General features: G+C 72.3%; 56 protein-coding genes (2 of these 56 cut by a window edge). 38 read left to right on the forward strand and 18 right to left on the reverse strand.

Annotation, left to right across the window (positions count from 1 at the left end):
* Positions 1–364: the 5' portion of a helix-turn-helix domain-containing protein gene (locus tag ACIREI_RS28055; protein ID WP_403338296.1), read on the reverse strand. Its footprint begins 458 nt before the window's first position; only the first 364 of its 822 coding nucleotides appear in the window; its start codon is at positions 362–364; its stop codon lies off the left edge, out of view.
* A gap of 139 nt (positions 365–503) precedes the next feature.
* Between ACIREI_RS28055 and ACIREI_RS28060 the strand changes: the two genes are divergently transcribed.
* Positions 504–959, forward strand: coding sequence for an ATP-binding protein (locus ACIREI_RS28060; protein ID WP_403338299.1), 456 nt, complete (start codon positions 504–506; stop codon positions 957–959).
* A gap of 20 nt (positions 960–979) precedes the next feature.
* Here ACIREI_RS28060 and ACIREI_RS28065 read toward each other — a convergent pair whose 3' ends face one another.
* The gene (locus ACIREI_RS28065) at positions 980–1,801 is read right to left on the reverse strand and encodes a class I SAM-dependent methyltransferase (RefSeq protein ID WP_403338300.1); all 822 of its coding nucleotides are present in this window, start codon (positions 1,799–1,801) and stop codon (positions 980–982) included.
* A gap of 432 nt (positions 1,802–2,233) precedes the next feature.
* On the opposite strand from ACIREI_RS28065, the gene thrS reads away from it, so the two are divergent.
* The 4 genes from thrS (at position 2,234) to ACIREI_RS28085 (ending at position 6,285) form a co-directional block, all read left to right on the forward strand.
* Complete coding sequence (gene thrS, locus ACIREI_RS28070) at positions 2,234–3,520, forward strand: threonine--tRNA ligase (RefSeq protein WP_403338303.1); 1,287 nt, start codon at positions 2,234–2,236, stop codon at positions 3,518–3,520.
* 123 nt (positions 3,521–3,643) lie between these two features.
* Complete coding sequence (locus ACIREI_RS28075; RefSeq protein ID WP_403338305.1) at positions 3,644–4,618, forward strand: nucleoside hydrolase; 975 nt, start codon at positions 3,644–3,646, stop codon at positions 4,616–4,618.
* 200 nt (positions 4,619–4,818) lie between these two features.
* Positions 4,819–5,820 carry an ArsR/SmtB family transcription factor gene (locus tag ACIREI_RS28080; protein ID WP_403338308.1) on the forward strand — a complete coding sequence of 334 codons (1,002 nt, stop codon included), beginning with the start codon at positions 4,819–4,821 and terminating at the stop codon, positions 5,818–5,820.
* A gap of 87 nt (positions 5,821–5,907) precedes the next feature.
* Positions 5,908–6,285, forward strand: coding sequence for a peptidase inhibitor family I36 protein (locus ACIREI_RS28085; RefSeq protein WP_403338311.1), 378 nt, complete (start codon positions 5,908–5,910; stop codon positions 6,283–6,285).
* Positions 6,286–6,354: 69 nt separating this feature from the next.
* Here ACIREI_RS28085 and ACIREI_RS28090 read toward each other — a convergent pair whose 3' ends face one another.
* Positions 6,355–7,290, reverse strand: coding sequence for an LAETG motif-containing sortase-dependent surface protein (locus tag ACIREI_RS28090; protein WP_403338314.1), 936 nt, complete (start codon positions 7,288–7,290; stop codon positions 6,355–6,357).
* Between the two features lie 263 nt (positions 7,291–7,553).
* Between ACIREI_RS28090 and ACIREI_RS28095 the strand changes: the two genes are divergently transcribed.
* The 4 genes from ACIREI_RS28095 to ACIREI_RS28110 all read left to right on the forward strand — a co-directional run bounded on the left by ACIREI_RS28095 (position 7,554) and on the right by ACIREI_RS28110 (position 11,388).
* On the forward strand, positions 7,554–9,227 hold the full coding sequence (locus ACIREI_RS28095) for a glycoside hydrolase family 13 protein (RefSeq protein WP_403338316.1): 1,674 nt from the start codon (positions 7,554–7,556) through the stop codon (positions 9,225–9,227).
* A 206-nt stretch (positions 9,228–9,433) separates the two neighbouring features.
* Positions 9,434–9,718: a hypothetical protein gene (locus ACIREI_RS28100; protein ID WP_403338319.1), complete on the forward strand. Its 285-nt coding sequence runs from the start codon at positions 9,434–9,436 to the stop codon at positions 9,716–9,718.
* Positions 9,719–9,923: 205 nt separating this feature from the next.
* Positions 9,924–10,811, forward strand: a complete 888-nt coding sequence (locus ACIREI_RS28105) for a carboxypeptidase regulatory-like domain-containing protein (protein ID WP_403338322.1) — start codon at positions 9,924–9,926, stop codon at positions 10,809–10,811.
* A 100-nt stretch (positions 10,812–10,911) separates the two neighbouring features.
* Entirely contained in the window at positions 10,912–11,388 is a 477-nt protein-coding gene (locus ACIREI_RS28110) for a cupin domain-containing protein (RefSeq protein WP_403338325.1), read from the forward strand.
* A gap of 38 nt (positions 11,389–11,426) precedes the next feature.
* Here the strand turns inward: ACIREI_RS28110 and ACIREI_RS28115 are convergent, their stop codons facing one another.
* Positions 11,427–11,891 (reverse strand): hypothetical protein, encoded by a 465-nt coding sequence (locus ACIREI_RS28115; protein WP_403338328.1) that lies wholly within the window; start codon positions 11,889–11,891, stop codon positions 11,427–11,429.
* Between the two features lie 199 nt (positions 11,892–12,090).
* Here ACIREI_RS28115 and ACIREI_RS28120 point away from each other — a divergent pair, with 199 nt between their 5' ends.
* Positions 12,091–12,672 (forward strand): hypothetical protein, encoded by a 582-nt coding sequence (locus tag ACIREI_RS28120; protein WP_403338330.1) that lies wholly within the window; start codon positions 12,091–12,093, stop codon positions 12,670–12,672.
* Here the strand turns inward: ACIREI_RS28120 and ACIREI_RS28125 are convergent.
* The 6 genes from ACIREI_RS28125 to ACIREI_RS28150 form a co-directional block, all read right to left on the reverse strand.
* A complete protein-coding gene (locus tag ACIREI_RS28125) occupies positions 12,632–12,820 on the reverse strand; it encodes a hypothetical protein (RefSeq protein ID WP_403338331.1) in 189 nt (62 codons plus the stop codon). The genes ACIREI_RS28120 and ACIREI_RS28125 overlap by 41 nt on opposite strands.
* 87 nt (positions 12,821–12,907) lie before the next feature.
* Positions 12,908–13,276, reverse strand: a complete 369-nt coding sequence (locus ACIREI_RS28130) for a DUF6479 family protein (RefSeq protein WP_403338333.1) — start codon at positions 13,274–13,276, stop codon at positions 12,908–12,910.
* 70 nt (positions 13,277–13,346) lie between these two features.
* Positions 13,347–13,844: a VOC family protein gene (locus tag ACIREI_RS28135; RefSeq protein ID WP_403338336.1), complete on the reverse strand. Its 498-nt coding sequence runs from the start codon at positions 13,842–13,844 to the stop codon at positions 13,347–13,349.
* 183 nt (positions 13,845–14,027) lie between these two features.
* Positions 14,028–14,699, reverse strand: a complete 672-nt coding sequence (locus tag ACIREI_RS28140) for a DUF305 domain-containing protein (protein ID WP_403338338.1) — start codon at positions 14,697–14,699, stop codon at positions 14,028–14,030.
* Positions 14,700–14,826: 127 nt separating this feature from the next.
* Positions 14,827–15,267 (reverse strand): DUF6153 family protein, encoded by a 441-nt coding sequence (locus ACIREI_RS28145; protein ID WP_403338341.1) that lies wholly within the window; start codon positions 15,265–15,267, stop codon positions 14,827–14,829.
* Between the two features lie 44 nt (positions 15,268–15,311).
* Entirely contained in the window at positions 15,312–16,910 is a 1,599-nt protein-coding gene (locus ACIREI_RS28150) for a carbohydrate-binding protein (protein WP_403338343.1), read from the reverse strand.
* A gap of 315 nt (positions 16,911–17,225) precedes the next feature.
* On the opposite strand from ACIREI_RS28150, the gene ACIREI_RS28155 reads away from it, so the two are divergent.
* The 3 genes from ACIREI_RS28155 (at position 17,226) to ACIREI_RS28165 (ending at position 18,878) form a co-directional block, all read left to right on the forward strand.
* Positions 17,226–17,621: a sortase-dependent protein gene (locus ACIREI_RS28155; protein ID WP_403338346.1), complete on the forward strand. Its 396-nt coding sequence runs from the start codon at positions 17,226–17,228 to the stop codon at positions 17,619–17,621.
* Entirely contained in the window at positions 17,618–18,265 is a 648-nt protein-coding gene (locus tag ACIREI_RS28160) for a class F sortase (protein ID WP_403338349.1), read from the forward strand. The genes ACIREI_RS28155 and ACIREI_RS28160 overlap by 4 nt, the downstream gene beginning before the upstream one ends.
* Positions 18,266–18,386: 121 nt before the next feature.
* Positions 18,387–18,878, forward strand: a complete 492-nt coding sequence (locus ACIREI_RS28165) for an RNA polymerase sigma factor (RefSeq protein WP_403338352.1) — start codon at positions 18,387–18,389, stop codon at positions 18,876–18,878.
* A gap of 93 nt (positions 18,879–18,971) precedes the next feature.
* Here ACIREI_RS28165 and ACIREI_RS28170 read toward each other — a convergent pair whose 3' ends face one another.
* A complete protein-coding gene (locus ACIREI_RS28170) occupies positions 18,972–19,397 on the reverse strand; it encodes a hypothetical protein (protein WP_403338355.1) in 426 nt (141 codons plus the stop codon).
* 290 nt (positions 19,398–19,687) lie between these two features.
* Between ACIREI_RS28170 and ACIREI_RS28175 the strand changes: the two genes are divergently transcribed.
* Positions 19,688–20,329 (forward strand): lytic polysaccharide monooxygenase, encoded by a 642-nt coding sequence (locus ACIREI_RS28175; RefSeq protein ID WP_403338358.1) that lies wholly within the window; start codon positions 19,688–19,690, stop codon positions 20,327–20,329.
* 85 nt (positions 20,330–20,414) lie between these two features.
* Here ACIREI_RS28175 and ACIREI_RS28180 read toward each other — a convergent pair whose 3' ends face one another.
* Complete coding sequence (locus ACIREI_RS28180; protein ID WP_403338361.1) at positions 20,415–20,639, reverse strand: cold-shock protein; 225 nt, start codon at positions 20,637–20,639, stop codon at positions 20,415–20,417.
* On the opposite strand from ACIREI_RS28180, the gene ACIREI_RS28185 reads away from it, so the two are divergent.
* Positions 20,638–20,766: a hypothetical protein gene (locus ACIREI_RS28185; RefSeq protein WP_403338364.1), complete on the forward strand. Its 129-nt coding sequence runs from the start codon at positions 20,638–20,640 to the stop codon at positions 20,764–20,766. The two genes, ACIREI_RS28180 and ACIREI_RS28185, sit on opposite strands and share 2 nt — an antisense overlap.
* A gap of 49 nt (positions 20,767–20,815) precedes the next feature.
* On the opposite strand, the gene ACIREI_RS28190 is transcribed toward ACIREI_RS28185, so the two are convergent.
* Positions 20,816–21,781: an expansin EXLX1 family cellulose-binding protein gene (locus ACIREI_RS28190; protein ID WP_403338366.1), complete on the reverse strand. Its 966-nt coding sequence runs from the start codon at positions 21,779–21,781 to the stop codon at positions 20,816–20,818.
* Between the two features lie 227 nt (positions 21,782–22,008).
* Between ACIREI_RS28190 and ACIREI_RS28195 the strand changes: the two genes are divergently transcribed.
* The 9 genes from ACIREI_RS28195 (at position 22,009) to ACIREI_RS28235 (ending at position 33,409) form a co-directional block, all read left to right on the forward strand.
* Positions 22,009–23,484 (forward strand): hypothetical protein, encoded by a 1,476-nt coding sequence (locus tag ACIREI_RS28195; RefSeq protein ID WP_403338369.1) that lies wholly within the window; start codon positions 22,009–22,011, stop codon positions 23,482–23,484.
* Positions 23,485–23,604: 120 nt separating this feature from the next.
* Positions 23,605–24,846, forward strand: coding sequence for an AAA family ATPase (locus ACIREI_RS28200; protein ID WP_403338372.1), 1,242 nt, complete (start codon positions 23,605–23,607; stop codon positions 24,844–24,846).
* Positions 24,847–24,875: 29 nt separating this feature from the next.
* The gene (locus ACIREI_RS28205) at positions 24,876–26,138 is read left to right on the forward strand and encodes a VWA-like domain-containing protein (RefSeq protein ID WP_403338374.1); all 1,263 of its coding nucleotides are present in this window, start codon (positions 24,876–24,878) and stop codon (positions 26,136–26,138) included.
* Positions 26,139–26,302: 164 nt separating this feature from the next.
* Positions 26,303–26,800 (forward strand): signal peptide protein, encoded by a 498-nt coding sequence (locus ACIREI_RS28210; protein ID WP_403338377.1) that lies wholly within the window; start codon positions 26,303–26,305, stop codon positions 26,798–26,800.
* A gap of 228 nt (positions 26,801–27,028) precedes the next feature.
* Positions 27,029–27,520, forward strand: a complete 492-nt coding sequence (locus tag ACIREI_RS28215; RefSeq protein ID WP_403338380.1) for a hypothetical protein — start codon at positions 27,029–27,031, stop codon at positions 27,518–27,520.
* Positions 27,517–27,837: a transcriptional regulator gene (locus tag ACIREI_RS28220; RefSeq protein ID WP_403338383.1), complete on the forward strand. Its 321-nt coding sequence runs from the start codon at positions 27,517–27,519 to the stop codon at positions 27,835–27,837. The genes ACIREI_RS28215 and ACIREI_RS28220 overlap by 4 nt, the downstream gene beginning before the upstream one ends.
* 345 nt (positions 27,838–28,182) lie before the next feature.
* The gene (locus ACIREI_RS28225; RefSeq protein WP_403338386.1) at positions 28,183–30,393 is read left to right on the forward strand and encodes an MMPL family transporter; all 2,211 of its coding nucleotides are present in this window, start codon (positions 28,183–28,185) and stop codon (positions 30,391–30,393) included.
* A gap of 139 nt (positions 30,394–30,532) precedes the next feature.
* Positions 30,533–31,798: a sensor histidine kinase gene (locus ACIREI_RS28230; RefSeq protein WP_403338750.1), complete on the forward strand. Its 1,266-nt coding sequence runs from the start codon at positions 30,533–30,535 to the stop codon at positions 31,796–31,798.
* A gap of 114 nt (positions 31,799–31,912) precedes the next feature.
* On the forward strand, positions 31,913–33,409 hold the full coding sequence (locus ACIREI_RS28235) for an FG-GAP and VCBS repeat-containing protein (RefSeq protein WP_403338389.1): 1,497 nt from the start codon (positions 31,913–31,915) through the stop codon (positions 33,407–33,409).
* Between the two features lie 91 nt (positions 33,410–33,500).
* Here ACIREI_RS28235 and ACIREI_RS28240 read toward each other — a convergent pair whose 3' ends face one another.
* Entirely contained in the window at positions 33,501–35,525 is a 2,025-nt protein-coding gene (locus tag ACIREI_RS28240) for a cell wall-binding repeat-containing protein (RefSeq protein ID WP_403338392.1), read from the reverse strand.
* Between the two features lie 414 nt (positions 35,526–35,939).
* On the opposite strand from ACIREI_RS28240, the gene ACIREI_RS28245 reads away from it, so the two are divergent.
* The gene (locus ACIREI_RS28245) at positions 35,940–37,205 is read left to right on the forward strand and encodes an MFS transporter (protein ID WP_403338394.1); all 1,266 of its coding nucleotides are present in this window, start codon (positions 35,940–35,942) and stop codon (positions 37,203–37,205) included.
* Between the two features lie 83 nt (positions 37,206–37,288).
* Here ACIREI_RS28245 and ACIREI_RS28250 read toward each other — a convergent pair whose 3' ends face one another.
* Positions 37,289–38,014, reverse strand: coding sequence for an alpha/beta fold hydrolase (locus ACIREI_RS28250; protein WP_403338396.1), 726 nt, complete (start codon positions 38,012–38,014; stop codon positions 37,289–37,291).
* A 154-nt stretch (positions 38,015–38,168) separates the two neighbouring features.
* Here ACIREI_RS28250 and ACIREI_RS28255 point away from each other — a divergent pair, with 154 nt between their 5' ends.
* The 7 genes from ACIREI_RS28255 (at position 38,169) to ACIREI_RS28285 (ending at position 47,371) form a co-directional block, all read left to right on the forward strand.
* Positions 38,169–38,978: a PaaX family transcriptional regulator C-terminal domain-containing protein gene (locus ACIREI_RS28255; RefSeq protein ID WP_403338399.1), complete on the forward strand. Its 810-nt coding sequence runs from the start codon at positions 38,169–38,171 to the stop codon at positions 38,976–38,978.
* Between the two features lie 140 nt (positions 38,979–39,118).
* On the forward strand, positions 39,119–40,186 hold the full coding sequence (locus tag ACIREI_RS28260; protein WP_403338402.1) for a cupin domain-containing protein: 1,068 nt from the start codon (positions 39,119–39,121) through the stop codon (positions 40,184–40,186).
* A complete protein-coding gene (locus tag ACIREI_RS28265; RefSeq protein WP_403338404.1) occupies positions 40,183–41,043 on the forward strand; it encodes a fumarylacetoacetate hydrolase family protein in 861 nt (286 codons plus the stop codon). The genes ACIREI_RS28260 and ACIREI_RS28265 overlap by 4 nt, the downstream gene beginning before the upstream one ends.
* Position 41,044: 1 nt before the next feature.
* Positions 41,045–42,646, forward strand: coding sequence for an FAD-dependent monooxygenase (locus tag ACIREI_RS28270; protein WP_403338406.1), 1,602 nt, complete (start codon positions 41,045–41,047; stop codon positions 42,644–42,646).
* Positions 42,643–44,937, forward strand: a complete 2,295-nt coding sequence (locus ACIREI_RS28275; protein WP_403338408.1) for an acetate--CoA ligase family protein — start codon at positions 42,643–42,645, stop codon at positions 44,935–44,937. The genes ACIREI_RS28270 and ACIREI_RS28275 overlap by 4 nt, the downstream gene beginning before the upstream one ends.
* Complete coding sequence (locus ACIREI_RS28280) at positions 44,937–46,607, forward strand: (2,3-dihydroxybenzoyl)adenylate synthase (RefSeq protein WP_403338410.1); 1,671 nt, start codon at positions 44,937–44,939, stop codon at positions 46,605–46,607. Before ACIREI_RS28275 ends, ACIREI_RS28280 begins: the two co-directional genes overlap by 1 nt.
* Positions 46,604–47,371: a maleylpyruvate isomerase family mycothiol-dependent enzyme gene (locus tag ACIREI_RS28285; RefSeq protein ID WP_403338413.1), complete on the forward strand. Its 768-nt coding sequence runs from the start codon at positions 46,604–46,606 to the stop codon at positions 47,369–47,371. The genes ACIREI_RS28280 and ACIREI_RS28285 overlap by 4 nt, the downstream gene beginning before the upstream one ends.
* Positions 47,372–47,547: 176 nt before the next feature.
* Here the strand turns inward: ACIREI_RS28285 and ACIREI_RS28290 are convergent, their stop codons facing one another.
* On the reverse strand, positions 47,548–49,167 hold the full coding sequence (locus ACIREI_RS28290; protein ID WP_403338415.1) for an MFS transporter: 1,620 nt from the start codon (positions 49,165–49,167) through the stop codon (positions 47,548–47,550).
* A gap of 150 nt (positions 49,168–49,317) precedes the next feature.
* Here ACIREI_RS28290 and ACIREI_RS28295 point away from each other — a divergent pair, with 150 nt between their 5' ends.
* Entirely contained in the window at positions 49,318–49,983 is a 666-nt protein-coding gene (locus ACIREI_RS28295) for a TetR/AcrR family transcriptional regulator (protein ID WP_403338418.1), read from the forward strand.
* Positions 49,984–50,011: 28 nt separating this feature from the next.
* Positions 50,012–50,872, forward strand: coding sequence for a DUF2993 domain-containing protein (locus ACIREI_RS28300; RefSeq protein ID WP_403338421.1), 861 nt, complete (start codon positions 50,012–50,014; stop codon positions 50,870–50,872).
* Positions 50,873–50,890: 18 nt separating this feature from the next.
* Here ACIREI_RS28300 and ACIREI_RS28305 read toward each other — a convergent pair whose 3' ends face one another.
* Positions 50,891–51,526 (reverse strand): TetR/AcrR family transcriptional regulator, encoded by a 636-nt coding sequence (locus ACIREI_RS28305; protein ID WP_403338424.1) that lies wholly within the window; start codon positions 51,524–51,526, stop codon positions 50,891–50,893.
* Between the two features lie 137 nt (positions 51,527–51,663).
* Between ACIREI_RS28305 and ACIREI_RS28310 the strand changes: the two genes are divergently transcribed.
* Genes ACIREI_RS28310 through ACIREI_RS28325 form a run of 4 tightly spaced genes read left to right on the forward strand, consistent with a single transcriptional unit; the run spans position 51,664 to position 56,001 of the window.
* The gene (locus ACIREI_RS28310; protein WP_403338426.1) at positions 51,664–52,809 is read left to right on the forward strand and encodes a VOC family protein; all 1,146 of its coding nucleotides are present in this window, start codon (positions 51,664–51,666) and stop codon (positions 52,807–52,809) included.
* On the forward strand, positions 52,806–53,744 hold the full coding sequence (locus tag ACIREI_RS28315; RefSeq protein WP_403338428.1) for a fumarylacetoacetate hydrolase family protein: 939 nt from the start codon (positions 52,806–52,808) through the stop codon (positions 53,742–53,744). The genes ACIREI_RS28310 and ACIREI_RS28315 overlap by 4 nt, the downstream gene beginning before the upstream one ends.
* A gap of 21 nt (positions 53,745–53,765) precedes the next feature.
* Positions 53,766–55,358, forward strand: a complete 1,593-nt coding sequence (locus ACIREI_RS28320) for a bifunctional 3-(3-hydroxy-phenyl)propionate/3-hydroxycinnamic acid hydroxylase (RefSeq protein ID WP_403338431.1) — start codon at positions 53,766–53,768, stop codon at positions 55,356–55,358.
* Positions 55,315–56,001, forward strand: coding sequence for an MFS transporter (locus ACIREI_RS28325; RefSeq protein WP_403338434.1), 687 nt, complete (start codon positions 55,315–55,317; stop codon positions 55,999–56,001). Before ACIREI_RS28320 ends, ACIREI_RS28325 begins: the two co-directional genes overlap by 44 nt.
* A 49-nt stretch (positions 56,002–56,050) precedes the next feature.
* Here ACIREI_RS28325 and ACIREI_RS28330 read toward each other — a convergent pair whose 3' ends face one another.
* A protein-coding gene (locus ACIREI_RS28330) for a tellurite resistance TerB family protein (RefSeq protein ID WP_403338437.1) crosses the window boundary here: on the reverse strand, positions 56,051–56,239 show its 3' end. The gene runs 369 nt beyond the window's last position; only the last 189 of its 558 coding nucleotides appear in the window; its start codon lies off the right edge, out of view — the gene reads right to left on this strand; the stop codon is at positions 56,051–56,053.

Here is a 56,239-nt window from a genome sequence, read left to right on the forward strand (position 1 = left end):
TCGCGTACTCGCCCGTCTGCAACAGACCAGGGATCAGCCCGAGTGCGTAGTGATGTACGGCGATCGCTTCCGTCTCAATCGCCATGTACTCCTGGGACCTCGCGGGAAACGGCTCGGGCTTCAGAAACTCATGCCCGGCCAACAACTTCCCCCGCGCCCCGCACATCTGATCCGCCACCTGCAAGAGCCGCAGCGTCGGCCGACGCCTCCCGCACTCCATCGACTTGACGTACTCGTAGTCGTAACCGGCCTCATCCGCGAGCGCCTGTCGACTGACCGAGGCCTCTTCCCGCCACAGCTTGATCTGCCCGCCGCAGTACCGCCAGTTCTGTTGCGCCTGCTGAGATTCTCCGGAAGCCGCCACGCCCCACCTCCCGCCAACACACCGTGTACAAGCACGCTGTGTACCCACGCCGCTACTCGCGAGGTTACGCGCCGCCCACCAGCCTGAGCTGAGCAAACGACGAAGAATCACACGCACGAAAGCCAGGCCGTGTATGCCCATGCCCGGAGGCCCCACACCTCAACCGGCCCCCAACGCCGTCCCGCAGGACATCGAGTGGCGCCTGCCCCGTCACGCCCGAAGCGTCGGCCGGGCCCGAACCCTCTTCCGCGAACAGGCCACGTCGTGGAAGCTCCCTGACGACGTGACGGAGACGGCGGTACTGCTCCTCAGCGAGCTGATGACAAACGCGTACCGCCACGCGAAGGTCTCCCCGGGCCGCGAGATCTGGGCCCGCTGCATCCTGGAGGCGAACCGCCTCCGCATCTCGGTCATGGACGCGAACGACACTCTCCCCGAACCCCGTACCGCCGCTTGGGGCGAGGAGTCGGGCCGGGGCCTGACTCTGGTGGCTGCGCTGGCGGACGAGTGGGGAGCGGCACCCCGCGAGGGCGGCATCGGTAAGGCGGTTTGGTACGAGCTCGAATGCGAACCCTGCGGTGACCTTCGGACTTGACCGGGCCCAAGTCCTACCGGCTACCGGCTGGGCTGGCGGCAGACGAGTATGCCTCCCAGACAGGTGACGCGGAACGCGCCCTCGGTGTGAATGGCCTCGTCGACCCGTTCCCGGGCGCGCTCGATCGTCTCCTCGAACGGTACGCCCATCTGGTCCGCCCAGGCTTCGTACGAGGCCAGGTGGGCGATGACGGGTTCGGCGTCGGTCACCTCGATGACGCCGGGCAGGGGGATCGTACGGATGTCGCCGAAGACCTCGCCGAGGACCGCCGGGGCGTCCTCCAAGGTGAAGCGGGCGGACAACTGCACACGGGCCGGACCTTCCTTGATGCCCAGCACGTCACCCGCGGCGCTGCGCCAGAGATCTTCCAGTTCCCGCTTGTCGTTCCGGCTGTTGGTCGAGACGACCGCGATGCCGTCGGGCGCCAGCACCCGGCCCAGTTCCCGCACGGCCTGGGCCTGGTCTCCGACGTGGTAGAGCATGTGCAGCGCGAGAACCGCGCCGAGGGTTCCGCCCGCGATGGGCAGTTGCTGGACGTCCGCGACGACAGCTCCGGGGATGGGGCCGAGGATGCCGGCGGAGATGTCCAGGGGGAGGACGGTCAGGTCGGAACGCTCCTCCCGCACTCGGGCGACGAACTGCCCGTTCCCGCAGCCCACGTCCGCGACCGCACCGCGTATGCCGACCAGCTCGTTCACAACGATGCCCGGAAGATCGTGGCGCGGAGTCTGCCACTGGTAGAGGGACTGGCGAGCGGCCAGGTACCGGCCCGTGCCGTAGGCCTTGGTGGAGAGAAGGCTGCGGTCGGTAACCAAATGATCATGCGTGGGCTGGGCGGTCATCGTGGCTCCGTGGGGTTGCTGGCGAGAGTTGGCCGGCGGGTCACCTCGCGGATGTGGGCACGGAGATCGACTGCCGACTGTGCGTCACGGTACGGCTCACTACCAAGGCGTGCGCCCAGACCGCGAAGCCTGATGGTGATGCTTGCGGTGTGCGTCTTGGCGGCAAGTACCGCTGAGAGCTTCGCACCGGCCTCGTCGCCATCACCGTTCGCGAGTCGCCGCACGTGCGCAACGGGAACCGGAAAAATCACCGCGCGATCCACCCACCCCCCCTGTTACGGTCGCCCCATGCAGCGCGCCGCCAACCCGTCTCCCACGACGACGCCGGACCCCGTCCCGGCGCGCTGACAGCTGAGCGAATCTTCAAGCCCCGGGGCGAGTGCCCCGGGGCTTCGTCGTGGGTGCTCGTCCGTATCCCCTGGAGGAGCAGCCATGCACCACGACCACCGCCGACTGGGCCGCGAACTCGACCTCTTCGACACCGACCCGCTGATGGGCGCAGGACTCCCGTACTGGCTGCCCGACGGCGCCGTCGTACGGCACACCCTGGAGGAGTACGTCAGGGAGGCCGAGCGGGCGGCCGGGTACCGGCACGTGTACTCGCCGGTCCTCGGCAAGCGGGAGCTGTACGAGATCTCCGGGCACTGGTCCCACTACAGCGACGACATGTTCCCGCCGATGAGCCTCGGCGCGGAGGAGGTGGTGCTGCGCCCCAGCCTCTGCCCCCACCACGCCCTGATCTACCGCTCCCGCTCCCACAGCTACCGCGAACTCCCCCTCCGAATGGCTGAGTTGGGAGGTATGTACCGCTCGGAGCTGTCGGGGGTCCTGGGCGGCCTGACCCGCGTACGGTCGATCCAGCTCAACGACGCCCACATCTTCTGCACCCTGGAGCAGGCGGTGGAGGAGGCCCGCGCGGCCCTGGAACTCATCGCCCGCGCTTACGCCGATCTGGGGATCCGGGCCGCCCGTCACCGCCTCTCCCTCCCGGGCGGGGGCCAGGGCGAGGGCCGGCACGAGGGTGGAGGCGGCGGCAAATACGTCGCCGACCCCGAGCTGTGGCGGCGAGCCACCGCACTGCTCCGCGAGGTCCTCGACGGCTCCGGCATCCCGTACGAGGCGGCCGAGGGCGAGGCGGCCTTCTACGGCCCCAAGATCGACGTCCAGATCACCGACCCGGCCGGCCGCGAGGCGACCCTGTCCACCGTGCAGATCGACTTCCACCAGCCCGAACGCTTCGACCTGCGCTACATCGGCCCCGACGGCGCCAAGCACCGCCCGGTCATGGTCCACCGCAGCATCATCGGCAGCGTCGAACGCGTCGTAGCCCACCTCATCGAACAGCACGGCGGCGCCTTCCCGGCCTGGCTCGCCCCGGTGCAGCTGCTGATCCTTCCCGTGTCGGAGGCACAGAGCCAGAAGGGGGAGAAGCTGCTGCGCCAGGCCCGCCACCAGGGCCTGCGCGCGGAACTCGCCGGTCCCGAGCACGGCACCCTGGGCGCCCGGATCCGCGGGGCACGCCTCGTGCCGTACCAGGCGGTCATCGGGGAGCGGGAGGCCGCGGCGGACGGCGATCTGGCGGCCGTACGACTGCGGGACGGGCGCAGGCCGGGCGCCGTACCCACCGCGGAGCTGCTCGGCCGGATCGCCGCTCGGGTGGCGGCGCGCGGTCCCGAGCTGTGGGACGACGAGGGGGATGCCGGGGGAGACGCCGTATGACGCCGCACGCACGAGACCGTACGACGACGCCATACGGCGACGCACTCCACCTGAATCACACCGTAAGGTCGCTTTCGTGGACCCCGCCACCGCAGAGCCGCCGCACGTGAGAGGAACCCCGTCGTGACGAACGCCGAAGGGCAGCGCATTCCGGTGATCATCGACTGCGACACCGGTGTCGACGACGCTCTCGCGCTGCTGTTCGCCGTACGCCATCCGGGGCTCGACCTGCGCGCCGTCACCTGTGTGGCGGGCAACACGGACGTGGACGGCGTCGTACGCAACACCCTCACCGTCCTGGAGCAGGCCGGCGCCCCCGACATCCCCGTCGCGCGGGGCGCCGGTGTCCCGCTGATCGAGCTCGCGCGCTCGGCCCGGCACGTCCACGGCGACGACGGCATGGGCGACCTCGGCCTGCCCGCCCCGACCCGCGCCCCGGCCGACGTGGACGCGGTGACGCTGCTGCGCCGCGAGATCCTGGCGTCCCCGCGCCCGGTCACCCTCATCCCCACCGCGCCCCTCACCAACATCGCCCTGCTGCTGCGCACACACCCGGAGGTGACCGACAACATCGAGCGGATCGTCTTCATGGGCGGCGCGGTGGCCTGCGGGAATGCCACGCCGGTCGCGGAGTTCAACGTGTGGCACGACCCGGAGGCGGCCGCGATCCTGCTCACGGCCGGGGTGCCGATCACCATGTACGGCCTGGACGTCTTCCAGCGGGTCGTGGTCCCCGGGGCGGACGTACGGCGCCTGCGGGCGAGCACGGAACCCGGCGCCCGGCTCGCCGGCGACCTGCTGGCCCACCGCCCGGCCACGCCGGACGTCGACGCCGACTCCGAGGCCGGCGGCATCGGTGACGCGGGCGCGGTCTGCACGGTCGTGGACCCTGCGGGCATCACCACCCGCCTCCTTCCCGTCGAGGTCTCCCTCGCCCCGGGCCCGACGCGCGGCCAGACGCTCGTCGACCGCCGCCCCCGCCCCGGTGAGTCCGAGATCCACGCCGGCATGCGCGAACAGGCCTTGGTGGACGTGGCGTTGGACGTGGACGTGGACCGGTTCGTGAAGCTGTACCTGGAGACGGTGGAGCGCGTCTGACGAGCTGTCACACCCGTCACCTCCGATGCGGACACCGGATGCCGGACGCGTGACGCCGGGGTCGGGTGTCCGAATGCCGCCTTGTCCGCACAAGAGCGGCTCGGTCACTGTCATGGGGCACACGAGGCACCGCGCACGAAGCGCTGCCCTCGCGCACCACCACACCCCCCACCCGATGACCGACCACCATCGGAGACCCCATGCTGCGGGTGCATTTCACCGCCGACGACCTCGCGCGCGTGCGCGTCGCCGCCGCCCCCGATCCCCTCTGGGAGATCGCCACCAGTTTCCAGGCACTGATCAGCGCGGACGCCCCGCTGCTCTTCGAGGAGTGGCGCAGACTCGTGCGGCCGCGCATGGGCCCGTTGCACGGGCTGCTCGCCGCGCTGCTGCCGCTCCGGGGCTACTTCCCGGACTTCCTCACCCCCGACCTGCGCGGCTCCTTCGACCTGGCGCACGCGGTCGACACCGTGCTCGGCACGCCCCGCGCCCGGCTCCGCGGCGACCTCGCCCGGCTCGCCGCCTCCCCCGTATGGCCGCATCCGCTGCCGCCCGGCACCCGAGCCCTGGCCGACGGCGAGCCCGAGGCCCTGCGCGGGCTGGGTGCCGTCCTGCACGCCTACCACCGGCATGCGCTCGCGCCCTTCTGGCGCCGGATCCGGGCCCAGGTCGACGCCGACCGGGCCGTACGCGCGCGTGCGGTGCTGGAGGGCGGGACCGACGGTCTGCTGGCGGGCTTCCGGCCCGTGCTGCGCTGGCAGCCGCCGGTCCTGGAGGCCGACTATCCCGTCCACCGCGAACTGCGGCTCGGCGGGCGCGGGTTGCTGCTGCAGCCGTCCTTCTTCTGCCTGCGAAGACCCCTGACACTCGCCCTCGCCGACCTGACGCCGGTCCTGGTCTACCCGATCCAGCACACCCTCGGCTGGGCCCGGGAGAGCGGCGGCACGGGCAGGGCGGGCGGCGTGGAGCTGGGCGCCCTCATCGGCCGTACCCGCGCCGCCATCCTGGAGGACGTCGTCACCGGCCGCACGACCGGTGAACTCGCCGTGCGCTTCGGCATCTCCGGCGCCGCGGTCAGCCAGCACACGGCCGTACTGCGCCGGGCGGGCCTGCTGCTGAGCGTGCGCCGCAGCAAGAACGTCGTGCACACCATCACCCCCGTGGGCCTTGCCCTCCTCGACGGTGCACAGGCCTCCGTTTAAGGCACGGCTTCAACGTGTGGCGGTGGCACGGAGGGCACCGACAGTCTGGGCGCACCAACGCCGCATTCCACCAGGGGGTTTTCGAGTATGCGCGACAGACAGCGTTCCCTCACCGGCAGTCGTCGGCGCCAGGTCCGCAACGGCCTGGTCACGGCAGCGGTCCTGGCCGGCGCCCTCGCCATGACCCACCCGGCATCCGCCCAGCCTCTCGCGACCGCCAGCTGGCATGCCTACTCCTCGACGGGCTTCTCGGGTCCGGATGCGTGGTTCACGGGAAACACAGGGCAGTGCAAGTACGTCGGCGCCGGCTGGAACGACCGGGTCCGATCCGCCCGCACCGAGAGCAGCGCCAGGGTGGAGCTGTGGGAACACGCCAACTGCACCGGGTATGCGATCACCATCGACAGCAGCGGCTACGGCAGCATCGGCCCATGGGTCAGCGCCTACCGGGTCACCTACCCGTGACCGTTGCCTGAGTGACAGGCCAGGGCCCCGCTCCTCGAACAGGAGCGGGGCCCACGCACGTAAGGGGCGTCAGGAACGCGCCGTACGACGCCGCTTCGACGCCACGACGAACGCCGCGCCGCCCGCCACCAGCACCACCGCGCCGATGGCGATCGGGCCGGTCGCGCTGCTGCCGCCGGTCTCGGCGAGGTCACCGCCGCCGCCGTCGGGGGAGGGCGCCGGGGCGGACGTCGACTCGGAGGGCTCCGGGGTCGGGGTCTCGGTCGACGGGGTCTCCGAGGCCGGCGGTGTCGTCTCCTCCGCCGGGGTCGACGGCTCCTCGGACGGCGGCTCCGACGGCTCGGCGGGCGGCGTGGTCGGCGGCTCCTCGGTCGCCGGCGGCTCCGTCGTGCAGTCCTTCGTACCGCCGTTCCAGGCCGCGATCAGCTTGTCCTTGATGACCGGGCGGTCCGGGCCCTTGGGCAGGTCCCCGTGGACGAAGCCGTCGTTCGCGTCGAGCTTGCCGTCGAACTTCACTGCGCCCCGGTACAGGTCGATCTGCGCGAAGCAGCCCGCGTCCGGGACGGCGATGTCGAGGGTGTCGGTGCCGCCGGGCTTGACCGTGACCGTGTCGAAGTCGACGAAGACCTGCTCGCCGGAGGTGGCGAAGGTCGGGCCGTGGGCGAGGTAGGAGGCGAGCGAGGCGGTGCAGGTCGTGGCGTCGGCGGCGGCGCGGACCGTGATGTGGACCTTGCCGTCGTCGGTGACCTTCAGGTTCTGGTCGTCGACCTTGACCGAGTCGTAGAAGTTCGTGCCGTCGAGCGAGAACTGGCAGCGGTCGGTGGCCGTCTCCGTGCCGGCGCCGGTGCCGGGCTGGTAGGTGCCGCCGGACTTCCAGCCGTCGCCGCCGTGCGAACCGGTGGCCCAGGCGCCGGAGGCGGAGGCGACGCCGACAGCGCACAGGACGAACGACGCGGCGCCCGTCCCCAGCAGGCGTCGCGCCATGACACGTCTCGCTATGGACATGCGTATCCCATCGTGGGGTGAGTGGTCGAAGAAGAATCACTGGGCTCATTGGTCACATGCGCCACAGCGTCAGCACATCGTCGGGCGACGGGGGAACGCTGTCAACCTGCGGGAACGCAAGGGAACTTCAAAGGGCAATCACAATTCCATCACACCGGGAATGATCTACTCCGGACTTCGTGGTGTTCGCTTTTCCGGCCAAGTGGACAGAGTTCTCACTGTCGCCCGTACGCACCCGTCCGTACGCACCACGAGGAGTCCGCGTGACCGTCCGCACCACCACGCCCGACACCCCCGACCTCTCGTCCCGCAACCCCGACTGGTGGCGCCAGGCCGTCATCTACCAGGTCTACCCCCGCAGTTTCGCCGACGGCGACGGCGACGGGCTCGGTGACCTCAAGGGCGTCACCCAGCGCCTGAACCACCTCGCCGCCCTCGGCGTCGACGCCCTGTGGCTGAGCCCCTTCTACCCCTCCGAGCTGGCCGACGGCGGCTACGACGTCGCCGACTACCGCGACGTGGACCCGCGCCTGGGCACCCTCGACGACTTCGACGCCATGACCGCCGAGGCCCACCGCCTCGGCCTGAAGGTGATCGTCGACCTGGTCCCCAACCACACCTCGCACCAGCACGTCTGGTTCCAGGAGGCGCTGCGGGCCGGCCCCGGCTCCCCCGCCCGCGACCGCTACGTCTTCCGCGACGGCCGCGGCCCGCACGGCGAACTCCCGCCCACCGACTGGCAGTCCGTCTTCGGCGGCAGCGCCTGGCGCCGCGTCCCCGACGGCCAGTGGTACCTGCACCTCTTCACACCCCAACAGCCCGACCTGAACTGGGAGAACGACGACGTCCGCGCCGACTTCCGCACCACCCTGCGCTTCTGGTCCGACCGCGGCGTCGACGGCTTCCGCGTCGACGTGGCCCACGCGCTCGCCAAGGACCTGAGCGAGCCGCTGCGCGACCTCGGCGCCCCGGAACTCAGCCACGAGGACGCGCTCCCGCGCTTCGAACCCGGCACCCACCCCTTCTACGACCGCGACGAGGTCCACGAGATCTACCGCGACTGGCGCAAGATCCTCGACGCCTACCGCCCGCCCCGCATGGCGGTCGCCGAGGCCTGGGTGAACCCGGCCGCCCGCCGCGCCCTGTACGCCCGCCCGGACGAACTGGGCCAAGCCTTCAACTTCGAGTACCTGCAAGCCGGTTGGGACGCGGAGGAGCTGAAGCGGGTCATCACCGACTCCCTGGCCACGGCCCGCGCGGCGGGCGCCTCGGCCACCTGGGTCCTGTCCAACCACGACGTCGTACGCCACACCTCCCGCCTGATGCTCCCGCCCGGCACCGACGACAACGCCTGGCTCCTCTCCGGTGGCAGCGCACCCGCCGTCGACGAGTCCGCCGGCCTGCGCCGCGCCCGCGCCGCGACCCTCCTCATGCTGGCGCTGCCCGGTTCGTCGTACGTCTACCAGGGCGAGGAGCTCGGCCTGCCCGAGGTCGCCGACCTTCCCCTCGAGGTCCTCCAGGACCCGATCTGGGAACAGACGGGCCGCGTCCGCAAGGGCCGCGACGGCTGCCGGGTGCCGCTGCCGTGGACGACGACGGGACCGTCGTACGGCTTCGGCGCGGGCGGGTCCTGGCTGCCTCAGCCGTCGGGCTTCGCGGCGTACGCCGTCGAGGCGCAGGACGGCGTCGAGGGCTCCACCCTGGAGCTCTACCGCAGGGCCCTGCGCCTGCGCCGCAAGCTCCTGGACGGGGAGGAGCTGGAGTGGGCGGCGGACAGCCCGCCCGGCGTCCTGCACTTCGCCCGCTCGGACGGCTGGCGGTGCGTGACCAACCTCTCCGGTACGGCGGTCGAGCTGCCGCCCGGGGAGGTGCTGATCGGCAGCGGGCCGCTTCAGGGGCGGCTGCTGGGGCCGGACACGACGGTCTGGCTGGCGTAAGCCGGACCGGCGCAACTCTGCCTGCCGGCAGGTCATTGCGGATCGCGGAACGTGGGGGAGCCTTTTGGGTTGGCGTCGGCTTCGTGGCGCGTCGGGCGCGTGCAGGCCCGGCCGGCGGCACGTGCCGACGCCGTCCGAGTGAGAGGCGCGGGTCGCTCGCGTGGCGAACCGGGCAGGGACCGCCCGCTGCCCAAGGATCCGGACGCGTGGCACGCACCTTCGACGAACTGGTCGCCATGCAGCGGGCGGCGGACCAGGCACACAGCAGGGTCGAGGAGCTACGGGACAACTACGGGCCGCCCGCCCACACCCCGTGGACCGAGCTCCAGACCGACACGTACGAGACCGCCTGGCGCGCCTGGCGCGACCTCGCCCGTGACGTCCAGGGCGCGGTGACCGAATACGCGAAGGAACAGGGCGCCGCGCGCAACCAGGTGGAGGAGGACGTGCGCAGGGCGGTACGGCACCCGGCGCCGGAGACGGACGAGTGACACGGAGGCCCTTTCGGACGGGGCGGCGCCCGGACGGGTGGTGCGCGGCGCGTACGGCCGAACAGCGCGGGTCACCTGCGGAGCGGACCGCGAGAATCGCTGGGCAGGGGTGCCGCCGATGTACGTGTGAGGAGCTCCGCCGACGATGAGCAGGTCCTGGAGGACGACGATCTTTGGGTTGCTCGCCGTCGCGAGCGTGTTGGCCATGACAGGGATGGCCGCTGCGGCCGGGATGGCGGACGCGGCCCACGGCGGTGACGGCCCGACCCGATCGGTCGGCCGCGACCTATGGGCGCACGCGACCATCGAGCCCGGGCGGGAGGGCATCGTCGAGGTCGGCGGTTACGAGGGGGCGCCGCTGGGCGAGGGCTCGGTACTGACCCTGACGGCACCGGCGCAGACGAAGGTGACGGGCACGCCGTTCGCTGCGGGCGGGTACCGGGGGGCGGTGGCTCTGGGCGGGAACAGCGGGACGTACACCTTTGTGGGGTCGCCTGCTGCGGCTGAGGGGTCGGCAGCCGATGGGGCGACGGCGGATGAGTCGGCGACGGAAGAATCGGCGACGGAAGAATCGGCGGGAGACGACTTGGTGGCTGACGAGTCGGGGGCTGACCCGTCGGCATCGGCCACCTGGAAGGGCCGTAGGTTCCCCTTCGTCCTGTCGGTCCCCGCGGACGCCGAGCCCGGGACCCGGCTCCCCGACTGCGCCCTGGTCCTGCGGGACGCGGACGGCACGGTGCGGCAGCGGGGCACCTGCACGGTGACGGTCGGGCTGCCCGCGCCGGTCCTGTCCCGCCCCCAGTCGGGCGTGCCGCTGGGCGCGCTGCCGAAGATGTCCGGGGCGGCCTACCCGGGAGCCCAGGTCACGGTGCGCGACGCGCAGGAGGAGGAGGTCTGCTCGACCACTGCCGCGCCGGCTGGCACCTGGTTCTGCGTACCGTCCCACCGCCTCCCGCCCGGCCCGGGCCGCCTCCAGGCGACGGCCACGCTCAACGGGGTCAGCGCGGCGAGCGAGCAGATCGACATCATCGTGACGGGCTCGGCGGACGCCCAGCCGGACACGGTGTCGGACGGCGGGGGCGGACCGCTTTAGCGCTGTCGGCGGCTCATGACCGGGTCCACCCGGATGGTGGCCTTACCGGCGTCATGGCGAAGGGAATGGTGAGGAGGCCCACTAGGAAAGGCGCAATCGCATGACGAAGAACACCGTCGTCCGCCACAGCGGCGAGGGGAAGGCATTCTGGATGCTGGACAGCCTCTACGAGGTCAAGGCCTCCGGCGAGGAGACCGACGGCGCGATGACCATCATGGAGATGACCATCCCGGAGGGGATGGGCCCCCCGCCCCACACCCATCCCGGCACCGAGACCATCTACGTGCTGGAAGGGACGCTGCGCCTCCACATCGACGATGAGGTGTTCGACGGAGGCCCCGGATCCCTCTTCCACATCCCCGAGGGGACGTGGGAGCGATTCGAGCCCACGAGCACGGTGCGCCTCGTGGTCACCTACACGCCGGGCGGCCTGGACAAGTTCTTCGCAGAGGCCGGCGAACCGGCCCAGAGCCATGAGCTCCCCCCGAAGTCGGACTCCCCACCGGACATCGACCGCTTCATCGAGATCGCCAAGCGGCACGGCGTCGACATGAGGCCCATGCCCGGCAGCGCCTAGGGCTGCTCGCCGATCCGGGCGTGACCGCCGGGCGCCGGTCAGTAGCGCAGGGCCCTGGCCACGTCCGTCCTCACCTCGCCGTCCAGGTCACGTGTGCTGCGTGCGGTGGCCTTTCCGGTCGCGCTCGCCGGCACGTCCGACACGGTCACCACCGTCGCGTCCAGCAGATTGCCGTCCATGCCGCGGAAGTCGATCTGCACGGCGAAGGATTTCGTCGAGTCGGTCGTGTTCCGCGCCGTGACCTCCACGGTCGTACGGCCGTCCGCGTCGGTCTTCGGATCGCCCAGGCTCACCGCGTCCTTGGCGTCGATACCGCCCTTGATGTCGTCCAGTCGGCGGCCCGCCTCCGCCGTCGCCGAGGCGAAGGCCGATGCCGCCTTGCTGGCCACCGAGGAGGGCGTGTCATCGTCGGTGCAGGAGGTCGTCAGGGTGAGGATGGCGGCCACGGTGGCGGTCGTCGTGAGGAGCGCGGTCGTGTTCCACCGCGTTCGGTGACCGGGCATGGCGCCTCCAGCGGGTCGGTTCCGGTCCGGTCCCCCCAGTGAAGAACCGTGCGCCGCTGTCCGCACTCCAGGGGCACTCCAGGGCCCGGACGTCACCCGATCGGCCCGTCCCCCGTGGTGGCCGCCCCGGAGCCCGCCCATCGTCGTACCGACCGCAGAACCCGACCGCGGAACACGCGAGAAGTGGGGTACGGCAGCCATGAGCCAGCAGCAACAGCCGCAGTCGCCGTCGCACGCGACCGATGCGGCGCACAGCCCCGCTGGGTCGCCGGGACCCCCGGGGGCCGCTGGAACGCCTGCGTCTCAGGCGACCTGGCCTTCGGCCGGTCCCCGGCCCGGCGCCGGCGGATATCAGCCCGCCCCCGGCTGGGCCACCGGCGGGCTCGTCTTCGCCGGTGTGCTGATGCTGGTGAACGGTCTGCTGGCCATCCTCCAGGGCATCTCCGCGATCGCCGAGGACGACGTCTACGGCCGTATCGGCGACTACGTCTTCAAGATCAACCTCATGGCCTGGGGCTGGGTCCTGCTCGCCCTCGGTGTCGTGGTCGCCTGCGTCGGCTACGGCATCCTCAAGGGGGCCTGGTGGGCTCGGATCACCGGCATCTTCGTGGCGTCCCTGAGCATGGTGCTCCACTTCCTGTTCCTGCCGTACACGCCGGTGTGGTCGGTGATCATGGTGGGGGTCGACTTCTTCGTGATCCTGGCGCTCGCCACGGCCCCGGACGTCCCCAGACCCGGCGCTAGCGTTTCAACGCGCGGTAACGCCTCAGCAGCGCGCTGATCCTGGTCGGGTCCTTGCCGCCGTTGAGCTCGGTCAGCAGGTCGTCGGGGCAGAGTTCGTAGAGGTCGCCCCAGAAACGGCGGCCGTGGTTGTCCCAGATGCGGTAGCCGCCGGGGACGCCCCTGGCCACGTAGCGTCGTCTGCTCAATCCACTCCCCTGCCCGGACCCCTGCACATGCACGGGTCCGGGCAGGATGACATCGGGCAGCCGCTCCCGTCGCCTGGGTTTCCGGGCTCAGCCGTGCCCCAGACCGCCCCCGCCGAAGGCCCCGCTCTTCCCGGGCAGCCAGCGCTTGCGGTGCTGGTCCTCGCTGCGCCTGCTGCCCGCGTGGTGCAGCTCGTGCGGCAGGAGCCGTTCCCTGCCCTCCGCGTGCGGCACTTCGTCCGGTTCCCTGATCTCGCGTTCCTCATGGACCGGACCGGTTTCGGGGAGGTGCGGCTGCTCGTCGGGCGTAGGCCGGGGCAGCTCTCGATCACGGACCCGCATGCCGAGCTGCACGGCCCAGATCAGGGCGCCCGCGATGAACAGGCCACCCGCAAAGGCGGCAACCACGTTGAGTACTTCGCTCGACGTGGCCGCTAGTACAAACGTCGTCGTACTCATGCCCCAATTATCACCGAAACGGGTGAATAAGCTCCTCCGGAAGCGTCAAGCCAGCATCTGCTTTCGCCGTCTACGCGTGTTCCGCCGCGTCGCCCGGCCCTTCCGGTCCTTCCGGTCCTTCCGGCCCTTCCGACCCGTCCAGCTCACCCAGCTCCGTGAAGAGCGTCAGCTGGAGGGCGCCGGGTCCTTCGAGGCGTGAGTTGAGGGAGTTCCAGGGGGTGCGGGTGGGTTCCGCGAGGACCTCCGCTCCGGCTGCCGCCAGCCTGACCGTGGTGGCCGTGGAGTCGTCCACCTGGAAGGCGACCCGGACATGGCCCGCCACCCGTCGCCCCACCTCCACCTCGTCGATGAACTCGGCGTGGTTCGGGTCGGTCAGCTCCAGCGTCGCCCGGCCGGCGTCGAGGATCGTGACCCGCCCGTCGGGGGAGGCGAACGCGGCACGCTCGGGGAGGCCGAGCACGTCCCGGTAGAAGTGCAGCGCCTCGTCGTAGTCGGCCGCCGTGACCACCAGGCGGAGCTCGCGTACGGGGGGATCGGCCGGTGCGTCGGCGGCGGGTGCGTCGGACATGGTCGGCTCCTCTTCGATTCTTCGGCTTCTCGACGGCCGTGAAGTCGTGAACCCGCCCGCCCGGCCCCGTGATTCCCACGGCACCGCCCGCCGCCGTCCCCTGCCGGCTGAGGGAGCGCGGGACGCTGTACTTCACGGCGTCCCGCGCCCATGCCCCGGAGATCTACGACTCCCTGAGGGAGGTCAGCTCCCGCTCTTGCCGAGCAGCTTGTTCATCTCCTCGATCTCGGCGGTCTGGGCGCTGACGACGGCGTCGGCCAGCTTCGTCGCGGGGCCGTACCGGCCCTGCGCCTTCTCGGTCCGGGCCATCTCCACCGCGCCCTCGTGGTGCTCGACCATCAGGGTCAGGAACAGGGTGTCGAAGGCCTTGCCGGAGGCCTTCATCAGCTCGTCCATGTCCTTCTGGTCCATCATCCCGGCCGTCCCTTCCGTTCCGGAGCTGCCGGAGTGACCGCCCGAGTGACCACTGGAGTGGTCCATGCCGGGTGCGGCAGAGGGCACGTCCTCACCCCAGGCCTTCAGCCATCCCGACATGGTCCGGATCTCGGGGTCCTGCGCCTCGCGGATGCGCGAGGCCAGGTCCTTCACCGCGGCGGAGGAGGCCCGCCCGGCGGCCATGTCCGCCATCTCCACGGCCTGCCGGTGATGCGGGATCATGCCCTGCGCGAAGGAGACGTCTTGGTCGTTGTGCGCGCCGGCGTCGGCGCTCGCCGAGGGCGACGTCCGCGCGCCGGAGGCGGTGCCCGGGCCGTCGTCGCCGCCGCACGCGGCAAGGACGAGGGCGGCGGTGACGGCCGTCGCCGCCAGGCAGGCGCGGCGGGTCAGGGTACGCGTGCGTGTACGTGTGCTGGTCATGCTGAGAACTCCTGCGAGGTACGTGACTTGCCGCGGCCTCGGGCGTACGGCCTCGGGGCGCGGCACGGGCATGGCTGACTGCCGTACCGGTGAACCGGCGACGGGTCGGGTACGGCTCGGCCTTGTCCTAGGTCCGCAGGATCTGCAGTTCGGCCAGTGAGGGAGGCGCTCGCCCGCCCTCGGGAGCGGCGGCCACGGAACGGCCGTCCAGGTCGCCCGCGACAGCGGTTCCGGACGGGTCGGGCATCGGGGCCGGCAGCACGGGGCCCGCACCGACGGCACCGGAGGCGCAGGTCGGGTCGGCGTGCTGGACGTGCCCGCCACCGGAATCGGCGCCGTGGCAGACGTATTCGTCGGGCATGGCCGCCGTCATGGGGGCGCTCATGGCCCGCGCGTGCGGATGGTGAGGCGATGAAGGAGAGGGATGAGAGGAGACGGCGATCGCTGGGCCTGGGCCGAGCGCATGCATCCCGAACAGCCCGGCCAGCAGCCCGAGCACCAGAAGCGTGCGCCACGGTCCCGGTATCGGGAGCCGCGGCGCACGGTGCTGCTGTGTGCGGGCTGTCACGCCCTCATGGTACGGATGCCGCCCGCGGGCGACTCAGCCGCGGGTCAGGGTGTGGCCCGGGTGCCGCCGAAGGTCACCACGAGACGCCCGTCCGAGGCGATGGACCAGCCCAGGGCGCCGCTGTACGACGAGCACCGGGAGCCGTTCGTGCCGGACCAGAACTGGTTGGAGCTGTCGGAGTCGCCGATGATCCGGTCGTTGGTGCCGCTGCCGCTGCGGCACGAGGTGTTGTTGCGGAACACCGACGTGCCCGCGTCGAAGTTGAAGTTGCGTTCGGTGTTGTCGATGCTCACGTTGTTCGAGATGGTCATCGAGCCCGGGTTGCTGTTGTACGTGAACCCGTGCTTGCCGTTGTCGACCGCGAAACTGCGCCGCACGACGTGGTTGATCGGAACGTCCTCGCCGCCGAGCTTGTAGCCGTTGCGGTCGCCGTTGCCGGCCTGCGAGCCGTCGCTGAGGGTGCCGTTCTCGTAGGAGAGGGAGTCCTCGATGGTCACCGTGCCGATGGGGTCGTAGTCGGAGTAGGTGTAGAGGTCCCAGCCGTCGTCGATGTTGTTGTGCGCGACCGCGTAGCGGAAGACGTTGCCGCTGCCGACGGTCAGCTTCGCGGCGAAGCCGTCGGCGTCCTCGCCGTCGGAGTCGGCGTTGTCGTGCGACTCGGCGCTGAGGACGAGGTTGTTGGAGGGCCACTGGCTGGTCGGCGTGGAGGAGGCGATCCGGCCGAGCTGGAGCCCGGTGTCGCGGTTGAAGCGGGTCACCGTGCGCTCGATGACGTTGTTGCTGCCGCCGACGAAGATGCCGTTGTCCCCGGCCCGCTCGACGACGATGCCGTGGACGTGCCAGTACGACCCCATCACCTGCAGCCCGCGGTTCGACGAACTCTCGCTCTGCGCCGAGAAGTTCAGCACCGGAGTCTCGCCCGGGTAGGCGGACAGCTTCGTACGGGCGCTGGACGTGCCGTTGTTGCCCACCGGGATGGTGACGGTGGAGGACTGGTTGTACGTCCCCCCGCGCAGGTAGATCGTGCCGCCCGCGGAGATACGGCTGATCGCCGAGGTGAGCGTGGTGGGCGCCGACTGCGTGCCGGCCGCGCCGTCGGTGCCGTTCGGCGCCACGTACAGGACGGGGCCGGTCGGCGCGGGGGTCGTGTCGCTCGTGACCACGTCGGTGTAGTCGATGTTGGGGAGGCCGCCGGAGGTGGTCGGGTTGAGCCGGATGGTGTTGCTGCCCGCGTTGACGGGGACGGTGAGCGTCTTCGTGGTCCAGGTCGTCCAGGCGCCCGTGCCCTCGAAGGACGGTGTCTGGACGGTGGTCCCGTTGACGATCAGGGAGGCGGGGCGGGCGGTGGTGGTGCCGTTGGCGAAGCGGATGTTCAGGGTCGCGGTGCCGGCCGCGGGGGCGTTCACCGTGAACTGGGCGTAGGCGCCCGTGGCGTTGGTGCCGTTGCAGAATCCGGTGCCGGAGAAGCCGGCCCAGTCGGAGTCGATGGTGCCGGTGCAGACCGCCGGGGAGCTCTCGGCCTCGTAGCGGGTGGTCGCGGCCTCGGCGGTGGTGCCGGTGAGGGCGACGAGTGCGGTGGCGAGGAGGGCGGCGGAGGCCAGGGCGGGGGCGATGCGTCTGACGGGGCTCGGGTGCGGGTGCATGGGCTGACCCCTTTCTGTTACACGTCGTGGCAGATAGGGAAAGCGCTTTCTCAAGGTGCGATGTTCGGGACCGTAGGGGCCTGTCGCATACGCGTCAATAGTTGTGTACGTGATTCAGATTCACGACCATGAACACTGGGCTTGACGGGGCCTGGCGGATGGCCTGGCGGGTGGGCCGTTGAGCGAGCCGACCCTCCGCATGACTTTGCCTTCTCTTTACAACCCGCCCCGCTGCCGCGTCGTCTCTCCGCTCGACCGTCAACCAGCCCGCCCCGTACGCCAGTGCCGGCCGGGCCGACGAAAGAGAGCGACTCAATGCGCCGAACCGTCCTCAGCGCCATGGCCCTGACCTTCACGGCCCTGCTGGCGGGCAGCACGCCCGCGTTCGCCGACGGCACTTCCCCGACCGCGATCCCCAGCCCGACGGTCGCCGCCCCCTCGGAGACGGCCGTCCCGACGCCCAGCGCCACCGAGCCGCCCCGGGAAGCGACCCCCGTCCCCTCGGACCCGTCGGCCGAGCCGACCCGGGCGCCGGACGGCGGTCAGGTCTCCGTCGTACCGTCGGGGGCGCCCGACACCGGAGTCACGGCGCCGGCTTCGGGTTCCGGGACCGAACAGGCCGGGCTGATCGGCGGGGGAGCCGCCGCGGTGCTCCTCGTCGGAGGCGCGACGGCTTTCGTCGTACGGCGTCGGCGGACGAACGGCGCATGATGCCGCTGTCCAGGCGTGCGTTCGCCACGGCGGCGATGGCCTCGCTGCTGGTGGGGTGCGGCGGCAACGAGGCGGGGCAGGCCGCGAGCGCGCACTCCCGGCGGACCAGGGGTGCGGACGGGAGCGCGGCCGGCACGGCGACGACTCCGCGGCCTTCCGCCGCCGCGAACCAGGCGCGTCCCCTTGGCCGTTCGGCGCCGGTCAGGCTGCAGATCCCGGCGATCGAGGTCGACACCCCGGTCATGCGGCTGGGGCTGGCGTCGGACGGCACCGTGCAGGTGCCGCCGATCACGTCCGACGACCGGGCGGGCTGGTACCGGCACTCACCGACGCCGGGCCAGGTCGGCCCGTCGGTCATCCTCGGCCATGTCACGGTGGGCTCCTACGGGGACGGGGTGTTCCGCCACCTCGCCCGGCTGCGGCGGGGCGACCGGATCGTGGCGCGCAGGCAGGACGGCACGTCGGCGGAGTTCGCGGTCAGTGCCGTACGGACGGTCGCCAAGGCGGACTTTCCGGCGGACGACGTGTACGGGGACGTCGACCGCCCGGAGCTGCGGCTGATCACCTGCGGAGGGCCGCGGGCCGGGGACGAGTACCGCGACAACGTGATCGTGTTCGCACAGTTGAGGACCACGAAGAGTTGAGGGCCACGACGAGTTGAGCGCCACGGCCTCCGGACAGGCCCGTGGAACGCGGTCCGGCGGTCCGGCATCCCCCAAGTGACAGTGCAGGCTTGCGCACGACCATGGAGAGCGTTGTAGAGCGTTGAAACGGTCCCGAGACAAGGCGGCGTCCGAGCTGTTCGCCGCCCTCTATCCGCGCCTCGCCGGCTGGTGCCGCCGTCTCGTCGACGACGACGAGACGGCCCACGAGATCGCCTCCGAGGCCTTCACCCGGCTCTGGGCCCGTTGGAGCCGGGTGGAGGAGCCGCGCGGTTTCCTCTACGTCACGGCGGCGAACCTGGTCCGGGACCACTGGCGCAAGCTGGAGCGGGAGCGCAGGGCGATGCACCGGGTCACGGCCGAAGCGGCGGTCAACTCCCATACGGAGCAAGCGGATCCGTCCGTACGCCTGCTGGTCCAGTCCCTCCCCGAACGCCTGCGCACCCCGATCCTCCTCCACTACTACGCTGACATGCCGATCCGGGAGGTGTCCGTGCTGACCGGACGCAAGGAAGGGACCGTCAAGGCCGACCTCCACGCGGCCCGCGAACTGCTCCGCGTCCATCTGAGGAGAAGCCTTGACCACACGCTTTGACGACGAGGCGGACGGCCCGGAGTTGTCCCCCGACGACCCTCTCGCGGTGATCCTCCGCCCGTCCTCGGACCACCTCGCCCCACCCCCCGGCAGCTACGCGGCGATCCGCCGCAGGGCGTCCCGCCGACGGCTGGTGCGTACGGCGATCGGGGCGGGCGTGACCTGCGCCGTCGCGGTGCTCGTCGCGCTGCCGCTCCACCTGGGGGCCTCGCAGGGACCGGCCTCCCCCGCGCCCCCTCTCGCCCCTCCGCCCGCGAGCGGCCGTACGACGCCTCCCGCCCCGTCGGCGATTCCGACCCCGTCGGCGTCGTCGCCGCGCTCGCCGTCGCCGACTCCGACGGTGCCGTCCGAGTCCGCCACGTCCGAGCCCGCCGCGGATTCCCGGACCGGCGAGTCCCGTACGCCGACCAGTCCGGCGGTCCCGACCGCCGCGCCGTCGGCGACACCGACACCGACGTCGCAGGAGGCGGGACCGTCGCCGGATCCGGCCGGGGGCGTCAGGGCGACGGAGACGGGCACGCCTCGGTCGTAGGCGGGCGAGGTCGCGCCGAGCGGAGGGCCGGAAAGTGGCGCGATCCGGCGTTGCGGAGGGGCGTGCGGGGGAGCAGCCTGGGGTGTGATGGGAGCGCTCCCACGCGCGCTTCCGCCCCTTCGTGTCACCGGCGTCTCTGCATCACCAGAGCGCCCCCGCATCACCTACACCCCCCATCCCCCCACCTTGAAAGAGGGAGACCGTGCTGCAACGTCGAGCCTTTTGTCATGATCACATCACGCACCACCCTCTCGCGCCTGCCCCCACGCAGCCGCCCGTGACCCGTCCGGCGCTCCTCCTCACCGTGCTCGCCGCCCTGCTCCTCTGCCTGATCCCGGGGAGCGGGACGGCGGCCGCCCACGGTTCGGTCGTCGACCCGGCGTCGCGCAACTACGGCTGCTGGCTGCGCTGGGGCAGCGACTTCCAGAACCCGGCCATGGCGCAGGAGGACCCCATGTGCTGGCAGGCCTGGCAGGACAACCCGAACGCCATGTGGAACTGGAACGGCCTGTACCGCAACGGCTCGGCGGGCGACTTCCAGGCGGTCATCCCCGACGGCCAGTTGTGCAGCGGGGGCCGTACCGAAGGCGGTCGCTACAACTCGCTCGACGCCGTGGGTGCCTGGAAGACGACGGACGTCGCGAGCGACTTCACCGTGCGGCTCTACGACCAGGCCAGCCACGGCGCGGACTACTTCCTGGTGTACGTCACCCGCCAGGGCTTCGACCCCACCACCCAGCCGCTGCGCTGGAGCGACCTCCAACTGGTCGCCCGCACCGGGGAGTACGCCCCGAGCCAGAACTACTCGATCGACGTGAGCACGTCCGGCCTCAGCGGCCGCCACGTCGTCTACACCATCTGGCAGGCGTCACACATGGACCAGACGTACTTCCTGTGCAGCGATGTGAACTTCGGCTGAGCCGGGGGCGTCCGGAGCCGGCGGTTCCCATCGGGTGTGGTGCGTCCGGTGGGAACCGCGCCGTGCGGTGTTGCGGCCCGCTCGTTCAGGGTTGCCGAGGCGTGATGCTCACGGCGCGGTAGTCGTACCCGTCCTGGGCGAAGCCGGGGGCTTCCCACGTGAGTTCCACCTTCTGCCCGGGTGACAGCGTGGCGAACCCGTCCGTCCGGACGGCGGAGAAGTGCCCCCAGCAACCGCCGGGCGTCTCCGGGGAGTCGAGTACGCCCCACCCTTCCTCTTCGTGCCACTCACGGACCGTCGCAGTCACCATGAACCAGACCCTACGTCGCCGTCCGCGCCGGCGTGCCCGGCGCCGAGTCGGAGCCGTACGCCCGATCCGCGACGAGATCGAGCAGCGCATCCGGGGTCTGACCGAGGAGACCGCCCCCGCGCGGTAGGGTTCGGCCGGCCCGGCGGTGACACTTCGCAGCCTCGGCACCTGAGAGGTCAGCGCGCCGCGAACTGGAGCCGGGTCGGCTGCAGGACGTCCGGCCGGATCGCCAGGCCCTCGACCGTCAGCGCCTCTCCGTAGATGTCGGTGACCCTGATCGCGCCGCCGCAGCCGCTGCCCTGCTCGGAGAGGAAGTAGTTGTACTCGGTGCGCGGCAGTTGGCGCCATCCGCCGCCGTCGCGGACCTCCAGCCGGGCCAGGGGGTTGCGGTGCCCCACCGCCTGGATGCCGCACCAGTGGCTGCTGGACCCCGTCTTGTAGCGGATCGAGATCGTGTCGGACGTGCTGGGGCTCAGCAGGCTCCAGGTGATCGGGATCCGGCCGGCCGAGGGCGCGGCGAGCTCGGCGAACGCCTGGGCGCTCAGGTCGAGTTGGCCGGGGGCGCAGGGCAGGGGGCACTCGTTGGTGACGCGGACCGTGACGGAGGCGCCGTTCGCCGCGCGGACGCGTATGTACGCGCCGCACGCCTTGGACGTCTCGTAGTCCGTGTGGTTCATCGCCGCGGTCATGACGTCGTCGGTCGGGCCGTAGAGGCAGGCGCCGTCGCCGTTGCCGGTGTCGTAGAAGGTGGCGACCCCTTCGTAGGTGACCCCGGGGCGGATTCGTCCTGCCAACGGGGCGGAGCCCGAGGCGGGTTGAGGGGTCACCGCCCTGGCCGAGGGGCGCGGTGAAGTGGCCGTGGCGGCCGGCGGAGTGGGGGACTTCTTTGACGGCTTCGGTTTCGCCTCGGGCTTCGGCTTCGGGCTCGTGCTGCTCGTGGTGTTCGTGCGGGGCGTCGGCTCCGGAGACGTCGACCGGCTGCCGGCTATGGGCGCGTTCGCGGCGTCGTCGGCCGTGGACTCCCCGTCGGGGTGGAGGACCATGAGCAGGGACGCGACGAGAGCGACGGCCGCCACCACGAGGGCGGGGACGAGGACCGTGTGCCGCTTGCCCGGGGACCGGCGGTGAGAAGGGGATGCCACGGATGATTCCTTACGTGGTTCGGCGGAAGCAGAGCACGTGAGTCGGACGTGAGTCGGATGTGGGGGTCCCGTGCGGGGCCCTCACGTGTGTCAGTGGTCGCCGGGGGCGGAAAGGTTGCCGTACGGAAAATGCGTGGCGGCTCGAAGCGGGCGGCGTTACGCTCGCCCGCGATGACGACTCACTCTGTTGCCAGATTGGGGGTCCCGTCCGCGCAAGGTGAGTGCTGATGGGCACTCAGAACGCGTACGGGGATGCCCCGCTTTCCGAGCTTTCCTTCTGGCCGCGCGTGCGCGAGTTTGCCGTGCCGGCCTCCATGATCGAGACCGCGACCGCCCGCCGGCTCGCCGGGGACTGGGCGGGGGCGTGTGCCGCCGCGGGGATCGATGTCGATCTCAGCCTGCGTTCCGTGGCGCGTGACCACGGCCGGGAGACGGCCGCGCGAGTCCGGGCCGACCTTCGGCATCTCGCCCCCGACCTGCTGCGCTGGCACATGCCGAGGATCGCTCCCGATGGGCTGCTGCGCCCCGGGCTGACCCTCGCTCTGGCCCGGTACGACGGGGTGGGGCGGGACGGCGAACGGCCGCCGCAGCTCGTGGTGCGGACTCCGCCCGCCTGGGCGGATGCCGGTCAGCGGATCAGCCTCGCGTGGTGGGGCGGCTCGCGGGCCGGGGTGGCGGGAGGAGGGGATGACGGTGCCCGTCGGCACCCGCATCCCCGCCCGAACCGGCGGTTCCGCCTTGATCTGCACCGGCACCTTTGGGATGCCAGTAGGGCCGGTGAGCTGCGGATACGGTCCGGGGCGTCCAGAGGTGGCCGCCCCGGCAGTGACTCACCCGGGCCGGATCAGGAGCTGCTCGGGAGGACGCTGCGGTACGGGCGCAGCTGTGCCGTCGACCGGTGGGTGGACGAGGCGCGGATACTGCTTCGCGCCGAAGGGCGGTCCGAGGGTGCCCTGCTCGTGCGGTTGGGGGGACGGCATCGGCTGGTCCTGGAGCTGCTCGGGGACGGGGAGGGTCAGGGCGATGCGGGCGGCGGTCGTGGCGGTGGACCGCCCGTACTGCGGATCCCGGCGGCCGGCAAGGGCCGTGCCTCCGCGCTGCCCGTGCTGCCCGACGCGGCCACCTGGGTGCTGCCCGACCTGGAGTTGCTCCGGGCCGGTGCGATCGAGGCCGGCCGGCTGCATCCGCTCGTCGCCTCCGCCCTCGTACCGGATCGTCCGCCGCCGTCCCGGCCCTTGCCGACCCCTGGTCGGGCAGGGCAGCCACGCCTCGTCGAGTGCCGGGGTGCCCGGCACCGGATCGGTCTGGTCGACGGCGTACTGGCACCGCTGGACCACGACCCGGCCGAGATCCGGCGGGAGGAACTGCTGGCCGCCCTCACCGGCACGCCGCTGCCCTGCCTCCAGGCCATCGACGAGGCGCACCGGCAGCCGGCCTGTCTGCCCGACGTCCGTGAACGCCTCTGCCACGGCGACACCGCCGGTGCCCTGGCCGTCGTCGAGGGGCTGCTGGGTCCGGACGCGGTGCTGCGCGACGGTGCGCTGCGGGACGAACTGGCGGCGGCCGCGCGGCAGCGGATCACGTACGGGCTGTTCAGGGCCGGGTTGGCCGGTCCGGGACCGGGCCGCAGGGGCTTCGACGCCGGCGAGCGCGGCCGTCCCCGCGACCACCGCGCGCGCCCTCGCCACGCGACGTTTCCCTGACCCGAGTGACCTGAACCCGATCGATCTTTTACCGCCGTCCTCCTCTGCATCCCGTACGCCCGTACGCCCGCATCTCCGTACGCCCCGCCCTGCCCTCACGAAACCCACAGGTGACCCCACATGCCCACATGCACCCAGACCCAGCCGTCCCCCTCCCAACTCGACGTAGCCGCCGACCTGTTGGCCCTCCTCAACGACACCACCACCGAGCCCCGCCCCGACACCCAGCTGGAGGCGCTCACCCTGGCCGTCGCCGCCGATCTGCCCGTTCTCCTCTGGGGCGAGCCGGGCATCGGCAAGACCGCCGCCCTGACGCAGCTCGCCGCCGCTCTCGACCTCCCGTTGACCACGGTGATCGCGAGCGTCCACGAGCCGTCCGACTTCTCCGGGCTGCCCGTCGTCGGCGACGACCCCGCCGAACAGGGCGTCCCGATGGCCCCGCCGGACTGGGCGGTACGGCTGGTGAAGGCCGGGCGGGGGCTGCTGTTCCTGGACGAGCTGTCCACCGCGCCGCCCGCCGTGCAGGCCGCGCTGCTGCGGCTCGTGCTGGAGCGGAGGGTCGGGGCGTTGCGGCTGCCTCCGGGTGTGCGGATCGTGGCCGCCGCCAACCCGCGGTCCTCGGCGGCCGACGGCTGGGAGCTGAGCGCGCCGCTGGCCAACCGGTTCGTCCATCTGCAGTGGGCCCACGATCACGAGGTCGTCGTACGCGGACTCGGCGGGACCTGGCCCCGGGCGACCCTGCCGCGGCTCGACCACCGGAAGCTGCCGGAGGCGGTGGACTTCGCCCGGCGCGCGGTGTGCGGGTTGCTCTCCGGGCGGCCGGGTCTCGTGCACCGGCTGCCCAGCAGTGAGGCGCGTCGCGGTGGGGCGTGGCCCTCCCCGCGCAGCTGGGAGATGACGCAGCGTCTGATCGCCTTCGCGACCGCCGCCGGTTCCTCGCGGGACGTGCTCTCGCTGCTGGTCAGGGGCACGGTGGGGGACGGGCCCGGGCTGGAGCTGCTGGCGTGCGTGGACCGGATGGACCTGCCGGACCCCGAGGTGCTGCTCGCCGACCCGGCCGGTGCCGAACTGCCCGAGCGGGGGGACCTGCGGCAGGCCGCGCTCGACGGAGTGGTGGAGGCGGTGCGGGCGCGCCCCGAGAGGTCCCGTTGGGACGCGGCGTGGGCGCTGCTGGTGCGGGCGGTGGAGACCGGGGCACCGGACCTGGTCGTCGTCCCCGCGTCCACGCTCGCCTCGCTGCGGCAGGAGGACTGGGACGTGCCGCCGTCGATCGAGCAACTCGCCGGAGTGGTGTCCCTGTCCCGGCGAGCCGATCGCGCGGCGGGACGGACGGCGGCGGTCGCCGCGGAGGTGGGGCGATGAGTGGGGATGAGGTGGGGACGCCCCCAGGCATGCCCGGGACCGCCGGGGCGACGGTGGTCCCCGGACCTCGCCCCCTGGACCGCGACAAGCTCTTCGCCGCCCGGCTGCACGCCGCCCGCGTCCGCCCCTACCTGGCCACGGCGCTCTTCGCGCTGCACGTCGTGGAGTCGCGGCGGGTGCCGACGATGGCGGTGGACCGGCACTGGCGGTGCTATGTCTCGCCGGTGTTCGTGGAGCGGACGCCGGTGGAGGAGTTGGCCGGGGTGTGGGTGCACGAGGTGTCCCATCTGCTGCGTGACCATCACGGGCGCGGCGACCGGGTGGCGCGTGAGCGCGGGCTGACCGGGCCGGGGGAGCGGCTGCGGATGAACATCGCCGCGGACTGCGAGATCAACGACGACGTGTACGGCGACGGGCTGGCCCGGCCCGAAGGCGCCGTCGAGCCGGCGGACTTGATGCTGCCCGAGGGCGAGCTGATGGAGGACTATCTGCGCCAGTTCCGGCTGGGCCCGCGGACGCAGGATCTGGCCTGGCTGGACTGCGGCAGCGGCGCCGACGGGCTGGAGCGGGAGTGGGACCTCGGGGCCGACGGCGGGCACGGGCTCAGTGCGCGGGAACGGGACGCGGTCCGGTTCCGGGTGGCGCAGGGGATCACCGGGCGCCCGGGGCACGCCCCGCAGGGGTGGCAGCGGTGGGCGGAGGAGGCGTTCCATCCGCCGCAGCCGTGGCGGGAGTTGCTGGGCGCGGCGGTCCGCTCGGCGGCCTCCGGCCCGGGTGCCGGCGAGGACTACACGTACGGCCGCCCGTCGCGCCGGTCGGCCTCCGTGCCCGGCGCCGTCCTGCCCAGCCTGCGCCGCAGGCCGCCCCGCGTCAGCGTCGTCATCGACACCTCCGGCTCGGTCAGTGACGCCGAACTGGGCAGTGCGCTGCTGGAGGTCGCCGCCATCTCCCGTGCCGTGGGCGGCCGGCGCGACCTGGTCAGTGTGGTGCCGTGCGATGCGGCGGACCAGGGCGTGCACCGGCTGTGCCGGGCCGAGGGGATTCCGCTGGTCGGGGGCGGGGGGACGGATCTGCGTGCCGGGTTCGACAGGGCGCTGAGGGCGCGGCCCCGGCCCGATGTGATCGTGGCCCTGACGGACGGTCAGACTCCATGGCCGAGCACACGGCCGCCGTGCCGGACGGTGGTGGGCCTGTTCCCTCGACAGCATGGTTTCCGGCGGTACAACGAGGACGATCCCGACTACGTGCCGGACTCACCGCCCGCGTGGGCACGGGTGGTCGACATCGGATAGGCCCGCAACCCGGCCCGCTCCGCCTCTCTTTCCACTCCACCCGCCCACCGGCCTGCCGAGCCGGGTCCGAACCGGCTTGCGTAGTCTTGGTGATGTCTCTGGCGGCAGCCATGGACGGGGGGAAGACCGGTCAACACCCGAGCCAATCCGAAGGATCAGCGAACGTGTCGTTGAAGAACAGCCGCCCCCGTGTCGCCGCCCTGGCCCTCATGGTGGCGCTCGCCGGCCTGGCCGCGGCAGGACCAGCCGCAGCAGCCGCACCCCGGACGTCGACCGCCACCGCGGCGTCCACGGCCATACCCACCGAGTTCGTGGACCTGCCGACGAGCACCCTCGTCGCCGACGACACCGCTCATGAGGTCACACTCACCTACCGCAACGCATCGTCGGCGGACCGCACGGTCGCCCCGCAGCTCCTGGTGGAGTCCCCGGACGCCGGGCCGTTCCTGGACCCGTCGGACATCCGGGTCGAGCGGCGGACGGCGACGGGCTGCTGGGAGACCGAGTCCCTCGGCACCCAGACGGGCACCCTGTTCACCGACCTCACCACCGCCCAGCGCACGCTGCACGCGGGGGACACCCTCACCGAGGTCTACCGGATCACCGTCCTCGATCCGCAGGCCGAGGGGACGGTGCATCCGAGGGTGGCACTCTTCGGCTGAGCCTGGGCCGGCGGCGGATGGCCTTGGGTCGGCGACCGGTCCTGGGCGCGGATGTCGCTCCTCCGCACGGGCGGCCACCACGGTTGGTTGCCGCCCGTGGGCCGTCCAAGGCGTGAAGAGGGGGCCTCCAGCCCGATGGCGGGCCTAAGGGCAGCGCGCCGCCGTTCACTTGCCGTACTGGAAACTTTCCACTTTCCGTACTGGAAACTAGTCGCTACTCTTTCCGTCATGGAAACTAACGGGGTACGACTGACGCCGGAGCAGGCCCGTTCCGCGCTGGCTGACACCGAGCACATCCGGGCCTCCGCCGCAGCGCTGTCGGCCACACCGTGGCCGAACTGGTTCTTCATCACGCTCACGCTCTACGTGGCCGCGCTCCCCATCACCTACGGAGGCGCCATGGCCGACCCGGACTGGCTACTGCCGGGCCCCGTCTGGATGGGCATCATGCTGGCGACCACCGCGGTGTACGGGGCGCTCTTCGCCGTCGCGGCCAAGGCGTGGCGTGACAAGACCGGGGTGGCGCTGCGGTTCGACGTGCTGCCGAAGCGGGCGACCGTGCCACTCGCGGTCGGCCTGCCCGTGCTGCTGGTGGGGGCGGCGTTCGCGTTCCGAGTCACCGGATGGCCGGTGTGGCTGATCGCGGCCTCGCTGATCGGTGCCGCCGTGTCCGTCGGCTTCCACCTTGCCTTCGTCCGCCTGCACCGGAAGACCGCGTGAGCGCCGAGAACCACGACCCTCTGGGGGGTTTCGACACCACCATCCACGCCCCGCACCGGTTGCGCATCTGCGCCCTCCTGGACACCGTGGGCGAGGCGGAGTTCGGCCTGGTCCAAAAGCAACTCGACCTCTCCGCCTCCGCGCTGAGCAAGCACGTCACCGTGCTGATGGACGCCGGTTACGTCGAGCAGCGCAAGGCCGTCCGCGACACCCGGCAGCGCGTGTGGCTCCACCTGACCAGGCGAGGCCGGGACGCCTACCAGGGGCACCTCGCGGCGCTGCGGGCGATCGTGGGGCCGTCGGATCCGGCTCTCTGATCACGACCGGAGCCGGACGAGGAGCGCGGCAGCGGTGACCGCCCAGATCAGCGGACCGGGCTGAACGCAGTTCGAGCCGTTCATGGACAAGACCCGAAAGAAGGAGTCAGCCCGGCGCGGCGGTGCGTGGCGGTCGTGGTTGGGTCCGCCGTCCCACGGCCTGCGGCGAGGTCATCTCCTACCCGCCGCCCAGCGCCGCCCCCGTCGTACCCATGGCGGACGTATCGCCCGGTCCGTACTGCATTCTCAGTAGCCGCGATTGTCGGCAGCCGCACGACGACAGGACACCCCCGCTCCGGACAGCCTGGGCACACGTTCGAGTCCCAGATGTGGAGACCCCCTGCCGTGGCTACTTTCCTGTATCGAGTGGGCCGTCTGGCCTTCCGGCGGCGCTGGTACGTCGCCCTGGTCTGGGCGGCCGTCCTGGCCGCCGTCGGACTGGGTGCCCTGAAGGCGCCGGGAGCCTCCGACGAGGAGTTCTCGATGCCGGGCATCGAGTCGCAGAAGGCGTTCGACCTGATGGAGGAGCGCTTCCCGGGCGCGACGGCCGACGGCGCCACCGCGCGGGTCGTCTTCGTCGCGCCGGGCGGCGAGAAGGTGACCGCCACCGAGAACAAGCAGGCCGTCGAGGAGGCCGTGGCCGAGTTGGGCGACGGCACGCAGGTCGCGGGCGTCGCCGACCCGTTCCAGGCGAAGGCGGTCAGCAAGGACGGGACGACGGCGTACGCGACCGTCACCTACAAGGTCGCGGCCAACGACCTCACCGACGCCAGCCGGACCCACCTGGAGCGGACGATCGACGAGGCCCGGGACGCGGGGCTGACCGTCGAGGCCGGTGGCAGCGCGATGGACGACGGGGGCGGTGCGGGCGGCGCCGCCGAGGTCATCGGCATCGCGATCGCCGCCGTCGTACTCCTCGTCACCTTCGGGTCCCTCGCCGCCGCCGGACTGCCCCTGCTGACCGCCGTCATCGGCGTCGGCGTCAGCATGGCCACCATCCTCGCCCTGTCCGACGCCCTCGGCCTGTCCACCACGACCGGCACCCTCGCCATGATGCTGGGCCTCGCGGTCGGCATCGACTACGCCCTGTTCGTCGTCTCGCGGTACCGGGAGGAGCGCGCCAAGGGCCGTACGCCGCAGGAGGCGGCCGGGATGGCCGTCGGTACGGCCGGGTCGGCGGTCGTGTTCGCGGGGCTCACCGTCGTCATCGCGCTCGCGGGGCTCTCGGTCGTCGGGATTCCGATGCTCACCAAGATGGGGCTGGCCGCGGCGGGCGCGGTCGTCGTGGCCGTGTTCATCGCGCTGACGCTGGTCCCCGCCTTCCTCGGCTTCTGGCCGAACGCAGTGCTGCCGAGGAAGGCCCGCAAGAGCGGCCGTACGGCGGAAACCCGGGACGACAACGGCGGTACCCGCTGGGCGCGGTTCGTGCTGCGCCGGCCACTGCCGGTGCTGCTCCTCGGCGTCCTGGGCCTAGGCGCGCTCGCGGTGCCGATGACCGAGCTTCAGCTGGGCATGCCCGGCGACGAGGCCAAGTCGACCTCCACCACCGAGCGCCGGGCCTACGACGCGCTCGCCGAGGCTTTCGGGCCGGGCTTCAACGGGCCGTTGACCGTCGTCGTGGACGTCAAGGGCGACGCCGATCCGAAGGGCGCGGTCACGACCGTCTCCGAGGAGATCGGCGGCACGGAGGGGGTCGTATCCGTCTCCCCGGCGCGCTTCAACGACGCCGGTGACACCGCCGTCTTCTCGGTCGTGCCCTCCACCGCGCCGACCGACGAGAAGACCAAGGACCTGGTGACCACCATCCGGGACGAGCGGAGCGGGATCGAGGCCGAGACCGGGGCGACCTTCGAGGTCACCGGCACCACCGCGCTGAACATCGACATCTCGGACAAGGTGCAGGCCGCGCTGGTGCCGTATCTGATCGTCGTGGTGGGGCTCGCGATCGTCCTGCTGCTGGTGGTCTTCCGGTCGCTGCTCGTCCCGTTGAAGGCGGCGCTCGGGTTCCTGCTGTCGGTGCTGGCCTCTCTGGGCGCGGTCGTCGTCGTCTTCCAGCAGGGGCACGGCGCCGAGCTGCTGGGCGTGGAGCAGACCGGGCCGATCATGAGCCTGATGCCGATCTTCCTGGTGGGCATCGTCTTCGGGCTCGCCATGGACTACGAGGTCTTCCTCGTCTCCCGGATGCGGGAGGCGTACGTCCACGGCGAGTCGGCCCGGCAGGCGGTCACGTCGGGCTTCCGGCACAGCGCCCGCGTGGTCGTGGCCGCGGCCCTGATCATGATCGCGGTGTTCGCCGGGTTCATCGGGGAGAGCGACTCCATGATCAAGATGATCGGGTTCGGGCTCGCCTCCGCCGTGCTCCTCGACGCCTTCGTCGTACGGATGGCGATCGTGCCTGCCGTCCTCGCCCTGCTCGGCGACAAGGCCTGGTGGCTGCCGAAGTGGCTGGACCGGATCCTGCCCCGGGTGGATGTGGAGGGCGAGGCGCTCAGCCGCCGGCCGGAGGCGGAGCCCGCGGCGGACGCCCCGGCCGACCTGGAACCGGCGCGCACCTGATCCGACCGCCCCACCTCCACCAGGGCCGCCCGTGGCGAAGGACACGGGCGGCCCCTCGGGCATTCCCACCCCAAGTCGACCACCATGGACCCAGCCCCACCGACCGGAGAGCCCGATGTCCGAGAGCCGGATGAACCGGATGAGCATCAGCCAGGAGCGGCGCTACGCCGATCGCCTCGAGGAGTTCGCGGCACGCCACCACCTCCTCGTCGACCTGGCGCTGGCCCTCGCGGTGATGGGGTGCGCGACCCTCGGCAGCGCACTCACTTTGCCCAACGCCGACCCACCGGACAACGACAAGACCGCCGTCGTCCTCATGGCCGTGGCCTGTCTCGCCCTGCTCAAGCACCGCACCCACCCGCGCACGACGGTCACGGTCACCGCGGTCTGCACGGTGATCGCGGTCGCGCAGGGCTACCTGCTCACTCCGCTGCTGCTGGCACCGATCATGGCGGCGCTCTACTGGCTGGCCTCGCTCACCGACCGCACGACCACCCGCGCCTACGGCATCGCCACCATGCTGGCCGTGATGCTCGCGGCCGTGTTCGCCGACTCCATGGACCATCTGTCGCTGCTGCTCAGGACGATCGGCCCGTTCTTCTGGCTGCTGCTGCCGCTGGCCGCCGGCAAGATGACGCAGCTGCGGCGCGCCTATCTGAACTCGGTCCAGGCCCGTGCCGAGCACGCCGAGCGCACCCGGGAGGAGGAGGCCCGGCTGCGCGTCACCGAGGAGCGCATGCGTATCGCCCGTGAGCTGCACGACGTCGTCGCCCACCATCTGGCCCTGGCCAACGCCCAGGCCGGTACGGCCGCGCACCTCGCGCTCGACAACCCGGCGCAGACCAAGAAGATCCTCACGGATCTCACCGGCACCACCTCCTCCGCGCTGCGCGAGCTGAAGGCCACGCTGGGGCTGCTGCGGCAGAACGACGACCCGGCCGCCGCCCCGCTGGAGCCGTCGCCGGGCCTCGCCCGCCTGCCCGAACTGGTATCGGCGTGCGAGTCCGCCGGACTGAGGATCACGGTCACCACCGAGGGGGAGCCGCAGCCCCTGTCACCGGGGGTCGACCTGACCGCGTTCCGGATCGTGCAGGAGGCGCTCACCAACGTCACCAAGCACGCCGCCGCGGAAGCCGCGCACGTACGGCTCGAGTACTCCGGCTCCCGCCTGATGATCACGGTCAGCAACGACGGCCCCGCGGCCCTCGCCGCCTCCGAGGCCGCGCAGAGCCGGGGCTTCGGCGTCATGGGCATGCGCGAACGCGCCCGCTCCATCGGCGGTGAACTCTGCGCCGGTCACCGCCCCGAAGGCGGCTTCGAAGTCTCCACGGCGCTCCCGCTGCACCCGCACGCCGCTGAAGAGGAGAGAGCCCCTCAAGGCGGAGGGGAACGACCGTTCCACTGAGGAGGGGGCGATCTGCCCGAACGCGTGCCCGTCCGTGTACAACCCTTGGCTTCCCTTGTGCGTCATGTACACGGCCCCCCACGCCTACCTCTGTCCTCCGGACCTGGAGCAGTCTTGCGCCTACGCACCATCTCCGTCGCCGTGGCCGTCGCCGCGGCGGCCGCGGGCCTCACCCTCACCCTCGTCCCCACGGCGAGCGCGGTCACCCCCAAGGCCGACGACTTCAACGGCGACGGTGTCGCCGACCTCGTCGTGGCCACCCCCGCAGCCCCCGTCGGCAGCTACCCGGCCGCCGGTTCGGTCACCGTCCTCTACGGCTCCGCCGGCGGCGTGTCCCCCGCCCGTTCGGCGACCCTCACCCAGAACTCCGCCGGGGTTCCGGGTGACGCCTCGTCCAACGAGCTCTTCGGCAGCGCCTACGCCACCGGTGACCTCGACGGCGACGGCTACACCGACCTCGTCGTCGGCGCGCCCGGCGAGCGGGCGCCCAACAGCAGTTCCTACGGCACCCTCACCGTCCTGTGGGGCGGTGCGAACGGCCTGAGCGGCGACGGCATCACGATCGCCAGCCCGCTCGCCACCAGCCAGTGGGACGCCGAGAAGGACTTCGGCAAGAAGGTCGTGGTCGCCGACCTCGACGGCGACGGCACCCCGCAGCTCGCCGCCCTCAGCCGCAACAGGCTGTGGGCGTACGACGACCTGTCCGGCCGTACGGCGCCGACCGGCGCCCAGTACTCCAAGTACTTCTCCTCCTACATCGAGCCCCGCACCCTCACCGCCGGAGACTTCACGGGTGCCGGGCGTGCCCAGCTCGTCGTCACCGGTCCCGAGAACTGCGACGGCACCACGGGCGGCTGCCAGCACACCGGCGTCTACACCTGGGGCGCCGCCACCCTCGACGAGGTCTGGGTGACCGACCCGGCCTCCGGCACCGCCGACGCGACGGAGGCCCCGACCGTCGCGGCCGCCGCGGGCGACGTCGACCACGACGGCTACGCCGACCTCGTCACCGGCCACATCCCCGCGTCGGCGACCACCACGGGCGAGTACTCGGACGCCGCGGGCTTCGTCCACGTCCGCTACGGCAGCCCGGAGGGCCTAGGCGCCCACCGCACCGCCACCCTCGACCAGAACACCGCCGGCGTCCCCGGCTCGAACGAGCCCGGCGACAACTTCGGCGCGTCCCTCGCCGTCGGCGACGTCACGGGCGACGGCTACGCGGACGTGGCGGTCGGCGTGCCCGGCGAGGCGGTCGGCACCGTGGCGCAGACCGGCGGTGCGGCCCTGCTCAAGGGCTCGGCGACCGGCCTGACCGGCACCGGAGCGCAGGCGTTCTACCAGACCACCAGCGGGGTGCCCGGCGCCGCCGAGGCGGACGACTGGTTCGGTTCCGCCGTGCGGATCGCCGACGTCGACGGCAGCGGCGCGGCCGACCTGGCGATCGCGGGGAAGGGCGAGGACGTCTTCGCCGGGTCGACGCGGGACGGCGGTGACTGGGTGCTGCGCGGCTCGGCCACCGGCCTGACGACGACCGGCGCGGTCTCCTTCAGCGAGCGGGCCTTCGGCTTCACCTACCCGAACGCCGAGTTCGGCTCGGTCCTGGGCAGCTGAGTCCCGGCTCACGCCGAAAGGCGCGTGGGGGCGTCCGGCACGGTGCCGGACGCCCCCACGCTGCCGTGTGGCCCTCTTCGGGCCGTACGGGCTACTTCGTGGCCGTCACCCGCAGGGAGCCGAGGTCCGGGCTCGGCGCCGACCGGGCCCCGGCGGACAGCGACTGAGCGGTCGGCGTCTGCGGCGCCACGCCCTTGTAGTACGGCGTGTAGGCGTAGTGGGTCCCCACGCCGATGGCCGCACCGATCTTGGGAAGGAGGGACGCGTCGACCGATCCGTTGCCGCCGAAGACGGCCACGTGGTGCAGGCTCGACGACATCCCCATCAGGTACCGCTTGGTGTCGTACGGCAGCGAGGTCACGTCCGTCCACAGCAGCGGACCGTAGGTGGTCATCGCCGACGCCGCGGAGACGCCGCCGCGCCAGCTGCCCACGGAGGCCACCGAGGCGTTGGACGGCAGCGACCACCAGAACCGGGCGAGGCGCGTGGCGTTCGACTGCGGTGTGCCGCCGGCGATCCGGTAGTAGGTGTACGAGCTGGGCCAGTTCGGCATCTTGCCGGCCTTGTACGCCTTGGTCAGCGCCGACTCCGCGTCGGTCCCCACCGTGATGATCTTGGTCGTGCTCGGGCTGTACTTGTTGAGGTAGCCGTAGACCGACGCGGTCATGGTCGACCCCTCGGTCAGCAGGACGACGGCGGCCCCCGAACCGCCCATCGCACCGGCGGCGGAGCTCGCCGCCAGGGCGTTGTGGTAGGTGGTGCCCGTCGCCAGGAACACGTACTTCGGCGTGCTGGTGACGGCCTTGGCCACGGCCACCGAGGTGGAGTAGCGCGAGACGTCGGACAGCCGCTTGGCCACGTACCCGAGCGAGGTCACCTTGGACGCCACCGCGCTGCTGAGGACCTTGGTGCCGCCGACCAGATAGACGGTCTTCCCCTTCGGCAGCATGCGCTTGAGCTCCGTCTGCACCGCGGAGTCGACCGCCGTGCCGGAGGTCATCAGCACCGGCCCGCGCTTCTTGCCGGCCAGCGAGGTGGCGGTGGTGGCGTAGGCGGCGTCGGACTTGCTGATGAGCACGGCCGCGCCCGCATTGCTCAGGCCGGGCGTGGTGGTGCCCACCGTGTTCCAGGTCCACTTGGACGCGGCGATGTTGGTGTCGTACGTGTCGGAGCCCCAGACGCGGGAGATCGCGTTGTCACGGAGCGGCTGCCAGGCCACGTCGGTGCCGTCGCCCTGGGGGACCCGCGTGGCCGTGCCCGTGCCGAGGTCGTGGATCCACACCTGCGGGCCGCTGGGGCCGGTGTCCGGGCTGCCGGTGAAGTAGATGTCGTACGCGATCCGGTCGCCCCGCGGCGACCAGGCGGGCCGGTGGTGGTCGACGGCGTCCGTGGTGAGCTGGGTCAGCCCGGTGCCGTCCGTCCTGACAGTGAAGAGCTGCTTGTGTCCGTCGACGGACCGGGTGAAGGCCACCGACTGGCCGTCCGGGGAGATGCTCGGGTCGTTCGCGTCGTCGGCCAGCTTGGTGAAGGCGCCGGTACGGCCGTTGTGGACCCACACGGCGGGAGTGCCGGTGGTGGCGCAGCTCGTGCCGGTGCGCACGAAGGCCAGCATGCCGTTGACGGCGCCGCTGGGCTTGGAGTCGCAGCCGTCGACGTCGGTGCCGAACAGCGCTTTGGGCGCGCGGGTTCCGTCGGCCGCGGTCAGCCGCAGTCGGCCGCCCGCCGTGAAGACGATCTCGCCGCCGCCGTACCGGAAGGTCGGGTCGGTCGGATGCCATCCGCTGCCCGTCGGCATGGCGATGTCGACGCCGGTGCTCTCCGAGTCGGCCCACGCCGTGCGGATGTGGTCGTCGTACGGGTTCACGAACGCGACCTGGCTGCCGTCCGCGGACCAGGCGCCCTGGTCGCCGGTCGGGCTGAACGAGCGCCATGAGGTGCCGTCGGGGTTGACGAACGCCATATCTCCGCGGAACTGGGTGTACAGCAGCTTCCCGTCGGTCGCCGCCCAACTGCCCGAGGCGGCCGCCGCCGACCCCGGAACCGCCGTGACGAGGCCCGCCGCGAGCGCGGCGACCCCGGTGAGCGCCGCGAGTATGCGGCGCGTACGCGTGTTCAATGTGCCCCCACAGTGAATGAGTGGCCGCCGGACCTCTCCCCCGAGGTGAACGGACGGCGTCATCACTCATCCGCACGGCAGCGGCGAAACATTAATGGGCGGCCGGTCGGCTGTGAAGATCAGGGTGGGCACTCCGGCCGGGGACCGCTGTCACCCGAGTCGCTGCTCCGCTTCGGAGTGAACAGATCATGGACGGTCGACCGCAGATCTCATCGAGTTCTCTCCCGTTCGCGCCTCGATCGCCACCCTGTCCGACGCTGTCACCTGCGTTGACTGTCTCGCGAGCCTGATGTACCCCATCGAGCCGCCAAAACCAATGCGTGACAGATTATTGACGTCCGTTTTTTGATTGACACATACTCCGATGGCGCCGGTGGCGTACCACACAGGAACCGCTCGGGAGTGGTGAGGGCAATGAAGCCAGAAGACGTCCGTTCCAGAAGTGCCGCAAGCCGCAGCGAACTCACGGTCCTGGGGCTGTGCTTCGCGGTGATCTTGTTCGACGGTTACGACCTCATCGTCTACGGGGCCGTCGTTCCGGCCCTGCTGCAGTACCAGCCCTGGGGGCTGACCCCCACCGAGGCCGGCATGATCGGCAGCTACGCCCTCATCGGGATGCTGGTCGGAGCGCTGGTCGCGGGCGCGGTGACCGATCTCGTCGGCAGGCGGAAGGTGCTGCTGATCTGCGTCAGCTGGTTCTCGCTGGCCATGGCGGCCTGCGCGCTGGCCCCGAGCGCCGAACTGTTCGGCCTGTTCCGGCTGCTCGGCGGGCTCGGCCTCGGCGGCGTGATGCCCACCGCGATCGCCCTGACCGCCGAGTACTCGGCCGCGCACCGACGCAGCCTCAACAACGCGCTGATGTTCTCCGGCTACCCCGTCGGCGGGATCCTGTCCGCCGTACTTGCCCTGGCGCTGATGCCGGAGTTCGGCTTCCGGATCATGTTCTGGATCGGTGCGCTCCCGCTCGTGACCGTCGTCCCCCTGCTCTGGCGGTACCTGCCGGAGTCCACGAGCTACCTCGCCGCCAAGGCGACACCCGCCGGTCCGGGCGCGAAGCGAGGGGTCGCGGCCCTGTTCACCCGGCGCCACCTCGGGCCCGCCGCGCTGTTCGCGGTCACCAGCTTCTTCGGTCTGCTGCTCGTGTACGGACTCAACACCTGGCTTCCGCAGATCATGAAGGCGGCCGGCTATCCGCTGTCCAGCTCGCTGCTCTTCCTGGTGATGATGAACGTGGGTGCGGCGGCCGGTTCCGTCCTGGTGGCGCCGATCGGCGACAGGATGGGCATGAGGCCGGTGACCGCGGTCACCTTCACCGCGGCGGCCCTGTCCATCTACCTGCTGAGCTCACCCACGGCCGCGTGGGTGATGTACGTGCTGGTGGCGGTCGCCGGATTCGGCACCATCGGCACCCAGATCATGGTCAACGCCTACGTCGCCATGCACTTCCCGCCCGAGGTCCGCGCGACCGCGCTGGGCTGGACGCTGGGCATCGGACGGCTCGGCGCGGTCGTCGGACCCACCTTCGGCGGCTTCCTGCTCGCCTCCGACCTGGCCACGGAGTGGAACTTCTACGCCTTCGCCATCCCGGCGGCCGTCGGCGCGCTGATGGTGTTCCTGCTCCCCAAGGGCGCCCGAGCCGCTTCCCCCGCGCCGGACGCGGCGGCGGTGGGGACGGCCTGAGGGTCGCACCGCCACCCCGCGCACGGCAACCGCCCCGGCCGCGTGACAGCGGCCGGGGCGGATTCGTCGTCCGAGCGGAGCCACTACGCCTTGAGCAGGGCGGCCGTCAGTTCGTCGGGCCGGGTGAACTGGGCCTCGTGGGTGCCGGCGTACTCGACGACCGGGGTGTCGGGGCCGAGGCGCTGCGGGAAGCGGGGGGTCCAGCCGTACTCGCCCGGGGGCAGGGCCAGGTCCTCGCTGCCCACCACGTAGGAGGCGGGCACGCCGAGTGCGGCCGGGTCGACGGGGGTGACGGTCTCGGTGAAGTAGCGCAGGGGCTGCGGCACCAGCAGGCCGTGGACCAGGCGCTGGGCGCTCTCGTCGCCGTCCTGCATGAAGGCCGAGGTGAACACCTCGTACGGGAAGAGGATGCCGTCGTTCCCGGACGCGGCCGCCAGCTGCCGGAACATCTCCGCGTAGTGCGGCGGGACCTCGTCCATCAGGGACCGCCCCTCGGCCGGGACGAACGCGCTCCAGTAGACGAGTTTGCGCAGGCGGAGCGCCAGGCGGGGCGCGGCCGCGGTGAGCGGGTAGCCGCCCCAGCTGTGGCCGACCAGGGTGACGTCCCGCAGGTCGTGCCGCTCGACGAGGTCGACGATGAAGTCCCCGACGTCCGCCAGGCTGTGCGCGCGCGGGTCGTCCCCGTCGGCGAGGCCGGGCAGGTCAGGGGCGAGCACACGGTGACCGGCGGCGCGCAGCCGCTCGGCGACCAGGCGCCAGGTCCAGCCGCTGTGACAGGCGCCGGAGATGAGGACGAAGGTCTCTGCCATGCCGTCTCCTTCGACGGAGGGGGCCCGGGGCCCCAGAAAAGGTGCCGTCCTGAAGACGGCCGTCGCATGGGTGAAATATCGATCGTCTGTGAGACGATCGTCAAGTGGTTGACGCGTATAGGGGTGGGGCCCTGCGGGCCTCATGGAGGTGCTTGTGAAACCGCGTTCGCTGGTCTTCGACCTGTTCGGCGACTATCTGCGCTACCGGGGAGGCGAGGTTCGGCTGCGCGGTCTGGTCGCCCTCATGGACTGCTTCGACATCCCCGAGAGCACGGTCCGGGTGGTGGCCGCCCGGATGCGCAAGGAGGGCTGGCTGGACAGCAGCCGGGAGGGGCGCGAGACCGTCTACGCCCTCACCGACGCCTCCTGGCGGCTGCTCGACGAGGGCCGGGAGCGGATCTTCGGGCGGGCCCGGGGTCCGTGGGACGGCCAGTGGCACATGGTCATCTACTCGGTGCCCGAGGCTGACAGGGCTCTGCGCGAACAACTGCGCAAGGAACTGTCCTGGCTCGGCTTCGGCCTGCTGTCGGCGTCGGTGTGGATCAGCCCGCACGACCGGATCGCCCAGGTCAGGGAGAGCTTCGCCGACCATCCCTCGGTACGCATCGATGCCCTGCACGCCCGCTCCGAAGGCACCGCGGCCGACCGGGACATGGCCACCCGCTCGTGGGACCTGACGGCCCTGAACAAGGAGTACGGCGAACTCCTCGACCGCTACCGCCCCCGCCTCGCCGGCTACCGCGCCGGCGAGATGCGCGGCCGGGACGCGCTGGTCGAGCGCATGCGCCTGGTCCACGACTACCGCATGTTCCCCTTCCGGGACCCCGACCTGCCGCCCGAGCTGCTGCCCGAGGGCTGGGTCGGCCGCCAGGCCCACGAGCTGTTCCTGGAGGCCCACGGGCTGCTGCGGGTGGAGGCGGAGGCCTATGTCGACGAGGTGGTGGGCGGCGGCACCGGGGCGTAGGTCGGGGCGTGGGCCCGGGCGCCGGACCGGGGTGCAGGGCCGGGTGCAGGGGTGGCACAGAAAGGCGTTTCAGAATCTAGACGGCCGTCTCGTTAGTGTCGTACGTTAGGGGCAGGTCACCCCGAAGGAGTGAGTCCGCCGTGACGATCACTGACGAACGTGCCGCGCTGGAGAGGCTCTACGCCGACTTCGAGGCCGCGCATCTGACACCCCTGTGGACCCAGCGCGAGGGTCTGATGACGCAGGTCCCGCAGCCGGACGCCGTGCCCGCCCTGTGGCGCTGGTCGGTGCTGCACCCGCTCGCCGAACGCAGCGGCACCCTCGTCCCGGTCGGCCGGGGCGGCGAGCGCCGCGCCATCGCACTGGCCAACCCGGGCCTGCCCGGCACCGCCTACGCCACCCCCACACTGTGGGCCGCGATCCAGTACCTCGGCCCCGGCGAGGAGGCGCCCGCGCACCGCCACACGCAGACCGCGTTCCGCTTCGTCGTCGAGGGCGAGGGCGTGTGGACGAACGTGGAGGGCGACCCGGTGGCGATGCGCCGGGGCGACCTGCTGCTGACGCCCGGCATGCACTTCCACGAGCACCACAACACCACCGACGAGCCCATGGCCTGGATCGACGGCCTGGACATCCCGCTGGTGCGCCAACTGGACGCCGGATTCTTCGAGTTCGGACCCGACCGGCTCGCCACCCGCGCGACCCCGGCCGCCTCCCGCAACGAACGCCTGTGGGGCCACCCGGGCCTGCGCCCGGTCGGCGCCCCCGCCACCCCGTCCTCCCCGCTGATGGCGTACCGCTGGGAGCACACCGACGCCGCGCTCACCGCCCAGCTGGAGCTGGAGGACGAGGGCTTCCCCGGCGTGCTGGAGCCCGGTCACGCGGTCGTACGGTTCACCGACCCGGCCACCGCCCGGGACGCCCTGTCCACCATCCGCACCGAGATGCACCGGCTGCGCGCCGGGGCGCGTACCGCGACCACCCGCGTGGTCGGCTCCGCCGTCTGGCAGGTCTTCGACGGCACCGGCACGGTCGAGGTCGGCGGCGAGCGGTACGAGGTGACGAAGGGCGATCTGTTCGCCGTCCCGTCCTGGGCCCCGCTCACCCTCACCACCGACAGTGGCCTCGACGCCTTCCGCTTCTCCGACGATCCCGTGTACGAGGCGATCGGCCTGGCCCGCACGCACCGAGAGGAGCCTTCCGCATGAGGCTCGCCACCATCCGCACCACCGACGGCACCCGCGCCGTCCGCGTGGACGACGCCGCCGCCGTCGAACTCGGCCACCCCGACCTGGGCGCGCTGCTGCGCCGCCCCGACTGGCGCGCCGAGGCCGCCGCCGCGGACGGACCCCGCCGAGACCTGGCCGGCCTGGACTACGCGCCACCGGTGCCGTCCCCCGAGAAGATCGTGTGCGTCGGGCTCAACTACCGCAACCACATCCTGGAGATGGGCCGCGAGCTGCCCGAACACCCCGCGCTCTTCGCGAAGTTCGCCCGTGCCCAGGTCGGCGCGTACGACGCGGTCGTGCTGCCCGCCGGATCGGACGCGGTGGACTGGGAGGCCGAACTCGGCGTGATCGTGGGCGCCGAGGTCCGGCACGCGTCGCTGGAGGAGGCGCGGGCCGCGATCGCCGGGTACACGGTGGTCAACGACGTCACGGCGCGCGACTTCCAGTACCGCTCGCCGCAGTGGCTGCAGGGCAAGACCTTCGAGGCGAGTACACCGGTCGGGCCGTGGCTGGTCACCGCCGAGCCCGGCGACGCCCCGCTGTCGGCCGAGCTGAGCTGCACCGTCGACGGCGAGCTGATGCAGAAGGCCGACACCGGTGACCTGGTCTTCGACCCGGCGGCCCTGGTGGCGTACATCTCGCGGATCGTCACCCTCGTCCCCGGCGACCTCATCGCCACCGGCACCCCCGGCGGCGTCGGCCACGCCCGCAAGCCCCCGCGTTATCTCGCCGAGGGCAGCGATCTGGTGACGCGGATCGAGGGCGTCGGCGAGTGCCGCAACACCCTGGTGAGCGGCGACACTCCGGTGAGTGGCGACACTCCGGTGAGGAGCTGACATGCGCATCGCTGTCGTCGGCGGCGGCCCCGGAGGGCTGTTCTTCGCCGCGCTGATCCGGCAGGCCGACCCGTCCGTCGAGGTCACGGTCTTCGAACGCAACCGGGCCGACGACGCGTTCGGCTTCGGCGTGGTGTTCTCCGACCGTACGCTCGCCGGGATCCACGCGGCCGACCCCGTGCTCCGTGAGGCGCTGGACGCGCACGGCCGGCACTGGGACGACATCGAGGTCCGGCTGAAGGGCGAGCGGATCAGCTGCGGCGGCAACGGCATGGCCGCGATCGTCCGCCGCACCCTGCTGGCGCTGCTCCAGGAGCGGGCGCGCGGCCTGGGCGCGGACCTGCGCTTCGAGACCGAGGTCGGCCTCGACGACCTGGACGGCTACGACCTCGTGGTCGCCGCCGACGGCACGTCCTCGCGGATCCGCGACTTGCTGGCGGAGCGGCTGGCGCCGTCCGTCGAGACGGCGACGGCGAAGTTCATCTGGTTCGGCACGGACTACATGTTCGACGGGCTCACCTTCGTCCACGAACGCGGCCCGCACGGCGTGTTCGCCGTGCACGGCTACCCCATCAGCGCGGACGTGAGCACCTTCATCGTCGAGACCGACGAGGAGTCCTGGCGGGCCGCCGGGCTGGACGCGTTCGACGTCACCCAGCCACCGGGAGCGAGCGACCTCACCAGCAAGGCGTACCTGGAGGAGCTGTTCGCCGAGCAGATCGAGGGACACCGCCTGCTCGTGAACAACTCCCGCTGGGGCAACTTCCGCACCCGGCGCACCCGTCACTGGTACGTCACCGAGCCGCGCCCGGTGGTCCTGCTCGGCGACGCCGTGCACACCGCGCACTTCTCCGTGGGCTCCGGCACCAAGATGGCCATGGAGGACGCGATCGCGCTCGCGGCGGCCCTCACCAAGCAGGGCGACGACCTCCCGGCCGCGCTGGCCGCCTACGAGGCGGCGGCCCGCCCCTCGGTCGAGGCGATCCAGGGCGCGGCCCGGCCCAGTCTGGGCTGGTGGGAGCAGTTCGGCGCCTACCACGACGCCTTCGAGCCCTGGCAGTTCGCCTACCACTTCCTCTCCCGCAGCATCACCGACGCCCGGCTGGCCCGGCGGGCCCCGGACTTCGTCCACGACAGTCACGACCGCTGGCAGCAACGCAACGGCGGTTCCGAGCCCCTGGACACCCCGTTCGACCTCGGCACATGCCGACTGCCCAGCCGGGTCATGCTGGTCGGGCCGGACGGCACCACCGCGGTGGGCGGCACCGGAGAACCGCTGCCCCTGCGGGCGTCCGCCCCGGCGTCGCCGGAGCCGTGGGGCGCGCGGATCACGGCCCCCGACGACGAAACCGGCCTCGCCGCCGCCTACGAGCTCCTCGCCGACCTCACCGGTGCCGGTCCGCTGCTGGTCGCCGTACAGGGCGGGACGGCCCACACCCGCGCCCTGCTCACCGAGCGGACCCGCCTGCGGCACGGCCTGCCCGCGCTCCTGGTGGACGACGCGCTGGACCGCGACCGCGCGGTGACGGCGGTGCTGTCCGGCCGGACCGACCTGGTCGGCGCCACCGCCGACACCGTCGCGGCCTGGGAGGTGACCGCATGACGAGCACCGAGATCACGATCACCACCGATACAGCGGGCACGAGCACCGCCCTGGACGGGCTCTTCACTCCCCGCGGCATCGCCGTCATCGGTGCTTCCCGCGACCCGTCGAAGCTGGGTGCCGCGCTCGCCCGCTCGGTCGCCGGGTTCTCCGGCCACGTGGCCCTGGTCAACGCGCGCGACCCGGAACCGGCCGCCGGGGTGTACGCCTCGGTCGCCGAGGCCGCCGAGCACGGCCCCGTCGACCTCGCCCTCGTCTGCCTCCCGGCCCGGGCCTGCGCGGACGCCGTCGCCGAGGCAGCCAAGGCCGGGGCGCGGGCCGCCGTGGTGTACGGCGGCGGGTTCGCCGAGGCCGGTCCGGACGGCGAGCGGTACCAGCGTGAGCTGGCCGATGTCGTCGCGCGCACCGGTATCCGGCTGCTCGGCCCGAACACCTCCGGCTTCCTCGCACCGGGCCTCACGGCGAGTTTCGTACCGGGCGCGGCCGAGGTGCCCGCCGGCCGGATCGCGGTCGTGGCGGCCAGCGGCGGCGTCAACCACGCCCTGGCGTTCCTGCTCACCGAGGCCGGACACGGAGTGAGTCTCGCGGTGGGGCTCGGCAACGGCGTGGACGTCACGGCCGCCGACGTCCTGGAGCACCTGACCACCGACCCGCACACCACCGCCGTCGCCCTGCACCTCGAGTCCGTCGCCGACGGACGCCGGCTGACCGACGCGGTGGCCCGGCTCGCCGCGACCCGCCCGGTCGTCGCGCTCGTCGTCGGCCGCCATGACGTCGGCGCCTTCGCCGCCTCCCACACCGGCGCCCTGGCCACCTCCTGGCGCACCACCCGCGCCGCCCTCGCCCAGGCGGGCGCCGTGCTGGTCGACGACGAACGCGAACTGGTCGACGCGGTCGGCGCCCTGTCCCTCGTACGACTGCCCGCCTGCGCCGACCCGGGCGTGGGCGTGGTCACCGCGCAGGCCGGGCCGGGGCTGCTGCTCCTGGACCAACTGCGGGGCCGCCGCGCCGCCGTGCCCGAGCTGGCCGAGGAGACCCGGCGCGCCCTCGCGGCCGTCCTGCCCCCGCTGACCTACCAGGCCAACCCGGTGGACACCGGCCGTCCCGGCCCCGGCTTCGCCGCCGTGCTGCGGGCCGTGGCCGCCGACGGGGCCGTGGACCTGATCGCCGGGTACGCGCTGCACGAACCGGGCGCGTTCGACCTGGTCGAGGCCGTGGCGGCGGCCGGCGACGACGTGCCGCTGCTGCTCGGAGTCGGCGGCACGGGCGACGGCGTACGGCGCGTGCGCCGGGCCCTGCTCGACCGGGGCGTCCCGGTCACCGGCGACCCGCACGGCCTCGCCGCCATGACCGGCGCCCTGCTGGCCGACGCCCGCGCCCGAAGCCGGACGACGGCCGAGACCGCCACCCCCGTCCCCCCGACGCGCCTGGACGTGGGCCCCGGCCCCTGGGACGAGGACCAGGCCAAGACACTCCTGGACCGCCTGGGCGTACCGACCATGCCCCGCCGGGACTGCGCCGACCGCACCGAGGCCCACCGGGCGCTCGCCGAACTGCCCGGCCCGGTCGCGGTCAAGCTGCTGGACGCGTCCGTCCTGCACAAGACGGAGCTCGGCGGGGTTCGGCTGGGCGTGGGTACACCGGCGGAACTGGACGAGGCACTGGACGCGATGGAGGAGGCGGCCGCGCGCGTCCCCCGTACGGCCGGAGCGGCCGGGGCCGACCACCGAGCCATGGCGGGCGAGCCTGACCATGGACCCGAAGTCGCCGATGGTGCGTCCGCCCCACCGGGGCCACCCGCACTCGACCACGAAAGCTGTACGGGTGGTGCGGGTGGGACCGAGTCCGGCGCCGAAGGCGCCGAGGCGATGGAAGCGCCGCAGGCACCCCGCTTCCTGGTCGAGTCGATGGCCCCACCCGGCGTCGACCTGGTCGTAGGCGCCCGCCGCGACCCCGTGTTCGGCCCCGTCGTCCTGGTCGGCCTGGGCGGTACGACCGCCGAGGCGTTGGCCGACGTGGCACTGCGGCTCGCCCCGCTCAGCCGGGAGGAAGCCGCCGGCATGCCCGCCGAGCTGGCCGGACGTGCCCTCCTCGACGGCTGGCGCGGTGGTCCCGTCCTCGACCCCTTCGCGCTCGGCGAGGTGGCGGCGGCCCTGGGGGACCTGCTCGTCGCCCACCCCGAACTCGCCGAGATCGAAATCAATCCACTGCGGCTGACCGCCCAGGGCCTCGTGGCGCTGGATGCTGTATGTATCGCCGCTTCGAGCCCCTGCACCGGAGGTGGTGACTGATGGCCGCACCCATCAGTGAAGGCACGGTTCCCTGGCCCGACGCCGACGCCGCCCGCTATGCGGCCGCCGGGTACTGGGCCGGCCGCCCGCTGGGCGACCTGCTGCGCGAGAGCGCCGAGCGCTCGCCCGACGTGACCGCGCTCGTCGACGGCGAACTGCGGCTGACCTACGCCGAGTTGGCCGACCGCGCCGACGCGGCCGCCGTCCGTCTGCTGGACCTCGGCCTCACCGCCGGGGACCGCATCCTGGTCCAGCTGCCCAACGGCTGGGAGTTCACCGTCCTGACCTGGGCCTGCCTGCGCGCCGGGATCGTCCCCGTCATGGCGCTGCCCGCCCACCGCCGCCTGGAACTGTCCTACCTCGCCGCCCACTCCGAGGCCGCCGCCATCGCCGTACCCGACCGGCTGCGCGACTTCGACCACCAGGCGCTCGCGCACGAGCTGGGCAAAGAGGCGCCCGGGCCCTGGCACGTCCTGGTGGCGGGGGAGGAGATCGAGCCCGGCAGCCTGGACCTGCGCGCCCTGTGCGCGCCCGGCGAGGATCCGGCGGCCGACCGGGCGCGGCTGGACGCCGTCGCCCCCGGCAGCCGTGACGTCGCGGTGTTCCTGCTGTCCGGCGGCACCACCGGCCTGCCCAAGCTGATCGCCCGCACCCATGACGACTACGCCTGCAACGCCCGCGTGAGCGCCGAGGTCAGCGGCGTCGACGCCGACACCGTCTACCTGGTGGGCCTGCCCGCCGGACACAACTTCCCCCTCGCATGCCCCGGCATCCTCGGCACCCTGCTGGCCGGCGGCCGGGTGGTCATGCTGCCCAGCCCGGAACCGGGCCGCGCCTTCGCCACCGTCGCGGCGGAGGGGGTCACCCACACCGCCGTCGTCCCCGCCGTCGCCGGACGCTGGCTCGAACACGCCGAACGGCACGGCGCGCAGCAGATGCGCAGCCTGCGGGTGCTCCAGGTCGGCGGCTCCCGGCTCGCGGACGAACTCGCCCGCCGTGTCCGCCCGGTCCTCGGCGCGACCCTCCAGCAGGTGTTCGGCATGGCCGAGGGCCTGCTCAACTACACCCGCCTCGACGACCCCGAGGACGTCATCTGCACCACCCAGGGCCGCCCCATGTGCCCGGACGACGAGGTACGTCTCGTCGACGAACTCGACCGGGACGTCCCCGACGGCGAGCCCGGCTCCCTGCTCACCCGCGGCCCCTACACCCCCCGCGGCTACTACCGGGCCCCCGAGCACAACAAGCGGGCCTTCACCGCCGACGGCTGGTACCGCAGCGGCGACATCTGCCGGCTCACCCCGGACGGCAACCTCGTCGTCGAGGGCCGCGACAAGGACATGATCAACCGGGGTGGGGAGAAGGTCTCCGCGGAGGAGATCGAGAACCTCGTCTACCGGCTCACCGACGTCAGCCAGGTCGCCGCCGTGGCCATGCCCGACCCGGAACTGGGCGAACGAGTCTGCCTGTACGTCGTCACCGGGCCGGGCCGGCGGGACCTGACGCTCGGTGAGATCCGCGCCGCCCTGGAGGAGGCCGGGGTCGCCCGCTTCAAGCTGCCCGAGCACCTCGTGGTCGTCGAGGAGCTGGCGTCCACCAAGGTCGGCAAGATCGACAAGAAGGCGCTGCGGGCGGACATCGCGTCCCGGATCGCGGGGAGCGCGGGATGACGAGCCGGGAACAGAACGTCCGCCAGGCGGGTCGGGACGGCCATGACCGCTGTGACGTCCGTGACCGCCACGACCTGACCGTCACCCTGCCCTGGATGCGCGAAGGCACGGCCCGGCTGCTCGCCGCCGCCGACCGGCTCGCCGACGACGACCTGGGCGCGCCGACCGCCCTTCCCGGCTGGACCCGGGCCCATGTCGTCGGCCACCTGGCCCGCAACGCCGAGGCCCTCGGCCGCCTCGTGGCCTGGGCCCGAACCGGCGTGGTCACTCCCATGTACGCCGACCGTGAGCAGCGCGCCGCCGAGATCGAGTCCTCGGCGGCGCTCGGGCCCGACGTGCTGCGGATGCAACTGAAGTCCACGGCCGCCGACCTGGACGTGGCCCTGGCGGCCCTGGACGCCACCGCGTGGCGGGCCGAGGTCAAGAGCGCACTGGGCCGGACCATTCCCGCGGCCGAGATCCCCTGGATGCGGGTGCGCGAGGTGTGGCTGCACGCCGTCGACCTCGCGGCCGGGGTGACCTTCGCCGATCTGCCCGCCGACCTGGTCGACACCCTGCTGGACGACGTGACGACCGCCCTCTCCACCCGCCCCGGCTGCCCCGCGGTCCGCCTCACCCCGACCGACCGCGCCACCACCTGGCACCTGGGCCCGGCCACCCCCGAACCGCCCGCACGCGCCGAGGGCCCGGCCGCGGAACTGCTGGCGTGGGCGACCGGGCGTACGACCCGTCCCGGCCTGGTCGCCCTGCCCTCGTGGCTGTGACAGGACGACCCTGCCGCCGCGTCGGCGGCGGGGGGTGGGAGGCCGGGCGTTCCGGACCTACGTCTGGACGTGCACCTTCCTCCTGACAGCACCAGGACGGTGCCGGGCGTCCCCTCCCGGCACCGTCCTGGGCCGTGCGCCGCTCAAGGCACGGCCCGCTTCGGGGTGGCGGCCGCTCAGGCGACGCCCGCGCGCTCCTCCTGGGGCCGCTGCTCCGTCTCCCGCGTGTCCTCCCGGCGGTGCTGGTCGGTCTTGCGACGGCCCGGCAGGACGGCGAGGACGATCAGCGTTCCGGCGGCCATGATGATCCCGCCGACCAGGCTGGTGTGGGCGATGCTCTGGGCGAACGCCTCGTGGACGGCGTCGACCAGGGCCTGCGCCTGCTGCGCCCCGCCGGCCGGGTTCTTCGCGACCTCCTCGGCGACCGCGAGCCCGCCGCCCACCGAGTCCTTGGCCGTCTCCAGCGCCGCGGCCGGGAGCCGGCCGCCGATCAGGTCGGTGAGTTCGTCCCGGTACGCCGTGCCGAGCAGGGAGCCCAGCAGCGCGATGCCCAGGGAGCCGCCCAGCTCCATCGAGGTGTCGTTGGCGCCGCCGCCTACGCCCAGCTCGGACTCGGGGAAGGAGCCCATGACGGTGTCGGTGGCCGGGGAGACGCTCAGGCCGATCGCGAAGCCCAGCATCATCATCGGGGCCAGGAAGTCGGTGTACGTCGAGCCCTTGTCGATCTGCGTGAGCAGGAAGACACCGGCGGTACCGATGGCCATGCCGGCCACCACCATCGCCTTCACCCCGAGCTTCGGGGTCAGCCTGCCGGTGACCGCGGCGCCGAGGAAGACCGCTGCGGCCAGCGGCAGCAGCCGTATGCCGGTCTCCAGGGCGTCGTAGCCGAGGACGAACTGCAGGAACTGGGTGGAGTAGTAGATCGCGCCGAAGGTGCCGAAGAAGAAGAACAGCACCGCGATCATCGAGCCGGTGAAGGGGCGCAGCCGGAACTTGCGCACGTCCAGCATCGGGTGCGGGTGGCGCAGTTCCCAGGCCACGAAGGCGACGAGACCGACGCCCGCGACGACGGCCGCGGTGACCGGGCCGGTGCCCCAGCCGAAGTGCGGGCCCTCGATGGTCGCGTAGACCAGGGAGCCGATGGAGACGATCGACAGCAGCCCGCCGACGTAGTCGATCCGGCCCATGCCCTCCGCCTTGGACGGCGGTACGAGGACGAGCGCGCCGACCACGGCCATGGCCGCGATGGGCACGTTGATCAGGAACGTCGAGCCCCAGGCGTGGGCCTCAAGGAGCCAACCCGCGAGCAGCGGGCCGACGGCGATGGCGAGGCCGGAAGTAGCGCTCCAGGCGGTGATGGCCTTGGCGCGCTCGGCCTTGGGGAAGGTCGCGACCAGCAGGGACAGGGTGGCCGGCATCACGACGGCGGCACCGACGCCCATGATCGCGCGGGCCGCGATGACGAGTTCCGTCTGATCGACGAGGCTCCCCATCACCGAACCGCCCGCGAAGATCAGCAGGCCGGTGACGAGGGCGCCGCGGCGGCTGTACTTGTCGCCGATCGCGCCCAGGACGAGCATCAGCGCGGCGTACGGGACGGTGTAGCCGTCGATGACCCACTGCAGGTCGCTGCTGCTGAGGTCCAGGTCCCGGCTCATGTCCGGCGCGGCCACGATCAGTGACGTGTTCGCCATGACGACGATCAGCAGACTCAGGCAGAGCACGAGCAGCGCCCACCAACGCCGTGCGTACGGCCCGGTCATCTTCTCCACGGGTGTGTTGGCAAGGAAGGGCAAGAGGGGCTCCCAAGGGCAGGGTCGCTTGTTATTTGCACATCGATGAGCAGACTAGTTTCTTGCCCTCCGATGTGCAAATATCGAGCGACTCCCTTCCGGGACCCGCCCGCGCCCCGTCTTTCACCCCCTCCTACGCCCCGAGGTGCCGACGTGAGCAGCCAGACAGCCCCACCGCCCGGACGGCAGCGCCGTGCGACGCGTGCCACCCGCGCCCGCATCCTGGAAGCGGCCCGACGCGAACTGGGCCGCAACCCCGACAGCAGCCTCGGTGACATCGCCGAGGCCGCCGGCGTGGCGCGGCGCACCGTCTACACGCACTTCGCCGGCCGTGCGGCGCTGGTGGAGGGGCTCGCCGACGAGGTCGCGGAGGCGGTGCGCCTCGCCATGGCCGCCACGGGTGCGCCCCGCACCGACCCCGCGAGTGCCCTGGCTCGCTTCGTTCTCACCCTCTGGCCGGTCGGTGAGTGCTACCGCACCCTGATCGGCCTGGCCGGCCAGGACCTCAGCCCCGACCAGGTGCGCGAAGTCCTCGCCCCGGCCCGCGAGACGGCCGCCGGCATCCTCGCCGAGGGCCGGCGCCGGGGCGTCTTCCATACCGTCGTCCCGCCCTGCGCCCTCAGCAGCGCCATCGAGGCCCACCTGCTGAGCCTCCTCGCCGCCGTCAACTCCGGGATCTGGGCCGACGACGGCACTCGCGCCGCCATCGCCGCCCTGATCGCCGCCGGAGTCGACGGCGACACCGCCACCGCCACGGTCCGCCGTCTGCGTGACACCGAGCGGCCCCACTCGCCCGACCGGGCCCGACGAGCCGACTGACCGAGCCCACTGAAGGAGGGCCCCGCCCATGCACCGGTCCCAGCACGAGTTCCCGCACGAGTTCCCGCGACAGCCCGGCCATCAGGCCCGGTACGGGTACGACGACGACCCGCAGTACGAGCCGTACTACCCCCCTTACGACGCCCCTTATGACGGCAACGAGTCCCGTCGGCCCCGCCGTCGCCGTACGGCCGTCGCCGCCGTCCTGGTCGCGCTGGCTCTCCTGCCCGTCGCGGTCGACCGGGCCGTCGCGGCACGTATCGAGTCCCGCACGGCCAAGGCGTTCCAGGAGGGCATGGGCACACCCCTGCCGCCGGAGGTCCACGTCCGTGGCATCCCCGTCGTGACCCAGGCGGCCTCCGGCACGCTGAGCCAGGTGGACATCACCGCGCACGGCATACCGGCCCGCGACGCCACCCGACCGCTGCCGGTGAGCGAACTCTCCCTGCGGCTGAACGGGTTGACGAAGTCCGACGACGACGGCGAGGCACGGGCCCGCAGCGCGCAGGCGACCGCCTTCCTGTCGTACGAGGACGTGTCGAAGGTCCTCGGCCTGGAGATCTCCCAGGGCGGTCGCCCGGGTCAGGTCAGCGCGGCCATCCTGCTGCCCCTCGGCAAAGAGGTCACCGTGACGACGACCGTCTCGGCGGCCTCGGGCAACCGCATCGCGTTCCAGGACTTCCAGGTCGCGGGCGGTGTGCTGCCCGGCGGGGGCAACGCGCTGCTCGACAAGGTCTTCGAGCGGCCGATCCAGTTGCGCAACATTCCCGACGGGCTGCGCCTGCGCTCGGTCACCACCACGGCCGACGGCCTCACCGCCCGCTTCTCGGGCCGGTCGGTCACCTTCCGGCCCGAGGACGCGTCCGGGGGCACGTCCGGGAACGCGTGAAGCCTGGCGTCCCGCCGGTCAGCCCAGGTCGGGCAACGGCCGGCGGGCCACCTCGTGGGCGTCATCCGGCGGGACGCCCAGCATGCGCAGGACCATCTCGGCCAGGTTCGTGGCGGCCTCGTCGCCGTCCAGCTCGGGGCGGGCGAAGCGCAGCTCCACCAGGGACAGCAGGGTGCCGCCCAGGGCCGACAGGGCGACCACCGGCTCCACGGCGGTGAAGCGGCCGGAGGCGATACCGGCCTGGAGGTCGCGCAGGGCCCGGACGGCCAGGCCGTTGTCCGAGTGGAGATGGCCGAGGCCACGGCGGCGCAGCACCTGCATGAGCTCCGGGTGGGACTCGGCCATCCGGGCGCTGAGCCGGAAGCCGGCCGCGACGAGCTCCGCGGGGTCGTCGATCCCGGCCAGGTGTTGGTCGAAGGTCTGGCCGAACTCCTCCAGCGCGTCCACCACGGCAGCCTCGAACAACTCGGTCTTCGACTCGAAGTGGTTGTAGAAGGAGCCGAAGCCGACGTCCGCGCGCTCGGCGATCGCCTGGATGCTGGCGCTGGTGTCACCGGTCTCGGCGAGTATCCGCCGGGCCGCGCGGACGAGCGCCCGCCGGGTCTCGGCGCGGCGCCGCTCGAACCGGTTGCCGGGCGGGGCTGACGTAGGCATGGGCCCGAGTCTACCCGCGCAGACGACGGCCATCGCAGTTCTGATGAATCCATCAATTCATGCTCGTCGAGCCATTGACGACTCTTCCATCAAAGCTGATGATTTCCTCATTAAGGCATCGTCGCTCGGAGGACACCATGTCTGGAACACCCGTGGCACCACCCGCCGTCGCGACGCCCCACCAGGACCTGCACAGCGAGCAGGGCGCCCTGCGCGGCGAGCATCCCGGCCGCTCCCGCAACCCCGTGATCAAGGTGGCGGACCTGGCCTGGCTGGAGTTCGAGAAGCCGGACCTGGACCGCGCCGAGGTCTTCGCCCTGGACTTCGGCTTCCAGGTCGCCGCCCGTACCGAGGGCGAGCTGTGGCTGCGGGGCACCTTCGCCGGCTCCCCCTGCATGGTGATCCGGCGCGGTCGTACGTCCCGTTTCGTCGGTCCGGCGTTCCGCGCGGCCGAGCGGGCCGACCTGGACCGGCTGGCGCGGGCGACCGGGGCGGCCGTACGGGACGCCGACGTGCCCGGCGGCGGCGAGGCGGTCGGCCTGCTCGACCCGTCCGGCTTCCCGGTGCGGGTCGTGCACTGTGCCGAGACCCTGCCCGAGCTGCCGGGACAGCGGCCGCTGCTCCTCAACTCCGGCGCGGGGCACCGCCGTACGAACGCCACTCAGCGTCCGCCGCGCGAGCCGTCCCGCATCCAGCGCCTGGGCCATGTCGTCCTGGAGACACGGGTGTTCGCCCGCGCCCTGGACTGGTACCTGGACACCCTCGGGATGATCGTCTCCGACTTCCTGTTCCTGGACGGGCAGCGCGGCCGGGGCCCGACGATGGCCTTCCTCCGCTGTGACCTGGGCAGCGTGCCGGCCGACCACCACACGCTGGCCATGCACTTGGGACCGGGCACGGGGTACGTCCACTCCGCCTACCAGGTCACCGACCTGGACTCGATCGCCGCGGGCGGCGAGTACCTGAACGAGCGCGGCTACCGGCGCAGTTGGGGCATCGGCCGGCACATCCAGGGCAGCCAGCTCTTCGACTACTGGCGCGACCCCGACCACTTCATGCTGGAGCACTACGCCGACGGCGACCTGTTCTCCTGCGACGTCGAGCCCGGCTGGGCGCCCATGTCGGCGAGCGGGCTGGCCCAGTGGGGGCCGCCGGCCACCCGGGACTTCCTGGGCGCGAGCCCGTCCCCCGCCAAGGTGCGCGAGGTCCTGACGGCCCTGCGCGGCGACAACGAACTCGATCCCGCACGTCTGCTGGGCCTGATGAAAGCGATGAACTCATGAGCACCAACGTCCTGCGCACCGCCGACGGCTGGTGGGCCGTCCTCGGCGACCGCGCCGTCCGCGTCGACACCGAGGCCGTCACCACCGCCGACCTGATCGCCGACCGGGCCGCCGTCCGGGAGGCCGTCGCGAGCGGCGAGCCCGGTACCCCCGTCGCCGACCTGGTCGCCCTCTCGCCGGTCACCACCCCCTGCCGGGTGGTCGCCCAGATGGTCAACTACCGCAGCCACGCCCGCGATTCGGGCTTCACCGGCGACATCCCGCCCGCCTTCTTCCGCAAGGCGTCCGGCTCGGTCAGCGGCCCCGGCGAGGCCATCGTCCGGCCCGCCCACGTGAAGTTCCTCGACTACGAGGTCGAACTCGGCCTCGTCCTGGGAGCACCCATGCCCATCGGCGCCGTCGTCGAGGAGAAGGACCTTCCCTCGTACGTCGCCGGGCTCGTCGTCACCAACGACGTCAGCGCCCGTGACGTCCAGCTGACCAAGACGCAGTTCTACGAGAGCAAGTCGTACCCGACCTTCACCCCGACCGGGCCGTACCTGGCGCTGCTGGACGAGGAGGACTTCGCCCATCTCCTCGATCTGCGGCTGAAGTTGAGCGTCAACGGCGAGTTGCGTCAGGACCGCACCCTCGCCGACATGATCGTCCGCCCGGCGCAGGCGCTGACCCTGCTGGCCCGCTTCCAGACCCTCGGCCCCGGCGACCTGCTGCTCACCGGCACCCCCGGCGGCACGGCCCTGAAGGCGCCGCCCAAGCCGGTGGAGAAGATCGGCGCGCTGCTGCCGCCCGCGGTGAAGTGGAAGGCGTTCTTCAGAACGCAGGCCAAGAACCCCCACTACCTGCACCACGGTGACGTCGTCACCGCCACCATCGCCACCCCGGACGGCCGGATCGACCTGGGCGGGCAGCGCACGCCCGTGACCGACGCGCGCTGAGACGACGGAAGTGAGCCGCACATGACCGTCGAGCACAGCCCGGCCGACGTACCCGTGGTGATCGTCGGAGCCGGGCCCGTGGGCGTCACCGCCGCCCTCCTCCTGGCCCGGCGCGGGGTACGCACCGTCGTCCTCGAACGCCACCGCGACGTGTACCCGCTGCCCCGCGCCGTCGCCACCGACGACGAGGGCCGCAGGATTCTTCAAGCCGCCGGAGTCGCCGACGAGTTCACCGCCGTCGCCCGTCCCGCGCGCGGCCTCAGGCTGCTGGACGCCCGGCACCGCGTGATCGCCGAGTTCCAGCGATCTCCACACGGCCACCACGGCTACCCGCAGACCAGCATGTTCGACCAACCCGAGCTGGAGCGGATCCTGCGTGAGGCGCTGGCCCGCCGCCCGGAGTGCGAGCTGCGGGGCGGGGTCGAGGTGACTGCGGTCGAGGACGGCGCGGACGGGCCGGCCCGTGTCACGTATCGCAACGACGAGGGCGAGCATGTGCTGCTCGCGGACGCGGTCCTCGGCTGTGACGGCGCGGGCAGCCTCACCCGGGCCGCCATCGGCGCCGAGTGGGAGGACCTGTGTTTCGAGGAGCGCTGGACCGTCATCGACGTGACGACGAAGGCCGCCGTGCGCTGTTGGGGAGGCGTCGAACAGGTCTGTGACCCGAACCGTCCGGCGACCTTCATGCGCATCGGCGAGGAACGCTACCGCTGGGAGTTCCGGCTGCGCGAGACGGAGCAGCTCGACGAGGAGCTGCTGCGTGAACTGGTCGCCCGCTGGGTGGACCCGTCCCGCCTCGGCTCCGGTGACGACTTCCACGTCATCCGGCAGGCCCAGTACACCTTCCGTGCCCGCATCGCCGACCGCTGGCGCCGCGGCCGGGTCTTCCTGCTCGGTGACGCCGCCCACCTCACCCCGCCGTTCGTCGGACAGGGCCTGTGCTCGGGGCTGCGGGACGCCTACAACCTGACCTGGAAGCTCGCCCGCGTGCTCCGACAGGGCGGTGACGAACGTCTGTTGGACACCTACGAGCGCGAGCGCAAGCCGCACGCCCGCCATGTCATCCGGCTGGCCGTCGCCACCGGCTGGGCCATGACCGGCGGCCAGGACCGCGCCGCCGCACTGCGCCGCACCGCCGTCGCCGCTGCCTGCCGTGTCCCCGGGGTGACCGGCAGGGCCGGCCGGGATCTCGGCCGCCCGCTCCCCACGGGACCGCTGACCCGGCGCGGCCGGCTCGGCGGCACCTTCTGCCCACAGCCCCGGGCGACGGGCGACGACGGTCAGGCCGTACGCCTCGACGACCTCCTCGGGGACTCCTTCGCCGTGCTGACCGCGGTGCCCCTGCCGCCCTCGCTGCGGGCCGTCACCGAGGGGCTCGGCGCCCGGGTCGTCGACGTGCACGACACCGGCGACGACGGCACCCTGGCCGCCTGGCTGCGCTCCGGCCGCGCGGACGCCGTCCTGCTGCGGCCCGACCGGGTCGTCATGGACGTCCTCCCCGCGGGCGGCGGCGACTTCACCGGCACCGCCGCCTGGGCGCCCCTGCTGTGCACCACCCGCCGGCCCGCCGATGAGCCCGTGGCCGCACCCCTGTCGAGGAGTTCCGCGCGATGACCACTCCCAGCTCATCCTCGGCTACAGCCCGTTTAAGGCCGCCACCGCCCTCGTCCCGGTCGCCCTGGCCGTACTGCCCACCTCCATGGTCACCCCGCACCTGGTGCGCAAGGCCGGCATGAAGGCCGTCATGTCCGTCGGCCTGTTCCTGCTCGCCGCCGGCCTGTTCCTGATCTCCTTGCTCGACGTCGACTCCGGCTACCTGCCCTTCCTCGGCGGCCTGGTCCTGGCTGGTCTCGGCATCGGCCTGAGCGCAGCGGACGGCACCTCGGCCATCACGGGCTCCCTGGGCCGGGGACAGCAGGGCGTCGCCTCCGCGATGAACGACACCACCCGCGAGGTCGGTTCAGCGGTCGGCATCGCCCTCATGGGCTCGATCTACGGCAGCCACTACCGCGACTCCCTCCCCGCCTCCGTCGACCAACTCCCCGCGGAGGCCGCCGGGTCCGTACGCCACTCCGCGGCCGCCGGCCTCCACGTCGCCGACGAACTCGGCGCCCGGGGCGCGGCCCTCGCCGACAGCGTCAAGTCCGCCTTCATGGACGGCCTTTCGGCGTCCCTGATCGCGGTGTGCGTCGTCGTCCTCGCCGCGGCGATCGGCGCCCTCCTGCGCGCACCGAAGACACCGCCTACGGCGGACTGATCCCGCCGGGCGGCCCCGGTTCCGGCGGGGCCGCCTCGGTGCGTGACGGTCAGAGGCCGAACTCCTGGGGAGACAGGTTGAGCACCGAGCACGCCTCGCGCAGGACCTGCTCCTCCGCCGGTGCGATGTACCCGTCCGCACCCGCGACGACGAACCCGGTCTGTACGACCGCCCTGGCCTCGGTCGGCTTCTTCGCGGCCTTGGCGATCTCCTGCAGGGCCTCGGCCTTGCCCTGCTG

It is taken from the genome of Streptomyces sp. NPDC093591 (genome assembly GCF_044764885.1).
Classification (GTDB): domain Bacteria; phylum Actinomycetota; class Actinomycetes; order Streptomycetales; family Streptomycetaceae; genus Streptomyces.

Coding starts and splice junctions, on each gene's coding strand:
- ACIREI_RS28060 (WP_403338299.1), top strand. CDS start 504: ATGCCCGGAGGCCCCACACCTCAACCGGCCCCCAACGCCGTCCCGCAG.
- ACIREI_RS28065 (WP_403338300.1), bottom strand. CDS start 1,801: ATGACCGCCCAGCCCACGCATGATCATTTGGTTACCGACCGCAGCCTT.
- thrS (WP_403338303.1), top strand. CDS start 2,234: ATGCACCACGACCACCGCCGACTGGGCCGCGAACTCGACCTCTTCGAC.
- ACIREI_RS28080 (WP_403338308.1), top strand. CDS start 4,819: ATGCTGCGGGTGCATTTCACCGCCGACGACCTCGCGCGCGTGCGCGTC.
- ACIREI_RS28085 (WP_403338311.1), top strand. CDS start 5,908: ATGCGCGACAGACAGCGTTCCCTCACCGGCAGTCGTCGGCGCCAGGTC.
- ACIREI_RS28090 (WP_403338314.1), bottom strand. CDS start 7,290: ATGTCCATAGCGAGACGTGTCATGGCGCGACGCCTGCTGGGGACGGGC.
- ACIREI_RS28105 (WP_403338322.1), top strand. CDS start 9,924: ATGACAGGGATGGCCGCTGCGGCCGGGATGGCGGACGCGGCCCACGGC.
- ACIREI_RS28110 (WP_403338325.1), top strand. CDS start 10,912: ATGACGAAGAACACCGTCGTCCGCCACAGCGGCGAGGGGAAGGCATTC.
- ACIREI_RS28115 (WP_403338328.1), bottom strand. CDS start 11,891: ATGCCCGGTCACCGAACGCGGTGGAACACGACCGCGCTCCTCACGACG.
- ACIREI_RS28120 (WP_403338330.1), top strand. CDS start 12,091: ATGAGCCAGCAGCAACAGCCGCAGTCGCCGTCGCACGCGACCGATGCG.
- ACIREI_RS28130 (WP_403338333.1), bottom strand. CDS start 13,276: ATGAGTACGACGACGTTTGTACTAGCGGCCACGTCGAGCGAAGTACTC.
- ACIREI_RS28135 (WP_403338336.1), bottom strand. CDS start 13,844: ATGTCCGACGCACCCGCCGCCGACGCACCGGCCGATCCCCCCGTACGC.
- ACIREI_RS28140 (WP_403338338.1), bottom strand. CDS start 14,699: ATGACCAGCACACGTACACGCACGCGTACCCTGACCCGCCGCGCCTGC.
- ACIREI_RS28150 (WP_403338343.1), bottom strand. CDS start 16,910: ATGCACCCGCACCCGAGCCCCGTCAGACGCATCGCCCCCGCCCTGGCC.
- ACIREI_RS28155 (WP_403338346.1), top strand. CDS start 17,226: ATGCGCCGAACCGTCCTCAGCGCCATGGCCCTGACCTTCACGGCCCTG.
- ACIREI_RS28160 (WP_403338349.1), top strand. CDS start 17,618: ATGATGCCGCTGTCCAGGCGTGCGTTCGCCACGGCGGCGATGGCCTCG.
- ACIREI_RS28185 (WP_403338364.1), top strand. CDS start 20,638: ATGAACCAGACCCTACGTCGCCGTCCGCGCCGGCGTGCCCGGCGCCGA.
- ACIREI_RS28180 (WP_403338361.1), bottom strand. CDS start 20,639: ATGGTGACTGCGACGGTCCGTGAGTGGCACGAAGAGGAAGGGTGGGGC.
- ACIREI_RS28195 (WP_403338369.1), top strand. CDS start 22,009: ATGGGCACTCAGAACGCGTACGGGGATGCCCCGCTTTCCGAGCTTTCC.
- ACIREI_RS28200 (WP_403338372.1), top strand. CDS start 23,605: ATGCCCACATGCACCCAGACCCAGCCGTCCCCCTCCCAACTCGACGTA.
- ACIREI_RS28205 (WP_403338374.1), top strand. CDS start 24,876: ATGCCCGGGACCGCCGGGGCGACGGTGGTCCCCGGACCTCGCCCCCTG.
- ACIREI_RS28215 (WP_403338380.1), top strand. CDS start 27,029: ATGGAAACTAACGGGGTACGACTGACGCCGGAGCAGGCCCGTTCCGCG.
- ACIREI_RS28230 (WP_403338750.1), top strand. CDS start 30,533: ATGAGCATCAGCCAGGAGCGGCGCTACGCCGATCGCCTCGAGGAGTTC.
- ACIREI_RS28245 (WP_403338394.1), top strand. CDS start 35,940: ATGAAGCCAGAAGACGTCCGTTCCAGAAGTGCCGCAAGCCGCAGCGAA.
- ACIREI_RS28250 (WP_403338396.1), bottom strand. CDS start 38,014: ATGGCAGAGACCTTCGTCCTCATCTCCGGCGCCTGTCACAGCGGCTGG.
- ACIREI_RS28265 (WP_403338404.1), top strand. CDS start 40,183: ATGAGGCTCGCCACCATCCGCACCACCGACGGCACCCGCGCCGTCCGC.
- ACIREI_RS28270 (WP_403338406.1), top strand. CDS start 41,045: ATGCGCATCGCTGTCGTCGGCGGCGGCCCCGGAGGGCTGTTCTTCGCC.
- ACIREI_RS28275 (WP_403338408.1), top strand. CDS start 42,643: ATGACGAGCACCGAGATCACGATCACCACCGATACAGCGGGCACGAGC.
- ACIREI_RS28280 (WP_403338410.1), top strand. CDS start 44,937: ATGGCCGCACCCATCAGTGAAGGCACGGTTCCCTGGCCCGACGCCGAC.
- ACIREI_RS28285 (WP_403338413.1), top strand. CDS start 46,604: ATGACGAGCCGGGAACAGAACGTCCGCCAGGCGGGTCGGGACGGCCAT.
- ACIREI_RS28300 (WP_403338421.1), top strand. CDS start 50,012: ATGCACCGGTCCCAGCACGAGTTCCCGCACGAGTTCCCGCGACAGCCC.
- ACIREI_RS28305 (WP_403338424.1), bottom strand. CDS start 51,526: ATGCCTACGTCAGCCCCGCCCGGCAACCGGTTCGAGCGGCGCCGCGCC.
- ACIREI_RS28310 (WP_403338426.1), top strand. CDS start 51,664: ATGTCTGGAACACCCGTGGCACCACCCGCCGTCGCGACGCCCCACCAG.
- ACIREI_RS28315 (WP_403338428.1), top strand. CDS start 52,806: ATGAGCACCAACGTCCTGCGCACCGCCGACGGCTGGTGGGCCGTCCTC.
- ACIREI_RS28320 (WP_403338431.1), top strand. CDS start 53,766: ATGACCGTCGAGCACAGCCCGGCCGACGTACCCGTGGTGATCGTCGGA.
- ACIREI_RS28325 (WP_403338434.1), top strand. CDS start 55,315: ATGAGCCCGTGGCCGCACCCCTGTCGAGGAGTTCCGCGCGATGACCAC.